Source organism: Sphingobium bisphenolivorans, from assembly GCF_000412635.1.
In the GTDB taxonomy this organism is placed as follows: domain Bacteria; phylum Pseudomonadota; class Alphaproteobacteria; order Sphingomonadales; family Sphingomonadaceae; genus Sphingobium; species Sphingobium bisphenolivorans.
Window position 1 is genome coordinate 57,305 of sequence record NZ_ASTG01000013.1, and the last position, 56,188, is coordinate 113,492.

At 63.6% G+C, this 56,188-nt stretch carries 53 protein-coding genes, 2 tRNA genes and 1 pseudogene (1 of these 56 only partly in view); 29 read left to right on the top strand and 27 right to left on the bottom strand.

What is annotated here, in order from left to right:
• Positions 1 to 49 precede the first annotated feature (49 nt).
• Positions 50 to 178 carry an entericidin A/B family lipoprotein gene (locus tag L858_RS0110980; RefSeq protein WP_022683200.1) on the top strand — a complete coding sequence of 43 codons (129 nt, stop codon included), beginning with the start codon at positions 50 to 52 and terminating at the stop codon, positions 176 to 178.
• A gap of 17 nt (positions 179 to 195) precedes the next feature.
• Here the strand turns inward: L858_RS0110980 and L858_RS0110985 are convergent, their stop codons facing one another.
• A complete protein-coding gene (locus L858_RS0110985; RefSeq protein WP_022683201.1) occupies positions 196 to 387 on the bottom strand; it encodes a hypothetical protein in 192 nt (63 codons plus the stop codon).
• A 172-nt stretch (positions 388 to 559) separates the two neighbouring features.
• Between L858_RS0110985 and hslV the strand changes: the two genes are divergently transcribed.
• The 3 genes from hslV (at position 560) to L858_RS21975 (ending at position 2,738) form a co-directional block, all read left to right on the top strand.
• Complete coding sequence (gene hslV, locus L858_RS0110990) at positions 560 to 1,126, top strand: ATP-dependent protease subunit HslV (protein WP_022683202.1); 567 nt, start codon at positions 560 to 562, stop codon at positions 1,124 to 1,126.
• Between the two features lie 84 nt (positions 1,127 to 1,210).
• Positions 1,211 to 2,512, top strand: a complete 1,302-nt coding sequence (hslU, locus tag L858_RS0110995) for an ATP-dependent protease ATPase subunit HslU (protein ID WP_022683203.1) — start codon at positions 1,211 to 1,213, stop codon at positions 2,510 to 2,512.
• Positions 2,513 to 2,573: 61 nt separating this feature from the next.
• The gene (locus L858_RS21975) at positions 2,574 to 2,738 is read left to right on the top strand and encodes a hypothetical protein (protein ID WP_193742864.1); all 165 of its coding nucleotides are present in this window, start codon (positions 2,574 to 2,576) and stop codon (positions 2,736 to 2,738) included.
• 87 nt (positions 2,739 to 2,825) lie between these two features.
• On the opposite strand, the gene proS is transcribed toward L858_RS21975, so the two are convergent.
• Together proS and phaR are read right to left on the bottom strand one after the other, a co-directional pair.
• Positions 2,826 to 4,352: a proline--tRNA ligase gene (gene proS / locus L858_RS0111005; RefSeq protein ID WP_022683205.1), complete on the bottom strand. Its 1,527-nt coding sequence runs from the start codon at positions 4,350 to 4,352 to the stop codon at positions 2,826 to 2,828.
• 82 nt (positions 4,353 to 4,434) lie between these two features.
• Positions 4,435 to 5,034 carry a polyhydroxyalkanoate synthesis repressor PhaR gene (gene phaR / locus L858_RS0111010; RefSeq protein ID WP_022683206.1) on the bottom strand — a complete coding sequence of 200 codons (600 nt, stop codon included), beginning with the start codon at positions 5,032 to 5,034 and terminating at the stop codon, positions 4,435 to 4,437.
• Here phaR and L858_RS0111015 point away from each other — a divergent pair.
• Both L858_RS0111015 and L858_RS0111020 read left to right on the top strand, forming a co-directional pair.
• Entirely contained in the window at positions 5,033 to 6,121 is a 1,089-nt protein-coding gene (locus tag L858_RS0111015) for an alpha/beta hydrolase (RefSeq protein WP_028056031.1), read from the top strand. The two genes, phaR and L858_RS0111015, sit on opposite strands and share 2 nt — an antisense overlap.
• A 47-nt stretch (positions 6,122 to 6,168) precedes the next feature.
• The gene (locus L858_RS0111020; protein ID WP_022683208.1) at positions 6,169 to 7,341 is read left to right on the top strand and encodes an acetyl-CoA C-acetyltransferase; all 1,173 of its coding nucleotides are present in this window, start codon (positions 6,169 to 6,171) and stop codon (positions 7,339 to 7,341) included.
• Between the two features lie 84 nt (positions 7,342 to 7,425).
• Here the strand turns inward: L858_RS0111020 and alr are convergent, their stop codons facing one another.
• Together alr and L858_RS0111030 are read right to left on the bottom strand one after the other, a co-directional pair.
• Entirely contained in the window at positions 7,426 to 8,472 is a 1,047-nt protein-coding gene (gene alr, locus L858_RS0111025; protein ID WP_022683209.1) for an alanine racemase, read from the bottom strand.
• 39 nt (positions 8,473 to 8,511) lie between these two features.
• Positions 8,512 to 10,104, bottom strand: coding sequence for an MFS transporter (locus L858_RS0111030; protein WP_022683210.1), 1,593 nt, complete (start codon positions 10,102 to 10,104; stop codon positions 8,512 to 8,514).
• A 136-nt stretch (positions 10,105 to 10,240) separates the two neighbouring features.
• Here L858_RS0111030 and L858_RS0111035 point away from each other — a divergent pair, with 136 nt between their 5' ends.
• Positions 10,241 to 10,453 (top strand): hypothetical protein, encoded by a 213-nt coding sequence (locus L858_RS0111035; RefSeq protein WP_022683211.1) that lies wholly within the window; start codon positions 10,241 to 10,243, stop codon positions 10,451 to 10,453.
• A 239-nt stretch (positions 10,454 to 10,692) separates the two neighbouring features.
• On the opposite strand, the gene L858_RS0111040 is transcribed toward L858_RS0111035, so the two are convergent.
• Positions 10,693 to 11,325 carry an alpha-ketoglutarate-dependent dioxygenase AlkB gene (locus L858_RS0111040; RefSeq protein WP_022683212.1) on the bottom strand — a complete coding sequence of 211 codons (633 nt, stop codon included), beginning with the start codon at positions 11,323 to 11,325 and terminating at the stop codon, positions 10,693 to 10,695.
• On the opposite strand from L858_RS0111040, the gene L858_RS0111045 reads away from it, so the two are divergent.
• The 3 genes from L858_RS0111045 (at position 11,324) to L858_RS21675 (ending at position 12,370) form a co-directional block, all read left to right on the top strand.
• A complete protein-coding gene (locus tag L858_RS0111045; protein ID WP_022683213.1) occupies positions 11,324 to 11,689 on the top strand; it encodes a DUF4186 domain-containing protein in 366 nt (121 codons plus the stop codon). The two genes, L858_RS0111040 and L858_RS0111045, sit on opposite strands and share 2 nt — an antisense overlap.
• Positions 11,690 to 11,794: 105 nt before the next feature.
• A complete protein-coding gene (locus L858_RS21980; RefSeq protein ID WP_022683214.1) occupies positions 11,795 to 11,959 on the top strand; it encodes a hypothetical protein in 165 nt (54 codons plus the stop codon).
• Positions 11,960 to 12,052: 93 nt separating this feature from the next.
• Entirely contained in the window at positions 12,053 to 12,370 is a 318-nt protein-coding gene (locus L858_RS21675) for a hypothetical protein (RefSeq protein ID WP_152639807.1), read from the top strand.
• On the opposite strand, the gene treY is transcribed toward L858_RS21675, so the two are convergent.
• The 8 genes from treY to L858_RS0111095 form a co-directional block, all read right to left on the bottom strand.
• On the bottom strand, positions 12,367 to 14,832 hold the full coding sequence (gene treY, locus L858_RS0111060) for a malto-oligosyltrehalose synthase (RefSeq protein WP_022683216.1): 2,466 nt from the start codon (positions 14,830 to 14,832) through the stop codon (positions 12,367 to 12,369). The two genes, L858_RS21675 and treY, sit on opposite strands and share 4 nt — an antisense overlap.
• On the bottom strand, positions 14,829 to 16,787 hold the full coding sequence (gene malQ / locus L858_RS0111065) for a 4-alpha-glucanotransferase (RefSeq protein WP_022683217.1): 1,959 nt from the start codon (positions 16,785 to 16,787) through the stop codon (positions 14,829 to 14,831). Before malQ ends, treY begins: the two co-directional genes overlap by 4 nt.
• On the bottom strand, positions 16,784 to 18,499 hold the full coding sequence (gene treZ / locus L858_RS0111070) for a malto-oligosyltrehalose trehalohydrolase (RefSeq protein ID WP_022683218.1): 1,716 nt from the start codon (positions 18,497 to 18,499) through the stop codon (positions 16,784 to 16,786). Before treZ ends, malQ begins: the two co-directional genes overlap by 4 nt.
• Complete coding sequence (gene glgX / locus L858_RS0111075) at positions 18,496 to 20,598, bottom strand: glycogen debranching protein GlgX (RefSeq protein ID WP_022683219.1); 2,103 nt, start codon at positions 20,596 to 20,598, stop codon at positions 18,496 to 18,498. The genes treZ and glgX overlap by 4 nt, the downstream gene beginning before the upstream one ends.
• Positions 20,599 to 20,631: 33 nt before the next feature.
• The gene (locus tag L858_RS0111080; RefSeq protein WP_022683220.1) at positions 20,632 to 20,871 is read right to left on the bottom strand and encodes a DUF2934 domain-containing protein; all 240 of its coding nucleotides are present in this window, start codon (positions 20,869 to 20,871) and stop codon (positions 20,632 to 20,634) included.
• A gap of 139 nt (positions 20,872 to 21,010) precedes the next feature.
• Positions 21,011 to 21,086: transfer RNA gene (locus L858_RS0111085), tRNA-Ile, on the bottom strand.
• Positions 21,087 to 21,111: 25 nt separating this feature from the next.
• Positions 21,112 to 22,149, bottom strand: a complete 1,038-nt coding sequence (locus tag L858_RS0111090) for a polysaccharide deacetylase family protein (protein ID WP_022683221.1) — start codon at positions 22,147 to 22,149, stop codon at positions 21,112 to 21,114.
• 41 nt (positions 22,150 to 22,190) lie between these two features.
• On the bottom strand, positions 22,191 to 23,921 hold the full coding sequence (locus L858_RS0111095) for a sensor histidine kinase (RefSeq protein WP_022683222.1): 1,731 nt from the start codon (positions 23,919 to 23,921) through the stop codon (positions 22,191 to 22,193).
• A gap of 198 nt (positions 23,922 to 24,119) precedes the next feature.
• Between L858_RS0111095 and L858_RS0111100 the strand changes: the two genes are divergently transcribed.
• A complete protein-coding gene (locus L858_RS0111100) occupies positions 24,120 to 24,593 on the top strand; it encodes an Lrp/AsnC family transcriptional regulator (RefSeq protein WP_022683223.1) in 474 nt (157 codons plus the stop codon).
• Positions 24,594 to 24,681: 88 nt separating this feature from the next.
• Here L858_RS0111100 and L858_RS0111105 read toward each other — a convergent pair whose 3' ends face one another.
• Both L858_RS0111105 and L858_RS0111110 read right to left on the bottom strand, forming a co-directional pair.
• Entirely contained in the window at positions 24,682 to 25,956 is a 1,275-nt protein-coding gene (locus L858_RS0111105; protein WP_022683224.1) for a hypothetical protein, read from the bottom strand.
• An 88-nt stretch (positions 25,957 to 26,044) separates the two neighbouring features.
• On the bottom strand, positions 26,045 to 27,325 hold the full coding sequence (locus L858_RS0111110; RefSeq protein WP_022683225.1) for a hypothetical protein: 1,281 nt from the start codon (positions 27,323 to 27,325) through the stop codon (positions 26,045 to 26,047).
• Between the two features lie 224 nt (positions 27,326 to 27,549).
• Here L858_RS0111110 and gyrA point away from each other — a divergent pair, with 224 nt between their 5' ends.
• On the top strand, positions 27,550 to 30,282 hold the full coding sequence (gene gyrA / locus L858_RS0111115) for a DNA gyrase subunit A (protein WP_022683226.1): 2,733 nt from the start codon (positions 27,550 to 27,552) through the stop codon (positions 30,280 to 30,282).
• On the top strand, positions 30,279 to 30,626 hold the full coding sequence (locus L858_RS0111120) for a DUF952 domain-containing protein (RefSeq protein ID WP_022683227.1): 348 nt from the start codon (positions 30,279 to 30,281) through the stop codon (positions 30,624 to 30,626). Before gyrA ends, L858_RS0111120 begins: the two co-directional genes overlap by 4 nt.
• A 462-nt stretch (positions 30,627 to 31,088) precedes the next feature.
• Here the strand turns inward: L858_RS0111120 and L858_RS0111125 are convergent, their stop codons facing one another.
• Positions 31,089 to 32,207, bottom strand: coding sequence for a glycosyltransferase (locus L858_RS0111125; protein ID WP_022683228.1), 1,119 nt, complete (start codon positions 32,205 to 32,207; stop codon positions 31,089 to 31,091).
• A gap of 53 nt (positions 32,208 to 32,260) precedes the next feature.
• Between L858_RS0111125 and L858_RS0111130 the strand changes: the two genes are divergently transcribed.
• From L858_RS0111130 to L858_RS0111160, 7 genes are all read left to right on the top strand, one after another.
• Positions 32,261 to 33,106, top strand: coding sequence for a lysophospholipid acyltransferase family protein (locus L858_RS0111130; RefSeq protein ID WP_028056035.1), 846 nt, complete (start codon positions 32,261 to 32,263; stop codon positions 33,104 to 33,106).
• Positions 33,107 to 33,169: 63 nt separating this feature from the next.
• Entirely contained in the window at positions 33,170 to 33,811 is a 642-nt protein-coding gene (locus L858_RS0111135) for a phosphoribosylanthranilate isomerase (RefSeq protein ID WP_022683230.1), read from the top strand.
• Positions 33,812 to 33,904: 93 nt separating this feature from the next.
• Complete coding sequence (gene trpB, locus L858_RS0111140; RefSeq protein ID WP_022683231.1) at positions 33,905 to 35,146, top strand: tryptophan synthase subunit beta; 1,242 nt, start codon at positions 33,905 to 33,907, stop codon at positions 35,144 to 35,146.
• A 60-nt stretch (positions 35,147 to 35,206) separates the two neighbouring features.
• Positions 35,207 to 36,034 (top strand): tryptophan synthase subunit alpha, encoded by an 828-nt coding sequence (gene trpA, locus L858_RS0111145; protein WP_022683232.1) that lies wholly within the window; start codon positions 35,207 to 35,209, stop codon positions 36,032 to 36,034.
• Complete coding sequence (accD, locus tag L858_RS0111150; RefSeq protein WP_022683233.1) at positions 36,031 to 36,882, top strand: acetyl-CoA carboxylase, carboxyltransferase subunit beta; 852 nt, start codon at positions 36,031 to 36,033, stop codon at positions 36,880 to 36,882. The genes trpA and accD overlap by 4 nt, the downstream gene beginning before the upstream one ends.
• A gap of 21 nt (positions 36,883 to 36,903) precedes the next feature.
• Positions 36,904 to 38,226 (top strand): bifunctional folylpolyglutamate synthase/dihydrofolate synthase, encoded by a 1,323-nt coding sequence (locus L858_RS0111155; protein WP_022683234.1) that lies wholly within the window; start codon positions 36,904 to 36,906, stop codon positions 38,224 to 38,226.
• Positions 38,227 to 38,293: 67 nt separating this feature from the next.
• Positions 38,294 to 38,734, top strand: a complete 441-nt coding sequence (locus L858_RS0111160) for a DUF6628 family protein (protein WP_022683235.1) — start codon at positions 38,294 to 38,296, stop codon at positions 38,732 to 38,734.
• Here L858_RS0111160 and L858_RS0111165 read toward each other — a convergent pair.
• Entirely contained in the window at positions 38,719 to 40,047 is a 1,329-nt protein-coding gene (locus L858_RS0111165) for an AmpG family muropeptide MFS transporter (RefSeq protein ID WP_022683236.1), read from the bottom strand. The genes L858_RS0111160 and L858_RS0111165 overlap by 16 nt on opposite strands.
• A gap of 172 nt (positions 40,048 to 40,219) precedes the next feature.
• Here L858_RS0111165 and L858_RS22250 point away from each other — a divergent pair, with 172 nt between their 5' ends.
• Positions 40,220 to 41,665 carry a DUF2142 domain-containing protein gene (locus L858_RS22250; protein ID WP_028056036.1) on the top strand — a complete coding sequence of 482 codons (1,446 nt, stop codon included), beginning with the start codon at positions 40,220 to 40,222 and terminating at the stop codon, positions 41,663 to 41,665.
• 54 nt (positions 41,666 to 41,719) lie between these two features.
• On the opposite strand, the pseudogene L858_RS22490 reads toward L858_RS22250, so the two are convergent.
• The 4 genes and pseudogenes from L858_RS22490 to L858_RS0111185 form a co-directional block, all read right to left on the bottom strand.
• A pseudogene (locus L858_RS22490) lies at positions 41,720 to 42,298 on the bottom strand (phosphatase PAP2 family protein); the annotation flags it as partial.
• Complete coding sequence (gene lpdA, locus L858_RS0111175; RefSeq protein ID WP_022683239.1) at positions 42,255 to 43,670, bottom strand: dihydrolipoyl dehydrogenase; 1,416 nt, start codon at positions 43,668 to 43,670, stop codon at positions 42,255 to 42,257. The gene lpdA and the pseudogene L858_RS22490, both read right to left, overlap by 44 nt.
• A 33-nt stretch (positions 43,671 to 43,703) precedes the next feature.
• Positions 43,704 to 44,111, bottom strand: a complete 408-nt coding sequence (locus L858_RS0111180; protein WP_022683240.1) for an acyl-CoA thioesterase — start codon at positions 44,109 to 44,111, stop codon at positions 43,704 to 43,706.
• Positions 44,111 to 45,421 (bottom strand): pyruvate dehydrogenase complex dihydrolipoamide acetyltransferase, encoded by a 1,311-nt coding sequence (locus L858_RS0111185; protein ID WP_022683241.1) that lies wholly within the window; start codon positions 45,419 to 45,421, stop codon positions 44,111 to 44,113. Before L858_RS0111185 ends, L858_RS0111180 begins: the two co-directional genes overlap by 1 nt.
• A gap of 198 nt (positions 45,422 to 45,619) precedes the next feature.
• Between L858_RS0111185 and L858_RS0111190 the strand changes: the two genes are divergently transcribed.
• Complete coding sequence (locus L858_RS0111190; protein ID WP_022683242.1) at positions 45,620 to 46,075, top strand: universal stress protein; 456 nt, start codon at positions 45,620 to 45,622, stop codon at positions 46,073 to 46,075.
• 100 nt (positions 46,076 to 46,175) lie between these two features.
• On the opposite strand, the gene rnr is transcribed toward L858_RS0111190, so the two are convergent.
• Genes rnr through L858_RS0111205 form a run of 3 tightly spaced genes read right to left on the bottom strand, consistent with a single transcriptional unit; the run spans position 46,176 to position 49,473 of the window.
• Complete coding sequence (gene rnr / locus L858_RS0111195; protein WP_022683243.1) at positions 46,176 to 48,491, bottom strand: ribonuclease R; 2,316 nt, start codon at positions 48,489 to 48,491, stop codon at positions 46,176 to 46,178.
• Between the two features lie 58 nt (positions 48,492 to 48,549).
• The gene (locus L858_RS0111200) at positions 48,550 to 49,200 is read right to left on the bottom strand and encodes an MOSC domain-containing protein (protein ID WP_022683244.1); all 651 of its coding nucleotides are present in this window, start codon (positions 49,198 to 49,200) and stop codon (positions 48,550 to 48,552) included.
• Positions 49,201 to 49,254: 54 nt separating this feature from the next.
• Positions 49,255 to 49,473, bottom strand: coding sequence for a hypervirulence associated TUDOR domain-containing protein (locus L858_RS0111205; protein ID WP_022683245.1), 219 nt, complete (start codon positions 49,471 to 49,473; stop codon positions 49,255 to 49,257).
• Between the two features lie 124 nt (positions 49,474 to 49,597).
• Here L858_RS0111205 and L858_RS0111210 point away from each other — a divergent pair, with 124 nt between their 5' ends.
• The 6 genes from L858_RS0111210 (at position 49,598) to L858_RS0111235 (ending at position 54,440) form a co-directional block, all read left to right on the top strand.
• The gene (locus L858_RS0111210; RefSeq protein WP_022683246.1) at positions 49,598 to 50,776 is read left to right on the top strand and encodes a glycosyltransferase family 4 protein; all 1,179 of its coding nucleotides are present in this window, start codon (positions 49,598 to 49,600) and stop codon (positions 50,774 to 50,776) included.
• Between the two features lie 28 nt (positions 50,777 to 50,804).
• Complete coding sequence (locus tag L858_RS0111215) at positions 50,805 to 52,112, top strand: replication-associated recombination protein A (protein WP_022683247.1); 1,308 nt, start codon at positions 50,805 to 50,807, stop codon at positions 52,110 to 52,112.
• Positions 52,113 to 52,137: 25 nt separating this feature from the next.
• Entirely contained in the window at positions 52,138 to 52,998 is an 861-nt protein-coding gene (locus L858_RS0111220) for a hypothetical protein (RefSeq protein WP_022683248.1), read from the top strand.
• A 29-nt stretch (positions 52,999 to 53,027) separates the two neighbouring features.
• A tRNA-Thr gene (locus L858_RS0111225) sits at positions 53,028 to 53,103 on the top strand.
• Between the two features lie 52 nt (positions 53,104 to 53,155).
• Entirely contained in the window at positions 53,156 to 53,464 is a 309-nt protein-coding gene (locus tag L858_RS19945; protein WP_238564956.1) for a YkvA family protein, read from the top strand.
• A gap of 673 nt (positions 53,465 to 54,137) precedes the next feature.
• Positions 54,138 to 54,440 carry a glycine zipper 2TM domain-containing protein gene (locus L858_RS0111235; protein ID WP_022683249.1) on the top strand — a complete coding sequence of 101 codons (303 nt, stop codon included), beginning with the start codon at positions 54,138 to 54,140 and terminating at the stop codon, positions 54,438 to 54,440.
• A gap of 63 nt (positions 54,441 to 54,503) precedes the next feature.
• Here the strand turns inward: L858_RS0111235 and L858_RS0111240 are convergent, their stop codons facing one another.
• The gene (locus L858_RS0111240) at positions 54,504 to 54,782 is read right to left on the bottom strand and encodes a hypothetical protein (protein ID WP_028056037.1); all 279 of its coding nucleotides are present in this window, start codon (positions 54,780 to 54,782) and stop codon (positions 54,504 to 54,506) included.
• A 151-nt stretch (positions 54,783 to 54,933) separates the two neighbouring features.
• Positions 54,934 to 55,341, bottom strand: a complete 408-nt coding sequence (locus L858_RS0111245) for an EVE domain-containing protein (RefSeq protein WP_028056038.1) — start codon at positions 55,339 to 55,341, stop codon at positions 54,934 to 54,936.
• A gap of 59 nt (positions 55,342 to 55,400) precedes the next feature.
• On the opposite strand from L858_RS0111245, the gene L858_RS0111250 reads away from it, so the two are divergent.
• Positions 55,401 to 56,188, top strand: partial view of an isopenicillin N synthase family dioxygenase gene (locus tag L858_RS0111250; protein WP_022683252.1) — the 5' portion only. It continues 190 nt past the right edge of the window; 788 of the gene's 978 nt are visible here — the first part of the coding sequence; its start codon is at positions 55,401 to 55,403; the stop codon falls past the right edge of the window.

Consider the following 56,188-nt stretch of genomic DNA (forward strand, 5'->3'; position numbering starts at 1 on the left):
GCGTCGCCGCTATAAAGCGGAGCCCTCATTAGAATGGAGTAAATATCCTATGCGTTCAACCGTCGCCCTCGTCCTGGCGGGGCTGCTGCTTTCCACGCTGGCTGCCTGCAATACCGTGAAGGGTGCAGGACGGGATATCGAGTCCGTCGGCCGCGCAGGCGAACGAGCGATCAACTGAGCGGGCGCAACCGCCCTCTATTGAAGGATGCGGCTGGCCGCCGCCGCTGCATCCTTTTCCAGCCTGACGCCATCGCATTCCGGTTCGCCGCAATCACAGGCGGCCAAGGTGTAGCGCACGCCGCACAACACCAGCACGTCGTGATCGAAGGAATAATTGGATATTCCCGCTCGCTCGACTTTCTCCTGCGCCCTCGCCTTGAGCGACATGAATTTTCCTCTCTGGAACATGGGCAAATGATCTATGCTGCGACGCACAATGTCAATTGATCTGCCTCGGTTCCTGAATGGATTGAAATAATTCTGTCCAGAATTTGACACGATTGGACGCGGCTGCCCAGTGCGCTTGCGCGTTAGCCCGTTCGCTCCCATATGCCCGCGCATGAATGATCAACGCTCCAGCGCCGTGCCGGTGTGGCACGGCACCACCATCATGTCAGTACGCAAGAACGGGAAGGTGATCGTGGCCGGCGACGGCCAGGTTTCCATGGGCCAGACGGTGATGAAGCCGAACGCGCGCAAGGTCCGTCGCCTCCATGACGGATCCGTGATCGGCGGCTTCGCCGGCGCCACCGCCGATGCCTTCACCCTGTTCGAACGGTTGGAGGCGAAGTTGGAGCGTCACAACGGACAGTTGATGCGCGCGGCGGTCGAGTTGGCGAAGGATTGGCGGACTGACAAATATCTGCGAAATCTGGAGGCGATGATGATCGTCGCGGACAAGGAAGTGACGCTGATCCTGACCGGCAATGGCGACGTGCTGGAGCCGGTGGGCGGCGTGGCGGCGATCGGTTCGGGCGGCAATTTCGCCTTGGCCGCGGCGCGCGCGCTGGTGGAATATGAGGCGGATGCGGAAACGCTTGCTCGCAAGGCGATGAAGGTGGCAGCCGATATCTGCGTCTACACCAATGACGAGTTGGTCGTCGAAGAACTGGAAAGCGCGACCTGAGCCGTCCCGACAAATTGCAGCCGATTGCTGATGCAATCGCACCCACCCCCGACCCCTCCCATGCAAGGGAGGGGGGAGTCTGAAATGAACGACAATCTGACCCCCAAAGCCATCGTTTCCGCGCTTGACGCGCATATCATCGGTCAGGCCGACGCCAAGCGTGCGGTGGCCGTGGCGCTGCGCAATCGCTGGCGGCGGCAGCGTCTTTCCGCCGACCTTCGTGACGAAGTGACGCCCAAGAACATCCTGATGATCGGCCCGACGGGCTGCGGCAAGACCGAGATCAGCCGACGCCTCGCAAAGCTCGCCGACGCACCTTTCGTGAAGGTGGAAGCGACCAAATTCACCGAAGTGGGATATGTCGGCCGCGACGTCGAGCAGATCGTCCGCGATCTGGTCGAGGAAGCGGTTCGCCTGGAACGCGACCGGCGCCGTGAATCGGTGCGCGAAGCCGCCTCCGAAGCCGCCATGGCGCGCCTGCTCGATGCGCTCACGGGCAAGGAAGCGAGCGAAGCCACCCGCCTGTCTTTCCGCCAGCGGATCGAGGGCAACCAGATGAATGAGGTCGAAGTCGAGGTGGAGGTCGCCGACAGCCCGTCTATGCCCATGGAAATCCCCGGAATGGGCGGCCAGATCGGCATGATCAACCTTAGCGACATGATGTCCAAGGCCTTTGGTCAAACCCAGAAGAAGCGTCGCAAGATGCGGGTCGCCGACGCGTGGGACAAGCTGGTCGAGGAAGAGCAGGACAAGCGGCTCGATCAGGATGACGTGGCCCGCGTCGCCATCGCCAGCGCCGAGCAGAACGGCATTGTCTTCCTGGATGAGATCGACAAGATCGCCGTCAGCGATGTGCGCGGCGGGTCGGTCAGCCGCGAGGGCGTTCAGCGCGACCTGCTGCCGCTGATCGAAGGGACCACCGTTTCCACCAAATATGGTCCGCTCAAGACCGACCATATCCTGTTCATCGCGTCAGGCGCGTTCCATGTTGCCAAGCCCAGTGACCTGTTGCCGGAATTGCAGGGCCGTCTGCCGATCCGGGTCGAACTGAAGGCGCTGACGGAGGATGACTTCGTCGCCATCCTGTCTGACACCAAGGCGAGCCTGGTTGCGCAATATCGTGCGCTGCTGGCGACCGAAGGTGTCACGATCGACCTGACCCCCGACGGCATCCGCGCGGTTGCCCGCATCGCGGCCGAGGTGAATGGCGAGGTAGAAAATATCGGCGCCCGGCGCCTGCAGACGGTGATGGAAAAACTGCTGGAGGATGTCAGCTTCGACGCTGAGGATCGCCAGGGCGAGACGCTGGTGATCGACCAGGCCTATGTCGAGAAGCAGCTTTCCGAGGTCGCGCGGAATACCGACCTCAGCAAATATGTCTTATGATGATCGTTTTCGCTGAGTGCGCGTTCATGCGGATGCAATGACTGCGTCCAAGGAGATGAACATGAGCAACGCAACCCCGGATCGAGAGCAGCTGAAGGACCTGGCGGAGGCTGAAAAGAAGGCTGGCATCGTCGATCAGCAGACAGCCGCGAGCGCGGAACTGCCGAAGGACGAGACTGGCAAGGCCAAAGGCTCGAATGACAAGAAGGAAAGTTCAGGCAACTGAGCATCTCGAGGCGTGCCATTCGGCGGCATCGCCTCGAGCCTCGATGGCGGCGCACCCCGGCGGACCTGCTGACGCGCCGCCTGATCGTCAGTAGCTCCGCCCGACCAGCACGCGCTCCGCCGCTTGTCTGCCGGTGAACACGCAGGTGCCGTCCGCCGCTTCCGCGTCCACCGGCACATTGCGCAGCGTCAGCTTTTGCCCCTTCAGCCACTCGACCACCTTGTCGAGTTCAGCGCCGGTCGGCTTCGCCCACTGCACCAGTGCCCAGCCCGGCTTCTTGCTCGCGCCGAAATAGGCCTTTAGCCCCTCAAGCGAGTCGATCGACTTGTCGATGCTCCCCAACAGCCGCGCCTGCGCATCGGCGAACAGCGCCTGTTGGATTTCCGCCAGCATGCCCGCCGCGGATGCCACGAAGTCGGCCTTTGCCACAATCTGGCTGTCGAGCTTGCCGTCCGGCCGATAGAGACGGTCGCGGCGGATGACGGACACATTGCCTCCAGCAACGTCGCGACCGCCCACCTCGATCACGATCGGCGCGCCCTTCTTGACCCAGCCCCAGCGCTTGTTCGCGGCCTTGGCCGGGCGCCGGTCCAGCAGCGCGCGAACCGGTTCGCGGAACTGGTCCAGCTTGTTCAATTCCGCCACCAGATCACTGCAGTAGGACAGGATGGCAGCATCCTCTTCCGTATCGCGCAGCATCGGCACGACGACGATCTGATAGGGTGCCACGCGGGGCGGCACGCGCAGCCCGTCGTCATCGCCATGCACCATGATGAGGCCGCCGATCATGCGTGTGGACACGCCCCAGCTGGTCGTCTGGGCAAGCTCCTGCTGCCCCTCCGCATTCTGGAACTTGATATTCTGCGCCTGGCTGAAGGTGGTGCCAAGGAAGTGCGACGTGCCCGCCTGAAGCGCCTTGCCGTCCTGCATCATCGCTTCGATCGAATAGGTCGCGACGGCGCCGGGGAAGCGCTCGTTCTCCGGCTTCTCGCCCGCGATCACCGGCAGCGCCACGCACTCCTCGGCGAAGCTGCGATATACTTCGAGCATCTTCATCGTCTCTTCCATCGCCTCATCGATGGTGGAATGCGCGGTGTGGCCCTCCTGCCAGAGGAATTCGGCCGTGCGCAGGAACATGCGCGTGCGCATTTCCCAGCGCACGACATTCGCCCATTGGTTGATCAGGACCGGCAAGTCGCGCCAGCTCTGCACCCAGCGGGAGAAAGCCGCGCCGATTACCGTCTCCGATGTCGGGCGGACCACCAGCGGCTCTTCCAGCTTCGCTTCAGGATCGGGCACCAGCCGCCCATCCTTCTGGATCAGGCGATGATGCGTGACGACCGCCATTTCCTTGGCAAAGCCATCGACATGCTCAGCCTCCTTCTCGAAATAGGAAAGCGGGATGAACAGCGGAAAATAGCAATTTTCGTGTCCGGTCGCCTTGATGCGATCGTCCAGCAGCTTCTGCATCCGTTCCCATATGCCGTACCCCCAGGGCCGGATCACCATACAGCCGCGCACGCCGCTTTCCTCGGCCATGTCGGCCTCTGAAATGACGGCCTGGTACCAGGCGGCGAAATCCTGTTCGCGGGTGACGGAGAGGGCGTGCTTCACTCGGGATCGGCCTTGCTGTTGGTGCTGACGGATGGCGCGCCATAAGCCAAGCGCGCCGCTCCGTCGACCCCGAACGCGCGGTTCAGCGAAGCTTGTCGATCTTCGCGTTCAATGCCGCGAGCTGGGCCTTGAGCTCGGCGATTTCGTCGTCCTTGCTTTCCTCCGCAGCGGCAGAGGAGGATGAAGGCTTCGCCATCCCAGGCATACCCGGGATCCCGGGTATGCCTGGCACACCCTTGCCGAACGCAGTCGTCGCCGCCTCGAACATTTCCATGTTGCGCTTGGCGATTTCCGCGAGAGGGCCACCCCCGAACGCGCCCTTCATCGCTTCCTGGAATTGCTGCTGGTTCTTGCGGAACGCGTCCATCGACGCTTCCAGATATTGCGGGACCATCGACTGCATGGAGTCGCCATACATGGCGATCAGCTGGCGCAGGAAGTTGACGGGCAGCATATTTTTGCCACGCTGCTCCTCCTCCATGATGATTTGTGTGAGGACGTTGTGCGTGATGTCCTCTCCGGTCTTTGCATCTACCACAACGAACTCGCGCCCCTCACGAGTCATCTGGGACAAAAGATCCAAAGTGATGTAACTGGATGTTTCTGTGTTATAGAGCCGCCTGTTAGCGTACTTCTTGATAATGACCGGTTCGGATTCGTTCGCGGTCTTAGATTTGGCCATGGATACCTCTCCCACACCTGCATTTGCCGCAATAGCACAGGGTGATGCCGCGCCGCAACATGGGCCCCGGCCTTTGCCCCTTTTTCTCAATATTTTATGGCGGGAAACGGAGGGTGATGCGGGACTTCGCCGCCGCGCTTTCCAGGGATTGCGGAGATATCAAGAAGCTAAACGACCTCCGCCGAGGCCCGCGCCAGCCATCTTCGCGCATGCGGGCAGTGCGAAGCTGCTTCGTTATGGGACGAAAAACGGACGCGCCCCCGTGGTTTTCGTGCCCTCCTTGATCAACCCTCCGCAGGTGCTGGACCTGTCGGAGAACCGATCCATGCTGCGCCACATGGCTGCAGCAGGACATGACGCCTATCTGGTCGACTGGGGTGCCCCGGCAGCGGACGACCAGGGGCTTGATCTGGAACGGCACGTAACGGAAAGACTTCTGCCGATGCTGGCAGCGCTACCCCAGCCGCCGATCCTGGTGGGATACTGCCTTGGCGGGAGTCTGGTGATCGGCGCTGCCGCTTCCCATCCCGCGCGAGCCGTCGCCGTCATCGCGGCCCCGTGGAATTTCGATGGCTTCCCTCCAGCCGACCGGGAACTGATCGAGGGACTTTGGCACGGTTCAAAGCCGGTATGCGAGCGACTGGGCTATGTGCCGATGGAGGTGTTGCAATCGGGCTTTTGGGCGATGGATCCCACCCGCACGATCCGAAAATACGCCGCCTTCGCTGATGTGACGCCTGGGTCAAGCGGGGAACATGCGTTCCTTTCGGTGGAAGATTGGGCGAATGGCGGACCGCCCCTCACCTATGCGGCGGGGCGGGATCTGTTCGAACGGTTTTATGCCGCGAACGCCAGCGGGCTTGGGAAATGGAAGATCGCCGGGAAGGTGGTAGACCCAGCGGCGCTGCATTGCGCAACATTTTCAATCAGTTCAGCAACCGACCGGATCGTCCCCGCCAGTGCCGCCCCCGTCATGGCGAAAGTGGAGACGCTAAAGCTTGGCCATGTCGGGATGATCGTGGGCAGCCAGGCACGGCAATTGCTATGGGAACCGCTGTCCGGATGGCTTTCCAGCCATGGCGGATGATGTTATGTGCGCCCGCGAAAACGACCACCAGCTCTGAGGATCAACCTTTGTCAGACATCGTCATCACAGCCGCCAAGCGCACGGCCGTCGGAAGCTTCATGGGCGCGTTCGGTTCCACGCCAGCGCATGAACTAGGACGGACTGCGATCGTCGCCGCTCTCGGCCAGGCAGGGCTGTCGCCCGAAGAGGTGGACGAAGTGATCCTGGGGCAAATCTTGACCGCCGGTCAGGGCCAGAATCCCGCGCGTCAGGCAGCCGTCAACGCCGGGATCCCGGTGGAACGCACCGCCATCGGCCTCAACCAGCTCTGCGGCTCCGGCCTTCGCGCGGTCGCCCTTGCGGCGCAAGCGATCAAGGCTGGCGACGCGCGCATCATGGTCGCGGGCGGTCAGGAGAGCATGTCGCTCGCGCCCCATGCACAATATCTGCGCGCCGGTGCAAAGATGGGGCCGATTTCCCTCGTCGATACGATGACGCATGACGGCCTGACGGACGCGTTCAACAATTATCACATGGGCGTTACCGCGGAAAATCTGGCGGAGAAATATCAGATCAGCCGCGAGGCGCAGGACGAATTCGCCGTCTCCAGCCAGAACAAGGCGGAAGCCGCTCGCGCCGCCGGCCGCTTCAAGGACGAGATCACACCGGTCACGATCAAGGGGCGCAAGGGCGACACGATCGTCGACACCGACGAATATATCCGCGCCGGAGCAACAATCGACGCGATGCAGGGCCTCCGTCCCGCCTTCAAGAAGGATGGCACTGTTACCGCAGGCAACGCCAGCGGCATCAACGACGGCGCGGCGGCTCTGGTCGTGATGAGCGCGGAAGAGGCCGCCAAGCGCAACGCCCCTGTCCTCGCCCGCATCGCTAGCTTCGCAACCTGCGGCGTCGACCCCGCGATCATGGGCATCGGCCCTGCCCCGGCAAGCCGCATCGCCCTGTCGAAGGCCGGCTGGTCGCTCGGCGATCTCGACCTGATCGAAGCCAATGAAGCGTTTGCCGCGCAGGCGCTGGCCGTCGGCCAGGAACTGGGCTGGGATCCCGCCAAGGTCAATGTGAATGGCGGTGCCATCGCTATCGGCCACCCGATCGGCGCTTCGGGCGCGCGCGTGCTCACCACCCTCATTTACGAAATGCAAAAGCGAGACGCCAAGAAAGGCCTCGCCACGCTTTGCGTCGGCGGCGGTATGGGCGTTGCCATGTGCATCGAGCGCTGATCTGGAGATAATTCTCGCGAAGGCCGCTGGTCCATCAGGACTGGCGGCCTTTTCTATGTCCTAAAGCGATTGGCGATCAGCCTCTCAGTGCCAGACCCGATCGAAACGCGAACCAAGTCCCGTCAACAGTTCATATTGCGATAGGCCTGAGATGGCCGAAGCTTCCTCCAGGGCATAATCGAGGGTCAGCCAATCACCCTCGGCGAGATCGGCCGCCGCAGTGACATCGACCGCCGTCAGGTCCATCGAGACGCGGCCGATCACCGGAAGGCTTCGCCCTGCTATGCTGACCGAGCCACAGCCGGAAAAGCCGCGCAGATAACCATCGGCATATCCGATGTTGAGAACCGCGATCTCCATATCGCTTGCCGCGACATGGGTAGCGTTATAGCCGATACTATCCCCTGCCCGCACGCGCCGCCGCTGCAGGATCTGCGCCTCCGGGAAGACGGTCTGCGCGATATTCTGCCTCGCCTCTCCCCTCGGAATGCCGCCATAGAGCGCCAAGCCCGGCCGCGTCAGATCAAAGGAGAATTCACGCCCAAGGCAGATGCCGGCGCTGTTCGCCAGACTGTAGCGATCCGCTTTCACCTTCTCGCGCAACGGGGCGAACCGCTCCAACTGCGTCCGGCTCAATTCGACATCCTCATCCGCCGAAGCGAGATGGCTGAGCAGCGTCGCGATTGCAAGCCCATCAAGCTGCGGCACCAGATCATCGCGCCAATCGAGCCCGAGGCGGTTCATGCCCGTGTCCACCATGACGTCACACACGCCGCCACCCGCCGCCTTCCAGCGCGCGATCTGCTCAGCGGTGCAAAGGACCGGACGCGCGCGAGAGGTTTTGCTCAGCGCCATATCCTCATCGCGGACGCCGTGAAGAACGGAAAGCGAAATGCCTTCGCCCAGCTGCGACTCCAGCGCCCTCGCTTCAGCCCAATTCGAGACGAAAAAGTCGCGGCATCCCGCCTTCAGCAGGCGGCGCATCACCTCTGCTGCCCCCAGGCCATAACCGTCCGCCTTGATCGCCGCTCCGCACGCCGCATCGCCGCTCTGTTGCTTCAACCAGCGCCAGTTGGACAGCAGCGCCTGCTCATCCAGACGCAGGCGCAGCGGTGCGATAAAGCCAGTCATGCTCATGCGGATAGCGATCCCATCGTCAGCCGTCGAGCTTCAGGCGTCAAGCTTCGCGCCGCGCGTTTCCGGCAGGGCTACCAGGCATGTGAGCAATGCGGCGGCGACAATGGCCATGGTGTACCACAGCCCCGCATAGGGATCGCCCGTGCGCGCGACGATATATTGGCTGACCAACGGCAAAAATCCGCCGAAATAGCCGGTGCCGATATGATAGGGTATCGACAGCGAACTATAGCGTATCTGCGCCGGAAAATATTCCGCCAGCAGTGCTGCGACCGGCCCGTAAGTTGCGCCTGACAGCGTCCAGAGCAGGAGCAGCGCCAGGAAGATGACCGCGGCGCGAGCCCAGTCCGGCGTCTCTGGCGAGGTCTGATAGCCTGCCTTGTCGAGAGCCGCGTTCAGGCCCGCGCTGCTGAGATCCGCAACCTCTTCTCCGCCGATCGTCACGGTGGCCGTTTCCGCCGCGCGCTTGTCATAGGCGATGCCGCGCTTGGAAAAATGGTCGAGCAGCTTTCCGCACGCGCTGGCTTGCACCTTGGCGAAAGGATCGAAGCTGCAGTCCTTGCCGCTCACCACAACCGGCGCCCGCTTCGCCGCTTCATACAAGGACGGATTTCCGACGCTGCCCATGAGATGGAACAAGGGCAGGAGCAGCAGCAGCACCAGGGCATAGCCGATCATGATGGGCTTCCTGCGTCCGATCCGGTCGGACAGCCACCCAAAGAAGATGAACGCCGCCATTCCCGCGAATGCACTGCCGCCGACGAGCAGCTGCGCCGATCCCTGCGACAGATGCAGCCCACTTTGCAGGAAGTAGAGCGCCTGGAACATGACGGTATAGGCGATTACCGTGAAACCCGCCGCGATCCCGATCATCGCGACCAGCATCCGCCGCTTGTTGCCAGGATAGGTGAACGCATCCTTCAGCGGATTGCGGGACTGGCGCCCCGCCGCCTTCATCGCTGCGAACACCGGACTTTCATGCAGCATCAGCCGCATCCAGAGCGAAATGCCGAGCAGCGCCAGCGAGAAGATGAAGGGAAGGCGCCAGCCCCAGTCATCCCACACCCTTTTCCCGACGATCCATTGCGTCCCGACGACGACGATCAGCGAGAGGATGAAGCCGCCGATAACGCCGGCCTGGATGAAGCTGGTGTAAAAACCACGTCGCCCACGGGGCGCATGCTCGGCGACATAGATGGCCGCTCCGCCATATTCGCCGCCAAGCGCGAGCCCCTGTGCAATGCGCAGCAGGATGAGGATGACGGGCGCGGCCACGCCGATGCTGGCGGCCGAAGGTGTCAGCCCCACGCCAGCCGTCGCTCCGCCCATGAGAACAATCGTCGCAAGGAATGTATATTTCCGCCCCAGCCGATCACCAAGATAGCCGAACAAGACGGCGCCCAAAGGCCTGAAGCCGAAGCCCACGGCGAAACCGGCAAGGGAGTAGAGCAGTTCTACCGTCGGATTGTCCGTGGGAAAGAATGTCCGCCCGATGATCGGCGCGAGAACCCCATAGATGTAGAAATCATACCATTCGAACACAGTGCCGAGAGCGGAGGCTGAGATGACCAACCGATCGCGCCTTGCATCCATTACATAATTGCTGCCGACTGCCGTCCCGCTCATCCTGCCCCCTGATTTCCCTCGCTCCGCCTCCTTTTAGCCAAGCCGGTTACCCCAGCAAGCACCCATGCGCTTTTGCAAGGAACCGCCGCCCGCCGCCTCCGTTCGATAGGCAGCATCTCAGGACAGGAGAAATTAGATGGAGGAGCCTCGTCCCGGACAGGCCCCTGCTACGGAGCAGCGGTCCACCGTGCATGGCGTCCATGAAAAGGCCGCCCCCGGCCCTCACAAGGCGCTGCCTACCGACAAGGAGCGGCAGCAGATCGACGAGGCGCAGCAAAGGGCGGACGCCGATCGGAAAGAACTTCGCGCCACCGGACATGGCGATCACAAGGGCACGGAGGGATTCTAGCAAGAACGAACCGGCCAGCTATCCCGGAAATGCGAAAGGCCGCACCGGCGATCCCGGTACGGCCTTTCCATTGTCGGCCGATCTTCGGCAGAGCTCAGACGAGCAAAGCCTCCGTGGCGGAGGCCGTTAGCCCAACTGCTGCCTTCTCAGGCATGCGACAATGAGACATCAGACCACCTCCTTTCCGCTGTTGACGTTGAAGGCGATATGGGAAGCGGTTTCCTCCTCCGCAAGTCCGCTCAGCCCGCAAGCGCAAGCCCCTTGCGTGAGAGGCTGCGGAAAGTGATCGACCAGCGCGTGACATCCATGGCGGCGAGGCCATGCTCCCATTCGTGCCTTACTTCTCCCTGCAAATGATAGATGGAGCGCGGCTGCAAGAGGAGCGACGCTCGATCAAAACTTTTGCCGCTCCTCCGCCGCAGACGCAGCGTTGCAGGGGCTCCAAGCGACAGTCCCACCACATGCTCGAAAACCGGCCGATCGCGGTGCCATCCGATACCCGCGCCCGGATCGTAGCGGATCAGCAGCGCCTGCGCGAGTTCGACCGGATCCAGCCCGGCGAACGCCGCCGCTCGGGTCCTGATCGGCACCAACCAATCGGGAATGGGATCAGCCCGTGCAAAGCCCCCATTTTCAAAGTCATAGCTCCAGCCGAAGGACAGTGTGAGCCGCTTGCCGAGCCAGCGCTGGAAGCGGAAAGGCGAGAGCGGCTGCGCATCGATCGCCGCGATCAGTTTGGCTTCTTCCTGCGGTGAGAAGAAGGCTTCGGCATAGTCAAGGCCGGGTAGAAGCGGCGCAGGGAACAGGTCGATCTGGGTCACCATTTCCCCGAAATAGGAACTGGCTGCCGCAGTCGCTATATCCGCGGGCATGCGCGACCTGGATTTCGTCTTCCCCCGATTGGCCCGCTCGGCGTTCCGCTCCCGCTTCCGCCTGGGCGCGAAGGAGCGCGACTATATGGCGCGGCGCAGCCCGGACACGATCGAGCAGCACGCCCGCGACTTCATCGCCAAGCGGCTTGCCCCGGCCCTACCCGCCAATGACGGGCGGCAAACGCCGATGCGCGGGCATCCCGTGTTCATCGCGCAGCATGCGACCGCCACCTGCTGTCGTTCATGCCTGCGGAAATGGCATACCATAGCGGAAGGCCGAGCCCTGACCGACATCGAACAGGATCATGTGGTCGCAGCTGTCATGCGGTGGCTGAGCAGCGGCTTGGGCGAGCCGAGCGTATAAGTATGTTATTCAACCTAAGTTTTTCTGTCCCCATCGGGAACGATCGTGAGCCGGGCGCTTTCACCCAGCGGTGTGCCATGTCGAGACGCGCCGCAGGAGAGGGACATGATCAAGGCTCGCCATCATTTTGCTGGACAGCAGCCCAGCCTCGTGAGCGACAAGGCTGAGCAGCAACGCGTCTATTTCGCCTCAGAGGAAGCCAACCGCCGCAAATGGATGGGATTGGACGAGCGTTCCGAAAAGCCGGAACGCCCCATCCGCAAACATTAATACAAGTCAGGCCGCCATAGCCGAAGGCGGGCGCCCGCCTTCCAGAACAGCTTGTGCCGATGACAGGCAAAGCTGCAGGCTGGTGGCGACATAATGGCTGAGCAACCCGTCATGGTTGCGCACCGTCAACTCCCATATCTCGTCGCCAGCCTCACAACGCTGGCGCCCATCGGCACCGGCGAAGATCAACTGATCGCCCAATCGTTCCCGATGAAGAAGATGCCTGGATACAGTCGTTTGCGTTTCATGATGAGCATTGTGGGCGACTGTGAAGCTTTCACTATTTTGCGACAGCCAATCATCGCCAAGATGGGTAAACATCCGCCTTCGTATCCTTTTCCCCCGGCATTAAGCCAAATTGCAAGGCCGACCCAAAGACGCTTATTTTTTCATCAAGTTCCCATCATCTAACATTTTCCGCGGCTGATGTGAACGGGCAAGTCGTCAAACAGATCAGCAACTAACCTGGGTTGATCGAGCAGGAGCACCGTTTCACCCCACCATTGCCGGGGGGGCAAAGCCGAGTCTTGTCGGATGAGGACGGGCGCCATGTGGAGCATCACGGCACAGAGCAGCCTCTCCCCTTTCCAATTGCGGGTGAACGCCAGAACATGATCCGCACGGTCGCCCTCAACAGACACAGGCACATAATCGCCATGGGCAAAGAGCTCGGGCTCAGCGCGCCTGTGGGCGAGCAGATCGGCGATCAGGCGCAGCTTTTCAGCCTCGACGCTCGTTGCCCCACCAGCAGCGAGGAACCGGCGCCGCAAGGAAAAGTCGACCGGACGCCGGTTATCCGGATCGACCAGGCTGAAGTCCGGCAGTTCCGCGCCCTGATACAAGTCCGGAATACCCGGCATCATATATTTGAGCGCCGTCTGCGCCAGTATGTTCACCCGCAAGGCAGGGGCAGTCACCGCCAGAAAGGCTTCGAAGTCGCGGCGAAATTCCCCCTCAGCGAGCAGCGCCCCAAGCATCGCGCGGCACCGCTCCTCATAGGCTTCGTCCGGCTGCTCCCAGGCAGAGCGCAGCTTTGCCTCGCGGAGCATCTTGACGATCCATTCGCCGAGCCTGGCGATGAGGCCGGCCTCATCGAGATCGCCGCTGTCGAGGGGCCAAGCGCCGAACAAGCCCTGCACGATCTGATAGCGATCTGCCGGGTGGACAGCGGCATCCTGCGCTTCGGCCAGCCGACCCCAGCGCTGCCACCGCTCGGCCCACAGATCGGGAATGTCGCTGAGCAGCGCAAGGCGGGCGCGGGCATCCTCGCCGCGTTTATGATCGTGGGTTGCCGACGCCAACATCGCATGCGGGAAAAGCTCCTGCCGCGCTGCTGTCCGCTCGTGGAAGGTTCGAAACGACACGGCGGGCTGATCCGGCGCGAAGCCCACATCATTGGCGGACAGCAGCGGCACATGCCGATAGAAGAGCGTGTCTTCCACAGCCTTCGCGGCGATCGGTGCCGAGAGTTGCTGGAAGCGGCGGACGACTTCAGCGACGAGGGAGCGTGGCCCGGGACCCCCGCCACCCAGCCAGTCCAGCACCAGCGCCGCGACATGGTCTTCGCCGGGCGGAAGATGGCGCTGCACATCAGCCCACACCCGATCGCGAACGGCGCCATCTTCATGCGGCGCGGCCGAACCGGTTCCGTAGGTGCGGTAGACCGGGAACACCCACAACAGCCGCTCCATCGCCCGGCGGAGCATGGCAGGCGTGATCGCCTCCAGCGCGGGATCGTCCTCCAGCGCTGCTGCCAAAGCCTTCGTGCCCGCATCCACACAAGCGGAAAGCTGGGCGTCGAATTGCCAGGCGAGCAATTCCTGACGCGCCTTGAGGATGGCGTCATCAAGCGCCGGCGCAGACCGATCGACCTCGTGCCACAGAGCATGGAGGGCGTTCATCCCGGCGGCGTCATGCAACAGGCCGGTCAGGTCGCGCATGGCATCATAACCGCTGGTGCCATCCACGCCCCACGCGGGGGACAGTTGCTCATCGGCCGCCAGGATCTTCTCGACGACAATATAGGCACGGTCCTCCCCGCCGCGTATTTCGTCGAGTGCATTCCGGAGCGTGCGGCAATATCCCGCAGGGTCGGTAAGTCCGTCGACATGATCGATCCGAACGCCGTCGATCAGCCCTTGCCGGAACAGGTCGAGATAAAGCCCATGCGTCGCAGCGAAGACTGGAGGGTCCTCGACCCGCACTGCCGCCAGTTCATCGATCGAGAAGAAGCGGCGCCAGTTCAGCCGGTCATTGGCCGTTCGCCAGTGGACAAGGCGGTAGTGCTGCGCATCGACAAAGGCGCGCAAGGCTTCAGCCTCGGGCGAGGCGGGGAAGGTGCTGCCCGACCAGCCGAAGGGGTCGCCAGAGCCGGGCCGAGCGGGCAAATGCTGCTCGCCATAAAGGCTGAGAAAGAGATCGTGCCCATCGCTCTCCAGCCGCAGATCGCCCGCCGCGATCACCTCACCCAGCGTGGCGCCAAGGACCGGCAGGATGATCGGCCCGGTCCAGTCTATGTCGAAAACGGCGGCATGGGGGCTCTCCTGCCCAAGCCGCAGCACATCGTTCCACCAGAGATTGTCCCCGCCAGCGACGCCCATATGGTTGGGCACGATGTCAATAATGATCCCCATGTCGCGCTGCCGCAGCGCTGCCACCAACGCGCGAAAGCCTGCCTCCCCGCCCAGTTCGGGGTTGATGATCGTCGGATCGACCACGTCATAGCCATGGGTCGATCCTCGCCGCGCCTTGGTGATGGGCGATGCATAGATGTGGCTGATGCCCAATGCATCGAGATAGGGCAGGATGGCGATGGCATCGCCAAAGGTGAAGCGGGCATGAAATTGCAACCGATATGTTGCGCGGGGTATCATCGACAACGTGCCTTCCTTATGGCGCGGACCCTGGCGTTGACGGCAGGCTGCTGCATCATCATGTCGAGGGTCACGGGCATACGGCGGCGCCAATTGGGGTGCTCATCAACGGTGCCCGGCAGGTTGGGCTGCTCGTCCAGTCCCGCCAGGTCCTCCAGCGGAAAGATGGCGAGCGCCGCAGGCGTGGACGCCACATGGCGGAGCGCTGCGTCAACGGCTGGCTCCGTCTGCTGCGGGTCAGGCTGCGCCGCTCGGTCGCCGATCGCATCCCATAGGGCCGTGCGCTCCACATCGCGCGCGCGCTCGTCCGCATTGCCGCGGCTGAGAATGCGGTTCCACTCAAGATCGCGCCCCTTCCACCAGCCGGCAATCGTAGCGGTGTCGTGGGTTCCCGTCATTGTGACGCTGTTCACGTCATAGCTGGCGGCCGGACAGAAGCGGCCTCCCTCCTCGCGCTCGAACCAGAGCACCCGCATGCCATAGATGCCCCTGGCGCTGATCGCCTCGCGAAAGCCCTCTGGCACCGTGCCCAGATCCTCAGCTATGATCGCCGCCTCTGCGCGGTGGGACTCCAGCGCCACCAGCCGCAACATGTCGTCGAAGGGGTAAGCGAGATAGGCGCCCTCGCTCGCGCTTGCGCCCTCCGGGACTACCCATAGCCGTTTCAGCCCGAAACTGTGATCGATGCGCAATGCTCCGGCATGCCGCAGATTGGCGCGCAAGGTGCTGATGAAGGCCGCGAAAGCGGTCTGCTTCAGTCCTTGCGGCGAGAAGCCGGTAAGCCCCCAATTCTGCCCTTCGGGGCCGAGCGGGTCGGGCGGCGCCCCGACTGACAGGCCGGACAGCAGCGCGTTCTGCATCGCCCATGCATCGCTGCCGCCCGGATCGATCCCGACGGCCAGGTCGGCGATCAGGCCGATCGACATGCCCGCGTCCAGCGCCTCTTTCTGCGCGGCCTCCATGCTCCTGTCGCCCAGCCACTGGACGAAGCGGTGGAAGGCGATTTCCCGCACATGACTGGCGGCGAAGTCGCTCACAGCCGGGCTGTGCGGCGTGCGGAACGCCTCCGGCCAGTGCCGCCAGTCGTGCAACCCTTGCCTGCGATGATGGAGGTACAGCGCGTCGAACAACGCGTGGCAATGCAACGCATCGCCCTGGCTGTTGACCCACGCTTCCAACGCTCGGCTCGCGTCCGGGGGAAGCGCGTCGAACAACGCCCGTAAATAAACCAGGCGGTCGGGTATCGCCACCACCCAGTCGATCAGCGCGGGATCGGCAGCCTCCGGCAAGGGCGACAGGCCCAGCAGGGCGGGATTGCCAAGAAAGCCATTGACGAAGCGGCGGCTGGACGGGCTGTAGGGGCTGAACCGCCCTCCGTCGCCAGGATAAAGGGCGTGCACGGGACTGATCGCGATCGCGTCGGCACCCGCGTGGGCCAGCAGGCGGGCCGCGTCCGCGACGTCGCCCAGATCGCCGAAGCCCTTTGCGGCCTTGCCGCGTAGAGCGGGGATCTGAACCGCCGCACCCCACGCTCTTTTTCCTTCAGGAAGCGGTACGCAAGCCGGCGGAGCCACCGCGAGCAGGCATTCCGAATGACCAAGCTTCAGCCGGTAATAGCCTGCCTGCGGGAAGGGCGGCAGCATGCCATCCCGCACCTTCATGGCAAAGGCGCGCCCGTCCTCGGCGACAGCTTCGATATCGGTCAACTCTGCCGCGACGGCCGGCAATCTGATCGGGTGCCCCGCGTCTGCGCTGATGAGCGCGGGGAACCGCCGCGTCTGCTCCTGGACGAGGCGCCGGCTTTCGGCGATGGCAGGCTCTGTTGCGGCATCATAGCCGAGTGCCTTCAGGATCGCTGCAAGCGCCTCATCCGCGACAGTTTGGGCGCGCCCGTCGGCATCCGTCCAGCATCGCGCCAGCCCGGCCTCGTCCGCCAATTCATGCAGCGCGCTCATGGCGCACTCCACCAGGCGGCGAAGCTGGCGGGGTCGCCGGCCCTCCCCTCCTCATGGATCAACCTGCCCGGTGGGGAAGGCAGGGCGACGACACTATCACCAATATTGATGATAATGGTGAGCAACACCCCCTCGGCAAGCCGCCACGCCGCCTGAACGGCGCCTTCGCCAAGCATAGTGGCGCCGACAGCCCGCGCCTTTTCCAGCCGAGGCATGATCAGCTCGGCCCGGAGCCGCAGCAATGTGCGATAGAAATCCTCCCATTCTTCCGCATCAGCCGGCCGCTCCGGGCGCGAAGCGGCGAATGTCGCTTCTGAATTGGGATCAGGGATACGCGCACGCGCCGCTTCGTCGCTGAACGCCTCGAACTTGGCGAATTCCCGGCGCCGCCCTTCACGCACCGCATCAGCAAGCTTATCGTGAAAATCGGTGAAGAAGAGAAAGGGCGTGCGCGCGCCGATCTCGTCCCCCATAAACAGTAGCGGGACCTGCGGGCAGAGCAGCAGCAGCGCCGTCGCGGCCCGCAACCGCGCGGGATCGACAAGCTGCGTCAACCTCTCGCCCAGGGCGCGGTTGCCGATCTGGTCATGATTCTGGAGGAAAGACACGAAACGGAAAGGCGGCAGATGCCCACTCGGGGTGCCGCGGGGCCGTCCATCATGATTGGGTGAAGGCTCCCCCTGATAGATGAAGCCCTGTTCCAGACAGCGCGCCAGCCGCTCCGTCGGCCCATCGGCAAAGTCGCCATAATAGGCGCTGCTCTCGCGCGTCAGCAGGACATGCAGGACGTTATGAAAGTCGTCGTTCCACTGGGCGTCGAACCCGTCGGGCCCGAGGCGAGCGGCATCATTCTCCTCATTTTCAAGGATCAGGTGGACATGCCGCTCCGGATCGACATTATCGCGGATCGAATGGGCCAACCAGTCGAGAAACGAAGGGTTGCCGATCGCGTGCACGGCATCGAAACGCAGTCCGTCAAACCGGTAGTCGTTCAACCACATCAGCGCATTTTCCAGGAAGAAAGCCGCCACCTGCGGCTTATCCACCGCCACTGCTCCGCCCCAGGGGGTATCGACATCGGCATGGAAGAAGTCAGGCGCATAAAGCGACAGATAATTTCCGTCCGGGCCAAAGTGATTATAGACGACATCGAGCAGCACCATCAGCCCATGACCATGGGCCGCGTCGATGAGCGCCTTCAACTCATCGGGCGAACCATAGCTTTCCGCTGGGGCGAATGGCAGTACGCCGTCATAGCCCCAGTTTCGCATGCCGCCGAACGCACCGATGGGCATCAGCTCAATGGCAGTGATCCCAAGCGCCGCAAGGCGCGGCAGTTGCCCGATCAGTGCCGTAAATCCACCGGCCACGCCGACATGCACCTCCTGGATCACAGCTTGCGTCCAGGGCCGCCCGCGCCAGCCATCGTGAACCCAGGGATAAGCCTCGGCCGGGGTGACAAGGCTCCAGCCATGCACGCCGCCTGACTGCGATCGTGAGGCGGGATCGGGCACCGCCTGCTCATCGATCCGGAATCGGTAGCGCGTCCCTGCCGGAGCCTCGACCAGGGCGCTGAACCATCCGTCCTCTGCGGACTCCATTTCCAGGGCAAGGCCATCTACGTCGAGCGTGACCGTCTCCCGCCCCGGAGCCCACAGCCGGAAGAGCGTTTCTCCCGAGGGTTGCAGCGTTGAGCCCCAGAGCCGGCTCACTCCGGAAACTCCGCGACGGAGAGGATCAGCGCGGCGCTATGGGCCGCCAGCTCATAGACATCGCTGATTTTTTCGTCCGCCGTATCGGGACGGGCGCTGTCGGCGAGCAGGGATCTCTCGCGAAACGGTCCCGGCAACTGGAAGGAGATCGGCTCATCCCCGCTGTTCAGCAGCAGGTTGATCGCCTCGACGGATCCATCTTCTCGTCGGATCGCTCGCCGCATCGAAAGCGCCCGCGCTTCGGGATTCTGCCAATCCTCGTCCGACAGTTGCTGGGCTTGCTCATCCCACCATCCTATGTCGTTGATCCCCTGTCCGGGGGAATCCTGCCCATAGAGGAACGTGGAGGCGCGCAGCACCGCATGATCCTTGCGCAATCGGATCACGCGCGCAACGAAGTCGTTGAGTGCGCGTCCAGCGTCCGTTTCAAGCAGCGACCAGTCGATCCAACTGATCGCATTATCCTGGCAATAAGCATTGTTGTTGCCGCCCTGCGTACGTCCGAACTCATCACCCGCGACCAGCATCGGCGTGCCAAGTGACGCCAGCAGTGTCAGCAGCATCGCCCGCTGCACCCGCCCGCGCGTTTCGATGATGGCTTCATCGTCGGTCGGCCCTTCCGCGCCCCAGTTGCGGGAAAGGTTATTATCATGGCCGTCGCGATTCTCCTCGCCATTGGCCTCATTATGCCGCTCCTCGTACGCCACGAGATCGGCGAGCGTATAGCCGTCATGGCTCGTGAGGAAATTGACGCTGGCCCAAGGCCGCCTCGCGCGCCGGTCGAAAATGTCGCCCGACCCCGCCAGCCGAGCCGCCAGATCGCCGCGCTGCCCCGGATCGCCGCGCCAGTAGCGCCGCACCGTGTCGCGATATTTGTCGTTCCACTCGGCAAAACCGGGCGGGAAATTGCCGAGTTGATACCCGCCCATGCCTACGTCCCAGGGCTCTGCGATCAGCTTCACTCGGCCAAGGATCGGGTCCTGCCGCAGCACGTCGAAAAACCCGGCGCTCGGGTCAAAGCCATGGTCCGTCCGCCCCAATGTGAGGCCGAGGTCGAAGCGAAAACCGTCAATGCCGAAGGACGTCGTCCAATAGCGCAGCGAGTCCGCCACCATCTGGATCACCCGCGCATGGCCAAGGTCGAAGCTGTTGCCCGTGCCTGTATCGTTCAGGCAGTGGCGCGGATTGTCGGGCAGCAGCCTGTAGTAAGTCGCGTTGTCGAGCCCGCGCCAGCATAGCGTTGGCCCCAACTCGCTTCCCTCGCAGCTATGGTTGTAGACGACGTCCAGGATCACCTCGATCCCCGCCGCATGCAGCCGCCGCACCGCTACCCGCAATTCGTCCTGCGTATCCCCGGCGAAATAGCTCGGCTCCGGCGTGAAGAAGTTGAGGCTGTTATAGCCCCAATAGTTGCGCAGCCCCTTTTCCTGCAGGAAGCGGTCCTGCACGAACATATGGATCGGCATCAGTTCCAGCGCAGTGACGCCCAGCCGCTTGAGATGATCGATCACGCGCGGATGAGCGAGGCCCGCGAAAGTGCCGCGCTCCTGCGGCGGCACCTCCTCCATCAGTTTCGTCAGGCCCTTAGCATGAGCCTCATAGATCACCGTTTCCGACCATGGCGTGTTCGGCCTCACGTCACGCGACCAGTCGAAAATATCGTGCGTGACGACCGCTTTCGGCATGGCCGGACCGCTGTCGCGACGATCGAAGCCCAGATCCGCGCGCCGCCCCCGCACCGGATAACCATGCAGCGCGTCCGTCCACTTGATCGGCCCCGACAGCTTGCGCGCATAGGGGTCGAGCAACAGCTTGTTGGAATTGAAGCGATGCCCCTGTTCCGGCTGGTATGGTCCGTGCGCGCGATACCCGTACAGCAACCCCGGTCGGGCGTTGGGCAGATAGCCGTGCCACACCTCGTCCGTACATTCGGGCAGCGGGAGCCGGGCGATTTCGCGCCGGCCGCTTGGATCATAGATGCAGAGGTCGATCTGCTCGGCATGGGCGGAAAAGACCGCGAAGTTGACGCCGAGCCCGTCGAACGTGGCGCCCAACGGATAGGGTGTTCCGCCCTCAAGGCGGTCGGCAAGACGGCTCAAAGGTGGCCTTTCAATGGAGGGGGATGGAGGCTGCTACTTTTCCAGGCCCTTGCGCTTGCGCGGAGCGCGAGGCTTTGGGGCAGGCGGCGTGAAATCCTGGTCGACGATCGCATCCGCAGGTGCAAACGGCGCTTCTTCCTCCATGACCGGAGGAAGGGCGTTTTCGTCCTGCGCCTGTTGCCAATGCTCGCGCTCGCGACCTTCGGGACGGCCCTCCTGCTCCCAAATTTCGTAGGCGCGCTTGCGGATATGATCGTCATGCCCGTTGGTCATGGATGTTCTCCCCGTCCTTCGCTCTCAAGCGATCTGCGCTCAAAAATGCGCGACAAGGAGAATGGATGCAGCGCAGCAAAAAGCGAGCATCTTTTTTCCCAAACCTGTGTGAGTCAGGCGCCGCAATGGTTTGGGAAAATGGTGGGCCCGGCAGGACTCGAACCCGCAACCTAGCCGTTATGAGCGGCCAGCTCTAACCATTGAGCTACAGGCCCCACCCTGGCGCCGGGATAGGCAGCATCAGGCTGCTTTGCAAGCCCATCCGCGTGGGTGAACGGCGCCCAGCAGCTGATCGAGCGAAGCCGCCTGTATTTGCCGCCGGGCGAGGTGATCCAACACAATGTCCCACCAGCGATAGAAGGCGGCCCTGTCGGCTTCGTCGCGGACGTAGGGCGTATGCCCCGGCTCCAATGTCGGGGAGTGAAAGCTGAAGTTCAGCACCCGCACTCCTTCCTCAATCAGCGCGTCGATTGCGGCGATGACATCGCGGGCGGGCACGCCTTCGGGGGTCAGCGGAACGCGGCTCAACATGCCGGCGCGCGCCAGGGCGCCCGCCACCGGACCCATGCCCTGGGTGCGCCGATAGAGCCGCTCCCCACCGCGCCGAAGCAGCCCAATGAAGGCGGTCGACAATGGCAACTCAATCAGCGTCCGGTCCGGCCCTGCCCAATAGGGATGCTGCGGCACACCGGTGAAATCCGGCCCATGCTGGCGGCTGTAGTCGAAGCGGCCGCGCACTGAACTGTCGAGCCGGAAGCCCGCCTGTTCCAGCAGCCGCGCACTGTTCGGCCCGACGCCGTAGCGGCCCGCCCGATAAGCAATAGGCCGGCGGCCGAAGCGTGCTGCGATCCTCTGGGATAATGCCTCCAGCTTTTCCCGCTCGACCGCTTCAGGCAGGAAGCCGACATAGCTATTCTCGGCGCTGACCTGCTCCACATGCGGCGGGTTGACCCAAGGATGAAGATGCGCGCCGATGTCCGCCGCGCCATCCGCCAGCCATCGCCCCATCAGGTCGGCGGCGGCATCGCTCTCGATGACCGGATAGTCGGTTACATAGACGGGCTTCACCCCCGCCGCCGCAAAATAGCTCTGTCCCCGGGCCATCCCGTTAAGCGCCGTGACGCCATGCGCGGTCCGGCTGAAAGGCGCGCCCCAGTCAAATTCTTCCTCGGTATCCACAAACAGCATGAAGCGCGTGCCGAAGTCCGGGTCTAGCGCGATCATGTCCTCGCTAGCGGGGGGGCGCAGCAAGCCGCCGTCATGGGTAAGCGTCGTCATGCCGCCCGCCTACACCCATATGGTTGCGATAGGGTTTCCCGTCAGGCGCTGCCGACGGCTCCTTCCTGCTGTGCCAGAGCAGGCACCGCCAGCAGGAAGCGGCCCGGTTCGATCTCCAGCGCCCCGCCGCAGCCCGAAGCCAGGCTGCGGATAAGGCGCAGCGAAAAGCCAAGCCCCAGCAGCGGCCCGTCTGCCCAATTACCGTCAGGCATATAGCCCGGATCGAGCAGCCGCTCTTCCTCCATGCCCGCCAGGCTGGAGGGGCGGTCCAGCGCCAGCACAACGCGGCCATCGCCTCCGTCGGGCTGATACCAGCAGGCCCCCGTCAGCGCCTCGCCAGCGGGTGCGACAGAGATCAGCGTGCGCAGCAGATGCTGGATCATCCGCTCGCCCTGCACCGGATCGATCCGCACCATTGGCAGAGCGCGCGCCATGCTGATGTCGATCCGCGCGCCCTGGCCGTCGCCCTGCCCCCGAAAGCGCGCCGCCACCTGCGTGACCAGCAGCGCGGGATCGACCACTTCGGGCGCCTCCGCCTCGTCGCCCCGGGACACGCGGGCAGCCAGGTCCAGATCCTCGAACGCGGTCAGCAGATGGCGCGCATCGACGGCGATTTTGCCGGCCATGTCGCGATATTCGGGGCCTGCAGGGCCGAACAGTTCCTGCTCTATGATCTCCGCAAAGCCCAGGATAGCGTTCAGCGGCGTGCGCAGTTCATGCACCAGTTGCCGGATCGAATCGGCCGATAGTCCCGCGATCGACACGGCTTCCGTCTTGGGGCCTGCCGCCACCTCATGCAGATAGGGCCGACGCGCCTGCCCGCGATAGCCCTGGAACCGCCCCGAACGCGGATCGAAGAAGGGATTGGCCGACATCCGCCACTCGCCCGCCATCGATCCGCCGACGATGGTGTAGCGCCCATTCTGGAAGCCGCTCCGGCGCGAGAAGGCGCCCACCACATGGCCGTCCGGCCCACTGCCGCCTTCAAGCGCAGTCTCGTTGAGCACCAGCCCGATCAATGCGGCTCGCGGCCCCTGGTCCACCCAGATGATGGTGCCCATGGCATCCGTTTCAAAGGCGAAGCCGCGCGGTGTTGCCGCATCCTCTTCCTGCGGCGCGTCCACCGACTCACCGGTTCGCCTGGCGCTGGTGAAGCGCGCGATACGATCGACCAAATTGCGGATCTGGCTTTGATCTTCCGGCTCGGCGGGTTCGAGATCAACCTGGTCGACCGCATCCGTTGCATCCGCAGGGGCGATCATCGCCTCCGTCAGGAGCATGTCGTCCCCCTGGGGAGCCGCGAAGGCGTCCTCCCGATCGGTCGTCAGCACCAGATCGACCGAGCCGAACGCCTCGAGCGCTTGCAAGGTGGCCGCGCCCATGTCGCGCCGGGCGCGAAGGACCCCACGCGCCGTGGGATTGAGGCGAGGCAGCATCTCTACCCAAAGGTCATCGGGCAGCCGCGCGCGGGACATGGCCGCCGCGGCGATGGCCGGCCGATCATTGGCGAAGAATTCGACCAGCGTCGGCGACCGCAGCCGTCCGCCGAGTTCCACCACCGTCGCGATCCGCTGCGTTTCCGACAGTTCAGGGACCAGGCCGACCATCCGTTCCAGCAAAGCGGCGCGTTCGCCCTCAGACATGATGCCGCGATCATGCCGGTCGTTTTGCGCCAACAAATCCACGCATTGCCGCCAGAGCGTAACGGCGCCCAGGCCGCTTCTGCTCTCTGCGGCCAGCACCGTCTGCATGAGATCGTTGAAGCGCACCAAAATCCCTCATTGTGATCGCCGGAACGCGCCAAATGGCGCCAGCGAGCGATGTCATAGCACAGGGATAATCGCTCAAACGTAAAAGGAAAAGGGGAGCAAAAGGGTACTTTTGCGAACGTCGCATAGTGGGACAATTGCATTGGCATGAAATTTTATTATGATAACCGCCTGTTAACAGGACAGGAAATAAGCAGGACAATGGCTGGTCCCAGTATCGATGATATCGACCTTCAAATCCTCGGCGAATTGCAAGACGACGGGCGGATGACCAACGTCGAACTGGCGCGAAAGGTCGGCCTGACGGCGCCACCCTGTCTGCGCCGCGTCCGTGCTCTGGAGGAAAGCGGCGCGATCAGTTCCTATCATGCGGTCGTGAACCCCGCCATGCTCGGCTACACCATAACGGTATTCGCCATGGTGAGCCTCAAGAGCCAGGCGGAGGCGGACCTCAAGGCCTTCGAGGATCATATCGCCACGCTGCCGGAAGTCCGGGAATGCTATATGCTGAACGGCGAGATCGACTTCATTCTGAAGGTCGTGGCGCGCGACTTGCAGAGCTTTCAGCAGTTCCTGACGTCCAAGCTGACGCCGGCGCCCAATGTGGTGAGCGTCAAGACATCGCTGACCATTCGCTCATCGAAGAATCTGCCGGGCGTCCCGCTGCCGGTTTGAGTTGCCAAATGCCGGTAGGCGGCTCTTGGCGCAAATCAGCCTTCATTCCTCCCCATGACGAGCATGGGGAGGATTTACGACCCCGATTTCAACCGGCTGAAGGCACGCTCGGCGCCGCCGCCGTCTTGCGGCTCTGCTGATCGACCCAGACCGACCAGAAGCCAGCGACATTCGCCCAATTGCCGGACGTCACTTGCGCCAAAGCTGCCTTCGCGCCAGCCAGGTCGCCCGAGCGCGCGAGCGCCACACCCAAGCGAGCGTTTGCCCTGCCCTGGTCCACGCCGCCCTTGCTGAGCGCGAGCCGATATTGCTCCGCCGCCTGCGGATATTGACCGAGCGAGAAATAAACATCGCCCGCGGAGAGCGCGGCAGAACCGTCCTTGGCCGCAGCGGCCTTTTTCACCGCAGCAGGCAGGCCCGCGATTTCCTTCGCCGCCTTCGGGGTCGCGCTCTTCATCACCTGCACCGTGGCGGCCTGCGTCGGAGTCAGCTTGCCCGCCGTACGGCCAGCTTCGACGATCGCCTTGGCCTCCGCACTATAGCCGGTCTTCTCCGCCAGTTGGGCATAGGCCTGATAGTCCCGCTCGCTCGCCATGGCCCCGTTGGCCGCCTGCAGACGATAGAGATCGAGTTGAACCTGCGCGTCGATTCCCGGAGCGGTCAGATAATTGGCGAGCGCCGACCGCCATTCACCGGCTGAATTATAATGGGTCAGCCGTTCGCGATAGAGCGCGCCAAGTTCGGTCCAGTCACCAGCCTGATAAGCCATGGAAATCGCCCGATCATACCAAGACGCCGGGATCGACTGGCCCGCGGCCCGCTGCCGTTCGAGCGCCTGCTGCACGAAGACGCGCGCTTCCTTGGGCTTGTTCCGGCGCAGTTGGATATCCGCGCGCAGCATCGTCGCTTCGATCGGGTCGTAGCCAAGCGTCTTGGCATAATCCAGCTGGGCGACGGCATCATCATTATTGCCGACGACATAGGACAGATAGCCCGCCGTGTAGCGCAGCCGCGGCATGTCCCCCTTCGGCACCGAGGCGCTCTTGAACATGTCGTTGAGCGCCGCGCGCTGGGCCTGACGGTCGCCCTTCAGCACGGCCAGTTCGAACCGCAGTCCTGCGGCAACATAGACCTCGAAGTCGCTCGCCGGCATCAAGCCGGAAATCTGCCCCTGCGCGGTCGAGGCATCACCGGCCTTAATCGCGGTGTCGGCTGCCTGAGCCGCGGCGCGGAAGCTGTCCGACATCTGGATCGGCGGCCCGGCAGGCACAGGCTTCTTAGCTTCGGCAGCCGTGGTGGCGAGTGCCATGCCCGCTGCAAGCAGCGCACCGTAGATGTAACGTGAATTCCGCAGCCTGGCCATTGCAGCCACCCCCTGTCGCTTGTCCGTCTGGAAAATAGAAAAAAAGACGCGCCGCTCCCATCAGCGGCGCGCCCCTCAGGCCTTTGCGTCAGGCCTTGGTAGCGAGATAGGCCAGCCAGAGGTCAGCGATCTTCTTGCGCGAACCGGCCTGGACCGACTGGAACGCCGTCTTGGCAGCGGCGGTATCGCCGGCCAGGGCCTTGGCTATGCCCATGCGCGTCGATACCTCATCCGCATCCACGCCGCCCTTCTGCCTGGCGAGCTCGAACATCGCGGCCGCCTTGGCATAGTCGCCATAGCCGAGATAGGCGTCGGCCGTTGCTGCCGCGATCTTGCCATTTGCCGCCTTGCGGGCATCCGCCTCAGCCGAAGCGAGGCTGCTCTTGTCGCCCGAAATCTTCGGAACGGCCGTCTGATAGATTTCGCCGCCCTGGCTGGCGCTCAGCACGCCCTTGCTCCGCCCGGAATCGATCGCGGTCTTCACTTCGCCATAGATGCCGGTCTTGGACGCCATTTCCGCATATTCCAGATAGTCGCCAGCGACCACCAGACCGCCCGACACCGCCATCAGGCGCAGCACATCGAGATTTTCGCGGTTGGAGATATTCGGATTGGCCTGCTGGAACAGGCGGATCAGCGTCCGCAGATTTTCGCCGCTCGGCGCTGCCTGATAGGCGTCCTTGGCCCATTCGGTGACTTCCGGCAGCTTCGCCTGCGCCGCGCGGCCGACGCCGATCTGATACCATTGCGCCGGCACCTGACCACCGGCCGCCTTGTTCGCATCGATCGCAGCCTTCAGCGCCGCCAGGCCCTGCTGGTTGAGGCTCCGTTGCGGTTCGACCGAGGCGTTGGCAGTGCCAGCCTTGCCGAAATAGGCCTGTGCCAGGGTCACATTGACCGCGTCGGCCTTATAGCCTGCAGCAGCCGCAGCCTTGGCGCGGGAAATCGCCAGGTCGTAATTTTTCGCCTGCAACGCCTGATCGGCGGCAATGGCGTTGAACTGGCCAGCCTGTTCGGGCGGCGTCAGCCCGCTATCGAGCATCTGGGTCAGCGCTTCGCTCTGCAAAGCCGCGTCCTTGGACGAGATGGAGGTGTTCAGCTTGATCGCGCCGATCTGATATTTGTCGTCGTTCGACTTCGCCTTGCTGTCCGCGTCGGCCAGCGCGGCCTTAGCACTCGCAAAGTCATTCTTGCCCGCTGCCGTCTGCGCGGTCTGGAGCGCCTTGAGCACGTCCGGCGACACGTTGAGCTTGGGCGCGCCGCCCTTCTTCTCTTCCTTCTTGGCCGCGAACGCCGGGGCCGACAAGGCGCCGCCGGTCAGCGCAAGAGTCAGCGCGAGCGCTACTGGGGTAACAAAACGCATGTTCATCTTCTCCTCTGCGCCCGGGGGACAGGCGGCCTTTGTTTGACGCCGATTAGGGGTCGACGCGTGAATAAGGTTTGAACAGCGTATATGCACCAGTTCCCCGCCTGTCAGCCCTTTCTTGCAGCTTGGCTATCGCGAGCGCGCGTGCGCGCGCGAGGGGTGACAGATTTGTTTCGCTCCGCTAGTGGTGCGGCGACACAATACATCCATCCAAAAAGAGAATCGCATTGACCGACGAGACTGCCCTCGCCGACCCTTCGGACATCAGCCCCATCTCCATCGTCGAGGAGATGAAGGCGAGCTATCTCGACTATGCCATGTCGGTTATCGTCGCCCGCGCCCTGCCCGACGTGCGCGACGGGTTGAAGCCGGTGCACCGCCGCATTCTCTTTTCCGCCCATGAATCGGGCTTCACCTACAACAAGCCCTATCGCAAGTCGGCGCGCATCGTCGGTGACGTGATCGGTAAATATCACCCGCATGGCGACAGCGCGATCTATGACGCCTTGGCGCGCATGACACAGGACTGGTCGATGCGCGTGCCGCTGATCGACGGTCAGGGGAACTTCGGTTCGATGGACCCCGATCCGCCGGCGGCCATGCGTTACACCGAAGCGCGGCTTGCCAAGGTGACCAACGCGCTGCTGGACGATCTCGACAAGGATACCGTCGATTTCCAGCCCAACTATGACGGTTCCGAAAGCGAGCCGCAGGTCCTGCCCGCCCGCTTCCCCAACCTGCTGGTCAACGGCGCGGGCGGCATCGCGGTCGGCATGGCGACCAACATTCCGCCGCACAATCTCGGCGAAGTGATCCGCGCCTGCCTCGCCTATATCGACAACACCGGCATCACCGTGGACGAACTGATCCAGATCGTTCCCGGCCCCGACTTCCCGACCGCGCCGCTGATCCTGGGCCAGTCGGGCGCGCGCAGCGCCTATCATACCGGCCGCGGCTCGATCATCATGCGCGCCCGGCATGAGATAGAGGAGAGCCGTGGCGACCGCCGTTCCATCGTTCTGACCGCCATTCCCTATCAGGTCGGCAAGAACGGCCTGGTCGAAAAGATCGCCGAAGCCGCCAAGGACAAGCGGATCGAAGGCATCAGCGACATCCGCGACGAATCGAGCCGGGAGGGCGTGCGCATCGTCATGGACCTGAAGCGCGACGCCACGCCCGAGGTCGTGCTCAACCAGCTGTGGCGCAACACGCCCGCGCAATCGAGCTTCCCGGCGAACATGCTCGCCATTCGCGGCGGGCGCCCCGAACTGCTCAACATCCGCGACATCATCGAAGCGTTCGTCCGCTTCCGTGAAGAGGTCATTACCCGTCGCACCAAGTATGAGCTCAACAAGGCCCGCGACCGGGCGCACATCTTGCTGGGCCTCGTCATCGCGGTCACGAACCTCGATGAAGTCGTCCGTATCATCCGCGGTTCGGCCAGCCCCGCCGAAGCGCGAGAGACGCTGCTCGCCCGCGACTGGCCGGTGGCGGAGATCGCGCCTTACCTGAAGCTCGTCGAAGCCATTGAGACGGAAGCCGGCGGAGAGACCTATCGCCTGTCCGACACGCAGGTGCGCGCAATCCTCGACCTGCGCCTGCACCGCCTAACCGCGCTCGGCCGCGACGAAATCGGCAATGAACTGGCTGAACTCGCCGCCGCCATCGCCGAATATCTCGCCATCCTCGGCGACCGGTTGAAGCTCTACGCCGTGATGCGCGAGGAGTTCGAAGCGATCGAGCGCGACTTCGCCACCCCGCGCCTCTCCGAAATCACCGCCGCCGCCGACGGCATCGATGACGAAGACCTGATCGAACGCGAGGAGATGGTCGTCACCGTCACCGTGCAGGGCTATATCAAGCGCACCCCGCTTGAAAGCTTCCGCGCCCAGGCGCGCGGCGGCAAGGGCCGATCCGGCATGGCGACCAAGGATGAGGACGCCATCACAGAACTGTTCGTGACGTCGACCCATACGCCGGTCCTGTTCTTCTCGACGGCGGGCAAGGTCTATCGCCTCAAGGTCTGGCGCCTGCCCGAAGGCGGTCCGGCGACGCGCGGTCGTCCGATGGTCAACCTGCTGCCGCTCAGCCCGGGCGAGACGATCCAGACCGTCCTGCCGCTGCCCGAGGATGAGGATAGCTGGAAGGACCTGCATGTCATGTTCGCGACCGCGAACGGCACGGTCCGCCGCAACAGCATGGACGCCTTCGCCAATGTCCCCAGCAACGGCAAGCTCGCCATGCGCTTCGACGAGGGGAGTGAGGACCGGCTGATCGGCGTCGCGCTGCTCTCCGAAGAGGATGACGTTCTCCTCGCCACCCGACAGGGCAAGGCCATCCGCTTCCAGGCGAAAGACGTGCGCGAATTCCAGAGCCGCACCGCGACCGGCGTGCGCGGCATGACGCTGAAGAAGGATGACGAGGTGATCTCGCTGTCCATCCTCACCCGCTCCGGCGCCAATCAGGAGGAGCGTGACGACTATCTGCGCTTTGCTCCCTGGAAACCGGAAAAGGAAGGATCGCCGCAGATGAGCGAGGAGCGCTTCGCTGAACTGGCGGCGAAGGAACAGTTCATCCTGACCGTCTGCACCAACGGCTATGGGAAACTGTCCTCCGCCTATGACTATCGCCGCACCGGACGCGGTGGCCAGGGCATCACCAACATCGACAATATCGGCCGCAACGGCCCGGTCGTCGCCAGCTTCCCTGCGCGCCATGGCGATCATCTGATGCTCGTGACCGATCAGGCCAAGCTGATCCGCATGGGCCTCGACTCCCTGCGCGTCATCGGCCGCAGTTCGGCGGGCGTGCGCCTGTTCAACGTGTCCGATGACGAACATGTCGTCAGCGCCGCGAAGATTGAGGAAACCGACGAGGAAACCGAAGTCAGCACCCCCGCTGGCATGGAAGTCCTGCCCGACGTCAGCCCGGAAGCCGACCCGGACCTGACCGAAGAGTGACGGACCTCTTCGCCTACAAGATCCTGACCAGGGATCAGTATGACCAGCTGAAGCGCCACGGCACGTTCAAGGGCGCGCCCGTCGATCTTGCCGACGGCTATATCCACCTGTCCACCCGCGAGCAGGCCGCCGAAACCGCCGCCAAGCATTTCGCGGGTCAGGACAATCTGGTGATGGTCATGGTCGACCTCGCCCCCTTCGGCGAGACGGTGAAGTGGGAAGAGTCACGCGGCGGCGCGCTGTTCCCGCACTTATATGGCGACCTTCCCCTAAGCGCGGTGGCGGGCAAGGTCGTCCTGCGGGTCGATCAGCAGGGCAAGCATCTGTTCCCGGCGGGGTTCTAACCTCCGTTCGTTTGGACTGAAGCACTCACCTCAGCCGCCCGCTCGTCATTCCGCGAAAGTGGGCATGGCGATGGTGGGTGGTGAGCCGACACTTCCTACTCCGTCACCCCGGACCTGCTCCGGGGTCCCGCTTCTTGGGGGCGGCAGATTATGAAGATAAGCGGGACGCTGGGTCGAGCCCGGGCCGATGGCCGGGCAATGGCAGCTAATGGCCGCTTAGGCATGCTAGCAAGAAAACAACGGCCACCACTGTTCGCATCGCTGAAGGCCACTTGTCGCCTTCTCGCCACGCGCGGCACAAAAAGCGTCCTACAACTGCATTTCGCCCTGTCCTACATCCCGCTGCCCCGTCTATCCCGGCGCGGTCTTTGAAATGTTGAACCGCTTCCCACGACGCCTACGCGCGCCCGCGCTCGCGCGCGCATATGGTGTGAACTTCGGCGGAAAATGGCTGAAAATCGATCATCTGACCTTCACCATCCGCACGACCTTCCCACCCTTCACCCAATAATCATATCCACCCCAGCTAATCCGCCGCGACGCAGCCGCCGCCAACTGCATCCCCCAATGTGCCCAGCACACCGCAAAGGGCGCCAGCACATCCCACCAGAGCGACCTTCTCGCCGCGCGAACCTGCCCCGGGTCCACCACGCCCGTGATGATCCGCCGCCGCACCAGCGCCCGCCCCACGGCCGCCGCATAGCCCAAAGCCACGGCCCTCCAGCCACCCCAGCCAAGCGCCCAGGTCCAGCCCAAGGCCTGCGCCCCCACAACGACACACGCGATCAGCCACATCCCCACGCTGTTCGTCATGATGTGCCGATATTGCCGCACCCCAAAGCCGAAGGCCCCGCGACCCTCCAGAGGCGTCGCGACCAGCAAATCCCGCACCGGCCGCAAGCGCAGCTTTGCCCGCCAGCCGGAAAGGCCAATCGCCATATCATCCGACAAGCGCCCCGCCAGAGCCGCATCCAGATCAAGCCGCTCGGCCACCTCCCGCGTCAACGCCATCGCGCCCCCCCAGGGCATGGTCGCACTCGCCGCCCTCGGCAAAGTCGCCAGTTGCATCTCCACCGCCCCCACCAGCGCCGCTTGCCAGTTCGCCTCCGGCAGCAACAGACGATAGCCCGTCACGATATCCGCCTTCCCCCGCACCAGAGGAAAGAGCATCCGCCCCACCAGCCGTGCCGGCGGCTTGATATCCGCGTCCACGAACACAAGGTAGCGATCCTCCGCCCGCAGCGCACGCAGAGCCGCCCGCAGCTTGTGAACCTTTTGCCCCTCATCGTCCGCCACGCCTGCGCGAACGAGTTGCACCCACTTCCCCTCTCGGGTTGCCAGAGCCTCCGCCGCATCACACGCGCCCGAAGTGGCGATCATCAGTCGAAACCGCGCCGTCTGCGCCCTCAACCGCACGATCAGTTCCGCACCGCCGTCCCAATCATCCCGCACCGAGAGCAGCACGACCACGCCTTCGGGCGCTTCCTCCTGCCGATCCACCGGCAGGTGCCGCCAGTAATTCAGCACGCCAGCCAGGCTCAGCCCCTGCAACAGCAGCCACAGCGCAAAAGCGAAACTCATCGCAAATCCAAGCCCTTTACCACCCCGACCGCTGCTGTATGACGGCAGCCGCGATGCTCTCCAACCCCTTTCTCTTCACGCTCCTGCGCCTCCTTCCCGCGAGCCTTGCCTCCTGGTTGGGCGGCTGGCTATCCGCGAATATCGCGCGGCGGAACATGAGATTGCGCGACCAGCGCGCCCGCGCCAATCTCGCCATCCTTCGCCCCGATCTGGATAAGGCCGCGAGCGAAGCCCTGCTCACGCGCCGCTGGTTCAATCTCGGCCGCACCATGGCCGAACTCACCAACATCGATCGCCTGATCGAAAACAACCACATCATGGTGGAGGACGCGGCCGGCTATCAACAGGTCCTGGACGGCCCCGGTCCGATGATCGCGCTCGCCGTTCATGTCGGCAATTGGGACCTGCTCGCCGCACATATCAAGGCGTCCACGGATCGCCCCGGCCTCGGCGTCTACGACCCGCCGGAAAATCCCGCCCAGGCTGCCATGCTCAAGCGCGCCCGGTCGAGCTATATGGGCGAGGCGATCACCGGGGACGGCGCAGCGCGCGGCATCCTGAAGCATCTGACGACCAAAGATCGCGCCACGCTCTACATTTTGCTGGACGAGCGCCGCGACCGGCAGGTCTGCTTTCCCCGCTTCGGCCGGGATTTGCCGCCTTCAGGCAACCTCTCCGTAGCACTTCGCCTCGGGCGCAAGGTCGGCGCGAAATTCCTGCCCTTCTACATGGTCCGCAGCGAAGGACCGCACTTCCGTGTTCACTGGCACCCGCCGCTCGACCCTACGCAACTCACCGACGACGAGATCATGGATCAGGTCGATGCATTTCTCGGTAAGGCCTGCATCGATCATGCCGACCAATGGTTGGCGCTGCACGACATGGACCTGACCGTGTAACCCTCCTTCCGTCGGTTCAAAACGACGGTTCTATGTGAGCCCGACACCCGCTAAAGGGCGACCATGTCCCGACTCGCCATCAAAATCTGCGGCCTCTCGACGCCGGACACTGTGGGCGCCGCCGTGCGAGCCGGCGCGTCGCATCTGGGCTTCGTCCACTTCGCCAAAAGCCCGCGCCACATAGAAGCAGAGCAGCTGGGCTCCCTGTGCGCCGCAGTCCCTTCCCATGTCGAACGGGTCGCGGTGCTGGTGGACCCGACCGACGAGACGCTGAGTGACCTGACCGCGGCCGGCTCTCTTACCGCGCTCCAACTCCACGGCAAGGAGTCTCCCGAACGCGCCGCCGCCATTCGCCAGCGCTTCGATCTGCCCGTCTGGAAAGCTATTTCTGTCAAAACCCGGGCCGATATCGAGGCGGCCAGAGCCTATGGCGGCGCGGCCGATCTCCTCCTCTTCGACGCCAAGACACCGGAGGGCGCCGCCCTGCCCGGGGGCATGGGCCTGCGCTTCGACTGGACGCTGTTGCGCGGGCTTCCCATCTCTATGCCCTGGGGCCTGTCCGGAGGCCTCGGCATCGACAATGTGGCGGAGGCGATCCGCGTTACTGGAGCGCCCATGGTCGATGTTTCTTCCGGTGTCGAAAGCGCGCCCGGCATCAAGAGTGTGGACAAGATCATGGCCTTCTGCAATGCGGCGTCGTCATGAGGCGGACATTCCCCACTGAACGTATCGCGGGCCGATGGCGTTGATCACTTCTCCATCCGCGAAGTGACCAGACAGCCTGACGAGATACCAGCCATGCCCGACACCATCACCCTGCCCAACAGCCTGCGTTCGCAGCCCGACGCCTCTGGCCATTTCGGCGCATTCGGCGGCCGCTATGTCGCCGAAACCCTGATGCCGCTCATCCTGGAGCTGGAGAAGGTCTATAAGGAAGCGAAGCAGGATCCGGCCTTCGATGCCGAGTTTGCCGAACTGCTGCGCTCCTATGTCGGCCGCCCCAATCCGCTCTATTATGCCGAGCGGCTGACCGAAGCCCTTCGTGCCGATGCTCCCGAAGGCAAGGGTGCCAAGATTTACCTGAAGCGCGAGGAACTCAACCACACCGGCGCGCACAAGATCAACAATTGCATTGGTCAGGCGCTGCTCGCCCGTCGCATGGGCAAGAAGAAGGTCATCGCCGAAACCGGCGCTGGCCAGCACGGCGTCGCCACCGCAACGGTCGCCGCCCTGTTCGGCATGGAATGCAAGATTTTCATGGGCGCGAAGGACGTGGAGCGGCAGAAGCCCAACGTCTTCCGCATGAAGCTGCTCGGCGCGGAGGTGATCCCGGTCGTATCGGGTTCGCAAACGCTCAAGGACGCGATGAACGATGCCCTGCGCCATTGGGTGTCGAACGTGCACGACACTTTCTACATCATCGGCACCGCGGCAGGCCCGCACCCCTATCCAGAACTGGTCCGCGACTTCCAGTCGATCATCGGCAAGGAAGCGCGCGAGCAGATCCTGGAGCTGGAAGGCCGCCTGCCCGACATGCTGATCGCGCCGGTCGGCGGCGGCTCCAATGCGATCGGCCTGTTCCACCCCTTCCTGGACGACACCGACGTCAAGATGATCGGCGTGGAAGCGGCGGGCGAAGGGCTGGAGGGCAAGCATGCCGCGAGCCTGGCGGGTGGCAAGTCCGGCATCCTCCACGGCAACCGCACCTATCTGCTTCAGGACGAGGACGGCCAGATTACCGAGGCACACAGCATTTCGGCTGGGCTCGACTATCCCGGCATCGGTCCGGAACATAGCTGGCTGCATGAAATCGGCCGCGTCCAATATATGCCAATCACCGACGATGAGGCGCTGGCCAGCTTCCAGAAGCTATCGGCGCTGGAGGGTATCATCCCCGCGCTTGAATCGGCCCATGCCATCGCCAGCGCGGAGAAGGTCGCACCGACGCTGGACGCTGACCAGATCCTGATCGTCAATCTTTCCGGTCGTGGCGACAAGGACATCTTCACCGTCGCGAGCGCGCTGGGAGTGGAGATGTGATCTCGCTCACCACACCCCGTGCTCCTGCCTATGCAGGAGCAGCCCGCTCTGGAATTGCCAATGACTGACCGCCTCTCCGCCCGCTTTGCCACTTGCAAGTCACAGGGCCGCGCTGCTCTGATCACCTTCGTGACCGCAGGCGATCCCACCGTGGCCGACACGCCCGCAATCCTCGACGCGCTGGTCGAAGGCGGTGCGGATATCATCGAACTCGGCATGCCCTTCACCGATCCGATGGCGGACGGCCCGGCGATCGAGCTTGCGAACCTGCGCAGCCTTGGTTCGGGCACGAAGACGAAAGACATCTTCGCCCTCTCGGCCGCTTTTCGCCAGCGTCACCCAGACACGCCGCTGGTCCTGATGGGCTATGCCAATCCGATGCTGGTGCGCGGCTCCGACTGGTTCGCCGATCAGTGCAAGGCCGCAGGCGTCGATGGTGTCATCTGCGTCGATGTCCCACCGGAGGAGGACGCGGAAATCGGTCCAGCGCTGCGCGGGGCCGGTATCCACCTCATTCGCCTTGCCACACCGACAACCGACGCCGCCCGCCTGCCGGCCGTCCTCAGCGGCGCCAGCGGCTTCCTCTATCAGGTCGCCGTCGCCGGCATTACCGGCAAGCAGCAGGCCAGCCAGGCCGCGATCGAACAGGCGGTCGGCGCCCTCAAAAAAGCAACAGAACTGCCCATCGCCGTTGGCTTCGGCGTTCGCTCCGCGGAACAGGCAGGCGCCATCGGGCGCGTCGCTGACGGCGTAGTCGTCGGATCGGCAATCGTGGACATCATCGGGTCGCACGGTGACGCAGCCGCGCCCTTCGTCAAGGAATTCGTCGCCGCCCTGCGCAGCGCCCTCAACGCCAACAGCCCTCATTTCCGGGAAACTGCTGCATGAGTTGGATCAACCGCGTCCGCAACGCCATCCCCTTCATCGCCAAGAGGGAAAGCACCGCCGAGACGCTGTGGCATAAATGCCCATCCTGCACCGAGATGATCTTCATCAAGGAATGGGAAGATAATCTCTCCGTCTGCCCGCGCTGCGATCATCACGGCCGCATCGGTCCGTCGGAGCGATTCGAGCAGATACTCGACGCCGGCTTCATCCTGCTGCCGACACCGCATGTGCAGGAAGATCCGCTCAAATTCCGCGATTCCAAACGCTATCCCGACCGCATTAAGGCGGCGCGCGCCGCGACCGGAGACCAGGACGCGCTGATCAACGCGCGCGGCGCGATCGATGACGTGCCGCTCGTCCTGGGTGTGCAGAACTTCGCCTATATGGGTGGGTCCATGGGCATGGGTGTGGGCGCCGCCTTCATCCAGGGCGTGAACGAGGCGATTGCCCATAAATGCCCCTATGTGATCTTTACCGCTGCCGGCGGCGCACGCATGCAGGAGGGTATCCTCTCCCTCATGCAAATGCCGCGCTCGACCGTGGCGATCAGCAAACTGCATGCGGCGGGGCTGCCCTATATCGTGGTGCTCACCGATCCGACGACCGGCGGCGTCACGGCCAGCTATGCCATGCTGGGCGACATCCAGATCGCCGAACCCAACGCTCTCATTGGTTTCGCCGGCCAGCGGGTGATCGAAAGCACGATCCGCGAGAAGCTGCCCGACGGCTTCCAGCGCGCCGAATATCTGCTGGAGCATGGCATGCTGGACATGGTGGTCCATCGCAGCGAACTGCGCGACACGCTTGCCCGCGTCATCGGCTATCTGACGCCGCGCGCCGCCGCCTGATCTTCTCGCGGGAAGCCTTCGATGCCCGATCATGCCGTCTCCGACGATCCCGCCGTGCAGGCCCAGTTGGATCGCCTGGCGACACTCTCGCCCGGCGCAGACATATTGGGCCTCGATCGCATCACCCGTCTGCTCGATCGGCTTGGTAACCCGCATCGCGCGCTCCCGCCGGTGTTTCACGTCGCCGGCACCAACGGAAAGGGGTCGACCTGCGCCTTCCTGCGCGCCGCGCTCGAAGCGGATGGCAAGAGCGTCCATGTCTTCACGTCGCCGCATCTCGTCCGTTTCAACGAGCGGATCCGCCTGAACGGGACGCTGATCTCTGACGAAGCGCTGGCCGACTACCTCTCCCGCGTGCTGGACGTGGCGGAGGGTATCGGCGCCAGCTTCTTCGAAGTGACAACGGCCGCCGCCTTCCTCGCCTTCTCCGAACATCCCGCCGATGCCGCGATCATCGAGGTAGGGCTGGGTGGCCGGCTCGATGCAACCAACGTAATCCAGGCGCCCGCGGTGTGTGGCATCGCGCAGCTCAGCCTCGATCATCAAAGCTTCCTTGGCAGTACCCTCAAGGCCATCGCCGCTGAGAAAGCCGGCATCGCCAAGCCGGGCGCGCCGCTCGTCACCCAGCGCTATTCCGAATCGCTGTTCCCGGTGATGATCGACGCCGCCGGCCGTGCCCGCACGCTGTGGCTGGCGATGGGCGAAAGCTGGGATGCCGCCGCCTATCGCGACCGGCTCCATTATCGCGATGAGCAGGGCCGACTGGAAGCTCCGCTGCCCCGGCTGCCCGGCGCACATCAGGTCCATAATGCCGCGCTCGCCTTCGCCATGTTGCGGCATCAGAATGTCATTCCGGTGAGCGAAGCCGCGCTTAAGGCGGCCCCTTTGTGGGCTCACTGGCCGGCCCGTTTGCAACGGCTTGACCATGGCCCGCTGCTCGCGCCCTTGCCGCCGGAGAGCGAAGCCTGGCTGGACGGCGGGCATAATGCGGGCGCAGGCGAAGCCATCGCGGCCTTCTTCACGCAAGAGCGGATGGAGGGTCAGAAGCTTCAGCTCATCATCGGCATGTTGTCGAACAAGGATCTCGACGCCTATCTCGTCCCCTTTGCAGGGCGGATCGCGAATATTCATGCGCTGCCCGTTCCCGGTCACGATCATCACCCGCCCGAACGGTTCCAGGCCATCGCCGACCTGTGGGGCATCCCCTGCACCGCTCATGAGGATGCGCCGGCGGCGATCGCTGCCATAGCGGCGGAGCCCCACCCCGCGCCCAAGCTGCTGATTGCAGGATCGCTCTACCTGTGCGGAGAGATTCTGCGACTGAACGAGCAACTGCCCGATTGAATTTACTTGCGATTGACTCTCAATAGCGTAACTTGCCTGCAACGAAGCAAGGCAAAGGTACGAACGCATGGCCCATGGAGAGCTCTCTTCCCTCGACCCGGCCCGCCTCATTCCGGGCGGCTATGGCAACCGGCTGTTCCTTTATGTCATGCGCCGCATGGCAAGCGCGGGCGTCAACGATGCGCATGCGGCGAACGCCATGCTGGGCGCGTTCGGCCGCAGCTATCGCCGTCCGCTGGTGTTGATGCGGGCGATGATGCTGGAACTGGCCCGCACTTCCAGCCGGAAGATCCTCATCGCGCCATGCTGCTGCTCGCGCATGACGAGCGACGAGGCGCTGATGATGCAGGCGGTCGGCGGAGCATTGCGCAACCCCCGCACGGCCTTCGAGAATGTTTCGGCGCTGCTCGGCAATGAGGACGCTCTAGGTGCGCTCACTTGCTTGCAGGCGGTGGCGCAGGCGCACAGCGACCTCGGTCGTCCACTGGACCTCTATTCGGCTGGCTGAGCCGCACCCTCGTCCCTCGCTGCGCTGCCGACGCTGGTGTCGACCAGCCCGGCACGCATCATCAGCCAGAAAAGGATGATGCCTGGCAGCGCCAGCACCGTCGTCACCAGGTAAAAATCGACGTAGCCGAACCGCTCGATCAGCGCCCCGGCGGTCGTGCCGGTCAGGAAGCGTCCCAATATGCTCGCCGCAGCCGAGATCATCGCATATTGCGCGGCGGTGAAGCGCAGGTCGCACAAGGCGGAGAAATAGGCGACCACCGCCACGCCGCCGATCCCGCTCGCGAAATTCTCGAACGCGATCGCCCCGGCCATGCCGATATTGCTTTTCCCCATCGCTGCCAGCATCGCGAAGCTGAAGTTGGAAACCGCCATCAGGATGAGGCTGATGAGCACCGAACGTTTCAGGCCGAGCCGCGCATAGAGAACGCCGCCCACGAAAATACCCGCCAGCAGCGCCCAGAACCCGACGCCCACGTCATACAGCGCGATCTCGTCATTGCTGTAGCCCAGGTCATTGAACAACAGGCGGAAGGTCAGGTTCGCCAGCGTGTCACCGATCTTGTGGACGATGATGAAAAGCAGCACCAGCAGCGCACCCTTGCGCTTGAAGAAGTCAACAAAGGGCCCGATGATCGCCTGCCACAGATCGCCACCACTCCTACGGGTCGCAATCTCCCGGTGGCGTTCCGGCTCGCCCACGATCAGGGCGGCCAGCATCGCCGGCAGGGCGAAGAGCGCGCAGACCAGATAGCCGACGGTCCAGTTCCAGTGCTGCGCCGCCACCAGCCCCACAGCGCCCGCCGCCGCCGCGCCGATCCGCCAGCCATATTGCGACATGCCAGCGCCGATACCCAGTTGCTCGGGGCGTAAAATCTCGATGCGATAGCCATCGATGATGATGTCGAAGGTCGCGCCCGCGATCCCCAGCAGTATCGCTGCGCGCACGGTCGCCATGATGTCGGCCGCCGGGTCGACAAGCGCCAGGTTGACGACCGCCGCCACCACCAGCGCGCCAGCCAGCAGCATCCAGGACACGCGCTGACCCATGCGGTGCAGCAGGGGCAGCTTAACCCCCTCGATCACCCAGGCCCACAGCCATTTGAAATTATAGGCGAGCAGGACCAGGCTGAAGGCCGTGACACTCTTCTTGTCGATCCCGTCCTGCGCCAGCCGGGAGGACAGGTTCGCGCCGATCATCGCAAAGGGAAAGCCCGATGAGATGCCAAGGAAAAGCGCGGCGAGCGGCGCCCTTTCCACATACGGTTTGACCGCATCCAGCCAGTTTGCCGGACCCTTGCCGATGTCGGTCATAAATGCTTGCGCCCCCGTTGGTGATTATCGCGCCACCATATGGGCAAATGCCTGCGAAACAAGGGAAGAGGCGATCATTGCACCAGCCGCGGGCTGCTCATGATGCCGAAATAGCGGCGAAATATTAAGGGCTAACCGATAACGCGACCGCAACAAGGGAAGCGGACCATCGATGCGGCATGACAAAAGAGCAAGGCTGAGGCTGGAACGGTTGCTGTTCGCTGCCATCTGCGCGGCGACGCTGTTCTTCGCCTGCGTCACTCCGCCCTTCCAGGCGCCCGACGAAAATCAGCATTTCATGAAGGCGCTTTTACTGTCGGAAGGGCGCGTGCTGACGGAGGCGCGCGGCGATATGATCGGGGCAGAATTGCCCAAAGCCGCGCTGGACCTGCATGCCATCGACTTCCCGACCGGCATGTCATTGGCACCGCGTACATCCGAACCGGCAATGCTTTCCCGGGCGTGGCATGCCGACCCCCAGCGGCTAGCCAGGGAGTTCGCGGACTTTCCCAATGTCGCCAACTATTCGCCGACGCTCTACGCTCCCGGAGCGCTCGGCCTGAAACTGGGCGACATGCTCGGGCTGCCGCGACTTGGCGCATTTTATGCGGGCCGGCTGGTGAATGCGCTGGCCGCGCTCGCCATGCTATTCGCGGCGTTGCGACTGATCCCGTTCGGACGCAACGCCCTACTGGCGGCGGCGCTGTTGCCGACATTCGCCTATCAGAGCGGATCGCTCTCGCCCGACGCGGTCATCAACGGCATCGGCTTTCTCGGCCTCGCCCTTGCGCTGCGGGTCGGCTTCACGCCGCGGAAAGGCTTGGACCGGGCAGCCCTGTATCTGGCAGCCCCCCTGCTCGCTTTGGCTAAGGGCGTCTATCTGCCGCTGATGGCCGCAGGGCTTCGCTGGCCGGCGGCAAAGCGCGACATGCGCCCATGGCATATCCTTGCCGCCATGGCGCTGGGAGCGGTCATCTTCCTGCTATGGATGAAATTGTCGGGCGGCAACCAGGCGCTCTACCACATCGTCTCGCGCAAGACCGGGCAGATGGAGATGACCGCTCCGCTCGCGGCGCAACTCGCCGTCATCATGCAAGATCCCGCCGCCTATCTGCGCATCGTCGCCTCCAGCATAGCCGAACGCGCGCCGGTCTATGCACTTCAGATTGTGGGGAGGTTCGGATGGAACGCGATCCTGCTTCCGCTGCTCGCCTATCCTCTCGCCCTGCTGATGCTGGGCGCTGCCATTCTGAGCGGGGCGGGGTCAACCTTCTCCATGGCACAGCGGCTCTGGTGGCTGGCGATCGTCGGCGGCACGGCTTTGCTGATCGAGACCGCCATGTATCTGACCGGAACACCGCTGGGCGCCGACTATATCCAAGGGACGCAGGGGCGTTACTTCCTGCCGCTTCTTCCGCTGGCGCTGATCGGGTTCATGCCGACCCGACCTGTGCGGCATACGCAGCTGATCTTCGCCAGCGCAGCCCTAATCCTGCTCCTGACCAGTGGGGCGAGCGCGTTCGACAGCTTCTGGGTGCACGGCTTCGTCACCGCTGACGGCATGCCGCCGCACCACAGCCTGCTGCGCGCGCTCCTCTTGCCCTCGCCCCGCTGGTAGCCAGACGCGGCAGAGCGCCAGCCAGCCCAGCCCTTCGATCCACCCCGCCAGCACATCGCTCGGCCAGTGAACGCCGAGCCAGATCCGGCTGAAACCGATAAGGGCGATAATGACCGCCGCCCCTGCATAAGCGCTCCGGCGCAGGGCGAGCATTGCCACTGCGCCGAAAAAAATCATGTTCCCAGCCGCGTGCCCGCTCGGGAAGCTGTAGGTATGGACGATATCCAGATGCGGCAGCAGGTCGGGCCGGGGCGCAGCGAAGACTTGTTTCAGTGCAACATTCAGTAGCATGCCGGCGATCACGGTGGCCGCCAGCCAAAGCGCCCGATCACGACCTCGTCTCCACCAGAGCGCACCCGCTGCAAGCGCCAGAAGCAGCAATCGACCGGCAGTGCTCCCGATTAGCGAGGCGGCCTGCATCACCAGCGTCACCACCGTGCCAAAGCCGCTATCCCGCGCCCGCCCGGCAGCTCGCATTGCGCCGAGATTGAGCGCGTCAAGCCAGCCATAACGCTGGAAGAGCGCTATCACGAGAATGAGCAGCAGCGCGAGGACGAATGCCCCCGCACCGCCTTTCCAGCTCGGCCGATCAGATGTGGAGCGCGCGGCCATAGGCTGCCAGCACGCTCTCATGCATCGATTCGGAAATGGTCGGGTGCGGGAAGACCGTGTGCATCAATTCCGCCTCCGTCGTCTCCAGCGTCTTGCCCACTGTGAAGCCCTGGATCATTTCCGTCACTTCCGCGCCGATCATATGCGCGCCCAGCAATTCGCCGGTCTTGGCGTCGAACACCGTCTTGGTGAACCCTTCCGCTTCGCCCAGCGCGATCGCCTTGCCATTGCCGATAAAGGGGAAAGTCCCGACCTTCACCTCATAACCGGCTTCCTTGGCCTTGGCCTCGGTCAGGCCGACGCTGGCGATCTGCGGGTGGCAATAGGTGCAGCCCGGAATGTTCCGCACGTCCATCGGGTGCGGATGAACATCCTTGTTGCCCAGCGCCTGTGCGATGCTCTCTGCAGCGATAACACCCTCATGGCTCGCCTTATGCGCAAGCCAGGGCGGGCCCGTGACGTCACCGATCGCCCAGATTCCTTCCACGTTGGTGCGGCAATAGCCGTCGACCTTGATGTGGGAGCGCTGGTCGGGTTCGACACCCACATCCTCCAGCCCGATATTCTCGACATTGGGAACGATCCCGATGGCGACGATCACATGGCTATATTCGCTGTCGATCGCCTTCCCATCCTTGTCCCTGATGGTGGCGGTCACGCTCTTGTCAGTGGCGGCGATCTTTTCGATCTTGGCGCCGCTCAGGATGTTCATGCCCTGCTTCTTCAGCGCCTTTTCAAGGAAAGCGGACACATCCGCGTCCTCGACCGGCACGATGCGGTCCAGCATCTCCACGACGGTCACGTCGGCGCCCATGTCGTTGTAGAAGCTGGCGAACTCGATACCGATGGCGCCGGAACCGATGACCAGCAGCTTGGTCGGCATTTCCGAAGGCGTCATCGCATGGCGATAGGTCCACACGCGCTTGCCGTCGGCCTTGAGCTGCGGCAGGTCGCGGGCGCGGGCGCCGGTCGCGATGATGATATGCTTGGCGGTCAGTTCTTCCGTCTTGCCGTCCTGGGTAACGCTCAGCTTGCCCTTCCCGGTCAGCTTCCCGTCGCCCATGTGCACGGCGATCTTGTTCTTCTTCATAAGGCCGGTAACGCCCTTGTTGAGCTGCGAAGCGACGCCGCGCGACCGCTTCACCACGGCGTCGATGTCGGCGCTGATCTTTTCAGCCGCCAGGCCATAATCCTTGGCATGCTGCATATAATGGTAGATTTCCGCCGAACGCAGCAGCGCCTTGGTCGGGATGCAGCCCCAGTTGAGGCAGATGCCACCCAGATTCTCGCGCTCGACAATGGCGGTCTTGAGGCCCAGTTGAGCAGCGCGGATCGCGGCCACATAGCCGCCGGGGCCGGAGCCCAGAACGATGACGTCGTAATTCTCAGCCATGGTCAAACTTTCTTCTGTGCAGGAAGACAGGTGTCATGCCGCCGGTGGAGTGAAGGGCGGCACGGAACGGGGCTGGCGATCCTCGCCGATCGCCACGAAGGTAAAGGTCGCCTGCGTCACGCGATAGGACCGATCGTCATGACGCGTCCGCCGCCATGCTTCGACATCGATCTTCATCGACGTGCGGCCTACGGACTTCAGCGTAGCGAAGACCGACACCTCGTCCCCCACCACCACCGGGCGAAGAAAGGCCATGCCCTCCACCGCGATGGTGACGGCTCTGCCCTTGCTGTGGCGTGCCGCGACCGAACCGGCCGCGGAGTCCATCAGGCTCATCAGCCAACCACCGAAAATATCGCCATAAGGGTTGGTGTCGGCGGGCATCGCGATGACGCGGACCGCCGGGCTTTCATCCGGCGGAAGCTCCTCCGTCCCAGCCATCAGGCGAGCATGCCGAGCGGATTTTCGACCAGTTCCCTGAACGCCTGCATCAGGCGCGCGCCGTCTGCACCGTCGATCGCACGATGATCGAAGCTGCCCGTAGCCGACATGACCGTCGCGATCTGCAGCGCGTCATCGATGACGAAGGGACGCTTTTCGCCCGCGCCTATCGCCATGATCATGGCCTGCGGCGGATTGATGACTGCTTCGAACTGCTTGATGCCGAACATGCCCATGTTCGAAAGCGACGCCGTGCCGCCCTGATATTCTTCAGGCTTCAGCTTGCCTTCCTTGGCGCGGGTCGCAAGGTCCTTCATCTCGGTGGAGATGGCCGCGACGCCCTTGCCGTCCGCTCCCGTCACGATGGGCGTGATAAGCCCGCCGGGGATCGACACTGCCACGGAGATATCGGCGCGCCTGAACTGCAGCATCTGATCGCCGGCAAACTGCACGTTGCATTCGGGCACCTGAACCAGCGCGACGCCAAGCGCCTTGATGAGCAGATCGTTGACGGACAGCTTGACGTTCCGGCCAGCAAGTCCCGCGTTCAGTTCGCCCCGCAGCTTCAGCAGCTTGTCGAGGCGCACGTCCACCGTCAGATAGATATGCGGCACCTGCTGCTTCGATTCCGTCAGGCGGCGAGCGATCGTCTTGCGCATGCTCGACAGCTTCACGACTTCGTGCGGAATGCCGAAATCCTGCGCGGCGCCAGGGGCTGCGGCGGGCGCTGCAGCAGCAGTCGAGGCGGCAGGGGCAGTCGCAGGTGTAGCGGTCGCAGCCTTCGCTTTCGCAGTAGGTGCAGCGCCTTCAAGGTCCGCCTTCACAATACGCCCGCCCGGGCCAGAGCCTGACACGGCTGCAAGGTCGACACCCTTGGCCTCCGCCAGCCGGCGTGCCAGCGGGCTTGCCTTCACGCGCTCCGAAGTGGTCGGAGCGGGCGCTGCCTCCACCTGGAGCGCAGGAGCAGGCGCGGCTTCCGCCTTCGCAGGGACGGGATCGGCCTTTGGCGCCGGAGCATCCGCCTTGGGTGCGGAAGCCCCCCCCTTTGCCACCTCTGATACATCCTCGCCTTCTTCCGCGATGATGGCGATGACCGTGCCGACCTTCACGCCTTCCGACCCTTCGGCAATCAGGATCTTGGCAACGACCCCCTCGTCGACGGCTTCGAATTCCATCGTGGCCTTGTCCGTCTCGATCTCCGCCAGAAGATCGCCGGACGAGACGCTGTCCCCTTCCTTAACCAGCCATTTTGCCAGAGTCCCCTCTTCCATGGTAGGAGACAGGGCCGGCATCTGGATCGTCTTGCTCATGGCTGGAGGGCCTCTCATTGATTATGAAGCGTCGGGGCGATCCGTGCGGTTTCACCGCTTTACCGGCACCGGTCAAGGCCGAGCCTTGCACGCCGTCGATAATTCGACCACATTTCACCGGAGGGGTTAGACAAGAACCAAATAGGTTCTTGTCTTGCACCGGTAGCGGTGACTTCGAGATTGGAGAGACATCGGACGATGCGCACTTATCTGGTTGTGGTGGACGAATCGGCGGAGGCGGAGACAGCGCTCCGCTTCGCGGCCCGGCGTGCCGCCAAAACGGGTGGCGCCATCCGCATCCTCGCCCTCATCGCACCGGCCGAGTTCGTTCAATGGGGCGGCGTACAGGCGACCATGGAGGATGAGGCCCTGCAGCGTGCGGAAGCGCTGGTGACCAGTGCCGCCGGGACGCTGACCGATGAATCCGGCATCCGGCCCAGCATCACGGTTCGTCAGGGTGATCCCGTGACGGTGGTTCGACGCACGCTGGAGGAGATGACCGACGTCGCCGCGCTCGTCCTTGGCGCCGCCGCGAGCGGTCCTCCGGGCGCGCTTGTTTCCCACTTCGCCGGGGCCGACGCCGGAAAGCTGCCCTGCCCGATCATGATCATTCCCGGCGGCCTGGACGCGGACACGATCGATCGGCTGAGTTGATCGGGCTGATCGTTGCTGAACTAGCTGCTCCTGCGGAGGCAGGAGCCTGGTTGAAGCGGTAGGATCGGGCTCCTGCCTCCGCAGGAGCCCATGGCGTCATTTATCTACCTCGATGCTTCCCGCGCTTCGATCCGATATGCCGGATGTTGGTCGGCCGCCCGCGTTTGATGCCCGGTCGCACCCGGTCCTTCTTGAAGCTTGGCCGCTGCGGCAGGGCGTCGGGCAGCTCGAACCTCAGCACGCCATTGATCGGGTCAGCCTCGGCCAGCCGCAACTGCAATCGCTGGCCAACGGTGAAGCGGTCACCGCTCTCGACACCCTCCAGCGCGCGGCCCGCCTCATCGAAATAGAAGCGTTCGTCGCCCAGCGTCGATACCGGCACCAGCCCATCGCCGCCAAGCCCTTCGACCGTCGCGAAGAAGCCGAAGCTCTGCACCCCGGTGATCCGCGCCTCGACAAGCTCGCCGACATGCGATGCCAGGAAGGCTGCGACATAGCGGTCGATCGTCTCGCGCTCCGCCTCCATCGCGCGTCGCTCATGCTGGCTGATCATCTCGCCGATACGCGCCATATTTTCATAATCCTCGGCGCTGAGGGACGAGCGATCCGGAATGACGCCGCCCTTGGGCGCAGGCAGCTCCAGTCCATAGGCGCCCACCAGCGCCCGATGCACCAGCAGGTCCGCATAGCGCCGGATCGGTGACGTGAAATGGGCATAGGAGCCGAGCGACAGGCCGAAATGCCCCATATTGGCGGGCGCATAATAGGCCTGCGTCTGCGTGCGCAGCACCTGTTCCATGATCTGCTGCTTTTCCGCCGCCTGGCCGACCCGCTCGATCAGCCGATTGAAGGTGGAGGGCTTCACCACCTGTCCCAGCGCAAACTCGATGTCGAAGGTAGCCAGATATTCCTTCAGCGCCACCAACTTCTCGCGGCTGGGCGGCTCATGGTCGCGGTACATGACCGGCGCCTTTTTCGCTTCCAGCGCCTTGGCTGCCGCGACATTGGCCGCGATCATGTAATCTTCGATCAGCATATGTGCGTCCAGCCGTTCGCGCACGGCAACGCTGACGATCTTGCCCCATTCGTCCAGCACAACTCGCCGCTCTGGCAGTTCCAGCGCCAGCGGCTCCCGCTTCTCCCGCGCCTTGCGAAGGAGCGCCCAACAGGCCCAGAGCGGCCTCAGCGCCGTCTCCAGCAACGCTCCCCCCGTGTCGGGAAGCGGCGCGGTCCCATCGATCGCCGCCTGCGCATCCTCATAGGCAAGCACAGCCGCGATCCGGATCACCGCGCGCGAAAAGTGCCAATTCTTGACCTTCCCATTCTTGTCCACAACCAGATGGCAGGCCATCGCCGCCCGGTCTTCCCCGGCGCGCAGTGAACAGATGTCCGACGACAGCTGGTGCGGCAGCATCGGCACGACCAGATCGGGAAAATAGACGCTGTTGCCGCGCTTCCTCGCCTCCCTGTCGAGCGCACTGCCCGGCCGCACATAGTAGCTGACGTCAGCGATGGCGACGATCGCTTTGTATCCGCCCGCATTGTCCGGATCATCGTCCGCCGCTGCCCATACAGCGTCGTCATGGTCACGCGCGTCCACCGGGTCGATCGCGACGATGGGCAGGTGCCGCAAGTCCTCTCGCTTGTCTTCATGCAGCGCGATTTGAGAAGCGATGACCGCCTCCTCCTCCACTTGCTCTGAAAAGACGTGCGGAATGCCGTGCTTGTGGATCGCAATCAGACTGAAGCTGCGCGGAGCGAAGGGATCGCCCAATATGTCCGTCACCCGCGCTGAAATGCGCGGCGGCCGTCCCACCGGTTCGGCCAGCACCAGGTCGCCCTTCTTCGCCGAACCGGCGTCGGAGATAGGCGTGTCGCGCCGGATGCGCTTGTCGACCGGGCGCAGCCAGAGCTTGCCGCCCTCGCCCTCCTCTACAACGCCCAGCAATTCCTCGCTCGCCTTGGCGAGCTTCTTCATCGGGTGCGCGACCCAGCCGCGCCCCGCTTCCTCGGTCCGCGCAAGGATGCGGTCGCCGATGGTCAGCGCGCCCCGCTTGCCGCGTTCCATCACCCGCAGGCGCGGCGCGGGCTGGCCTTCGGCCTCCCATCGCTCGGGGGTGGCGATCAGCGTCGTATCATCGACATCGACGATCCGCAGCACCGTCACCTTGGGCACGCCGCCCATTTTGTGGAAGGCGCGGGCGGGGCCGATGTCGAGCAGCCCCTCATCCGCCATGTCCTTCAGCAGCGCCTTGAGCGCGATCTTCTCCTGCCCCTTGAGCCCGAAAGCCTTTGCGATTTCGCGCTTGCCCGCGGGCTGGTCGGACGAGGTGATGAAGTCCACCACCTGTTCGCGCGAAGGGAAGCCGGCGGGCCGTACCTTCACGGATTTCTTCTTCTTTTCGGTCGATGCCATGGACCAGCTATAGGAAGCGCCCTGCCGCAGCGCCAGTGGCGCGAGAAGAAAGCTTATCCTAGGCTAATTTTCTCGCGCGGTCCCGCCAGGCTTCGGCCAGCACCGGCATGGCCGCCAGTGCCCGTACCGCCTCCGGCTCCGTCTTGTGCCTGCCGCCGATCAGCAGGCGGAAAACCCGCGCGATCGGCCATTGGGGAAGCGGCCGCGCCGTCAAGGTCATGGGCGTCCCGGCTTCAGCCTCTCCCTCCCGGATCACCCGGAAATAGATGCCGCAGCGCGCCGACTTGACGATCGCAGCCATCACGTCCCGCGCGCCGAAGCGATGATCCAGTTTCCAACACGGCTGCCGGCCATGGCTTACCTCCACGATCGCGCTCCCCAGCGTGAAGCGATCCCCAAGGCAGATATCCTCCTCCGTCATGCCGCGGGAGGCGATGTTTTCGCCGAAGGCTCCCGGCGCATCGAGCAGGACGTGGCCGGGTTTGCGATCCCGCCACCAGCCATAATGATCCTGTGGATAGAGGTGTATCGCCTTGTCCCAGCCGCCATGATGCACCTTGTCGGCGACGGCATCGCCCTCCAGCCCCGACCAGCCGACACGTACGGGGCCGCTGACCGGTTTCTTTGCGATGGCGCTATAATCGCCCTCGCGAAAGGGCACGGGCGTGCCCGTCAGTATCGCCTCGATCGTCATGCAGCCGCTGGTCATACGGCTCCCATGGCACGACCGCAGCTCAAGCGCCATGGCCGCTGAGCGGCGGGTTTATGCGCGGCTGAGTTCCGATGCCAGTTTCAGCACTTCGCCACCGCTGTCCGTCTGAACCAGATAGGCGGGGTTGCGGCTCGACCCGTTGCGCCGGATCAACGCGCCCTCGATGTCGCGTTCGACCTGGCGATCGAACCGCTCGGCAACTCTTCCCCGGCCGACGCCTTGCCCCCAGTTCCATTTGACCCTCGCTCCTTTGCGAAAGCTCTCGGTCATTGGGCGTCCTCTCCTTCGGGCGCAACCGCGTCGGCCGTCTTCTTCATTGCTGCCATATGCCAAAATTCCCAATCGGCCGCGCGGTTCCCTTGGGTTTTGTCGTAGCCTGGGTTAAGGGCGGCGCATGGATGTTCAGGGGCTTCGCGTCGCGCTCTTCAGCGGCAATTATAATTATGTGCGCGACGGCGCGAACCAGGCGCTCAACCGCTTCGTGGGCTATCTGCTTCGCCAAGGCGCGGCGGTGCGCATCTATTCGCCGACGGTCGATACACCGGCCTTCGAGCCCACCGGCGATCTGGTGAGCGCGCCATCCTTTTCCGTGCCGGGCCGCCGCGAATACCGCATCCCCTACCGCATGTCGCAGGCGGTGCGGCGTGACCTCAAGGCATTTCGCCCCAACCTCGTCCACGTCTCCAGCCCCGACCCGCTCGGCCACCGCGCCGTCGCCTGGGCCAGGAACAACGGCCTTCCAGCGGTAGCCTCTGTCCACACCCGCTTCGAAACCTATCCGCGCTATTACGGCCTCGCCTTTCTGGAGCCCGCGGTCGAATCGCTGCTGCGCCGCTTCTATCGCCGCTGCGATGCGATTGTCGCGCCGTCCGAGTCCATGGCACAACTGCTCCGTGAACAGCGCATGAGCTATGATGTCGGCATCTGGACCCGAGGGATCGATAGGGACATCTTCAATCCCGGCCGCCGCTCGCCCGAATGGCGCCAGTCGCTCGGCATCGCCGCCGATGAGCCGGTCATCGGCTTTATCGGACGGCTGGTGATGGAAAAGGGGCTGGACGTCTTTTCCGACACCATCGACCACCTGGCCGCCCAGAACATCCGCCACAAGGTGCTGATCGTCGGCGAAGGCCCCGCACGCGACTGGTTTCAGAACCGACTGCCCAGCGCCATCTTCACCGGCTTTCAAAAAGGTGCGGAGCTTGGCCGCGCGGTCGCCAGCATGGACATGCTGTTCAATCCCTCCGTTACCGAAACCTTCGGCAACGTGACGTTGGAAGCCATGGCCTGCGGACTGCCGACGGTGGCCGCCCGCGCCACGGGAAGCGAGAGCCTGGTCACCGATGGCCTCACCGGTCGCCTGATCCGTCCAGGCGCGATCAGCGCCTTTGCCGACGCGCTTGCGGGATATTGCACCGATGGCGCGGCCCGCACGGCCGCAGGCACGGCGGCGATGCGGCAGGCGGAGCGCTATGGCTGGGATCAGGTCAATCAGGCGCTGGTCGATACCTATCTGCGCATCATCCGGCAGAGATCGACTGGCGCGCTGGTCCGATCCAGCCCCGTTCCCTGATCGCACAAGCCTTCCTATATCGGCCGGGATGGCAGACCTTTTCGCTCCTGACGACAATTTCGAAGCTACGGCCGCATCGCCGCTGGCGGATCAGCTTCGCCCGCGCACCCTCTCCGAGGTGGTGGGGCAGGATCACCTGACCGGCCCTGAAGGCGCGATCGGGCGCATGGTGACGGCAGGGCGCCTCTCTTCCATCATCCTCTGGGGTCCGCCGGGCACTGGCAAGACGACGATCTCGCGCCTGCTGGCAGACGCCGTCGGCATGCGGTTTGAGCCGATCTCCGCCGTCTTCTCAGGCGTTGCCGATCTCAAGAAGGTCTTCGCCGCCGCCCGGGAACATGCCCGCAGGGGCGAGAAGACGCTGCTCTTTGTGGATGAGATCCACCGCTTCAACCGGGCGCAGCAGGATAGCTTTCTCCCCTTCGTCGAGGATGGCACGGTGACGCTGGTCGGCGCGACCACGGAAAATCCGAGCTTCGAGCTGAACGCCGCGCTCCTGTCCCGCGCGCAGGTCCTCATCCTCCGCCGGCTTGACGCGAGCGCGCTTGAACAATTGCTCGATCGCGCCGAAGCCCTGATGCAGCGCCCGCTGCCGCTTCTGCCGGCAGCGCGCGAAGCCCTGCTCGCCAGTGCGGATGGCGATGGCCGTTTCCTGCTCAATCAGGTGGAAACGCTCTATTCGATCGATATCCCGGAGCCGCTCGATCCAGCCGCCCTCTCGGCCCTGCTCCATCGGCGAGTCGCTGTCTACGACAAGGATCGGGAGGGCCATTATAATCTGATTTCCGCGTTGCATAAGTCCCTGCGCGGCTCCGATCCGCAGGCCTCGCTATATTATCTTGCCCGCATGCTCACGGCCGGAGAGCAGCCCCTGTACGTCCTGCGCCGACTGGTCCGGTTCGCGACGGAAGATATCGGCCTCGCCGACCCGCAGGCCGTGGTCCAGTGCCTGGCGGCAAAGGATGCCTATGAATTTCTCGGCTCGCCGGAGGGGGAGCTGGCGATCGTGCAGGCCTGCCTCTATTGCGCCACCGCCCCCAAATCCAATGCCGCCTATGCCGCCATGAAATCCGCCTGGAAATCGGCGCGGGACACGGGATCGCTGATGCCCCCGCAGAATATCCTGAACGCGCCGACCCGGCTGATGAAGAATATCGGCTATGGCAAGGGCTACCAATATGACCATGACGCCGCCGAGGGTTTTTCCGGCGACAATTATTGGCCGGAGGAAATGACGCCACAGACCTTCTACGCGCCGACGGATCGCGGCTTTGAAAGCCGTGTGGCCGAGCGCATGGCTTATTGGGAGCGCCTGCGCGCGGAGCGGCGGTCATGAGGCACGGAAACACCGACGCGCAGAGATGACTCCCCGCTTCACCCGCTATGCCGCTATCGACTGGTCGGGCGCCAAGGGCTCGCGGCACAAGGGCATCGCCGTTGCGCTGTGCGAGGCAGGCGATGCCGTGCCTGTGTTGCAACATCCGCACGGCGGCGGCTTCTGGTCACGAATGGCTGTTGCGGAATGGCTGGTCGAAGCAGCCGGGCAAGCGCCTACTCTCTTCGGCTTCGACTTCAGCTTCGCTCCCCCCTTTGTAGCGCGCAGCGGCTATCTGCCCGGCGACGATGTCCCGAACACAGGACCCGAATTCTGGGCCTATGTCGATGCGATCTGCGACGATGAGGATCTGGGCGCCGCCAGCCTGCTCGAACGGACGCACCGGCGGCATTTCTATTTTGGCAAGGCCGACGGCATCAAGGCCGACTATATGCACAACCGCCTGTGCGAGGCGCACTACAATGCGCAGGGCGGTGGCAAACCCTCCACGGTTTATGACGCGATCGGGGCAGCGCAGGTGGCGAAGGCAAGCTTTGCCGGCATGCGGCTGCTGCACCAAGTCCGCTCATCCGTGCCTGTCTGGCCCTTCGATCCGCCGCAGCGAGGCGGCTCGCTGGTCGTGGAAATCTATACCAGCATCGCCGCGCGCGCGGCCGGCCGGCCAAAGGGGCAGACGAAGATGCGCGACCTGGCCGCGCTCAACGACGCCCTCTTCGCCGTCGAATCACAGCCGCATGAAGGGCTGCCGCCGGACGACCATGGCGCGGACGCGATCCTGACCGCCGCATGGCTCCGCCGCGTGGCTCCTCGACCCAGCCTTTGGAAGCCCGCCCCGCTCAATCGCAAAATCGCCTCGACGGAGGGCTGGACGTTCGGCATCATCTGATAGTAAGGCGCGTTCGTCCGAACGGACAGGCCGGCTTAGCTCAGTTGGTAGAGCACCTGATTTGTAATCAGGGGGCCACGGGTTCGAATCCTGTAGCCGGCACCATCGCTCGTATAGCGGCACGACTTCCTTTATACCCGTCCAAATGAAAGCGGCTTTGCATCGCCTGCGATCCTGGGCCGCCACGCTCAAGGTCGAGATCATCGCACTATGGATCGCCGCGCGAGACGGACGGACGCCGTTGGTCGCCCGGCTCGTGGCATCGGCGACAGCGGCGTTCGCGCTCAGCCCGATCGACCTCATTCCGGACTTCATTCCCGTTCTGGGCTATCTGGACGACCTCATCATCGTTCCCTTGGGGATAGCGCTTGCAATCCGGCTCATCCCGGCTCCGCTGATGGACGAATTTCGCGCCGCCGCGCGCGCACGGGACGATCGCGCAAGAGCGCCGTGGGTGCGGCAATGATCGTCTTGGCCTGGCTGGCTGCGCTGGGCGCGTCAGCCTTCTGGCTCTTGCGGAAAGAGCAGTGACAACCGCCAGCCCCACAGCAAAATGGGGGCCGGCACTTCTGCCGGTCCCCACTTCCGTCGTGTCTCTCGATCTGCTTCTCTTTCGAGAGGCGATGCTTGGACTCGGCGCTCGATATGTCCACCTTAACGGCTTTCATATCGTGTCGGCTCCGCTTATACGACCGTTCGACCGTCCTCACACAGCCATCCTCTTTCCGATGCCCGACGTTCACTTACGCGCGTGCACAGCATCCGTCATAGAGGATCATCAGGCATTTCCGCATTTTCCTCTCGGTCCATGCTTCTTGTCTGACGTTCGGAAAGCTCTTCAAGCCGTTGATTTCTCATCGGCTTTACCATCCAGATTTCTCTGTCTCGCGCTCTTTCCGACAAGCTGATGCTCTCACCAAAACCGAGTCGTTCAAAGCGGAATCTGATGGGTTGAAGCTTGGGTCTGGCTAAACCTGTGGATAGGCGAGGATATTTTTTCGGTTCCACGGGCCACATTCTTCCCTGTGCGAAATTCCTTAAATCATTACAAGCGGATGGCCCGTTGTCGCAGGTTCATGCAACCTCTCCCAATATGCGTGGGTTAAGAGAGCAAATCACGCTTTTTGGAGGAGATTCATATGCGTAAAGCCATTCTCGCCCTTACCGCCCTGTCGCTGGCTGTGCCCGTTTCGATGGCTGTCCCGACCGAAGGCGCGCAAGCCCGGCGCGATTATCGCTACAAGGAGTGGCGCGGCCGCGACGGACGTACTTATTGCCGCAAGTCGGATGGCACCACGGGCCTGATCGTCGGCGGCGTGGGCGGCGCTCTTGTCGGTCGGGCCATCGATACGCGCGGCGATCGCGCAACCGGCACGATCCTGGGTGCTGCTGGCGGTGCGCTGCTGGGCAAGGAAATCGACAGCAAGCGGCGCTGCCGCTGAGCGGAAACAAGAAAGGCCGGCGTCCCTGGGGGAGGCCGGCCTCTTTCGTTATTCTAAAAAGTCTTATTCGGCAGCCGCGCCACGCGCGTCATCGACCTTGAAGGCCACCGGCTGCCCGCCGGAAACGCCCGAAACCTTACCGTTCTTGACGGCAAGATTGAACGCGACCGCATCGGGATAGCGGCGACCGGAGATGACCTGGCCCGTCTTCGTGTCCTTCACCTGATACACATAGGTATAACCTTCGTGCGTGAAGCGCTGCTTGGCGGCATCTTCGGCATGGACGGGAGCGTTCGCCGCACCAAGGGCGAACAGGGCAGAAACAACCAACTTCGACAGCATTCGCATGGGAAAACTCCTAGTGAATGCCGATCAAACACCTCTGTGATTTCTTGTTTTGTTGGCGACCTGCTTATTCGGCTCCAGTGAGGTGTCACAATCGCAAAAAGCGTCAGACCTATTGCGCTGGACGCAATCGTGGCCTGACTTGCAGTCAAGTCTTTGACAAAGCGAGAATATGGTTGAACTCCGCCTCTGTGAGCGGCGCTACGGAAAGCCGTGACTGCCGCAAAATGACCATATCGGCCAGCGCCGGATCGGCCTTCATCGTTTTCAAGGACACCGGCTTCGCAAGCTTTTGCCTGGGTGCGACATGGACGGCGATCCACTTGCCGCTCTGGTCCGTACTGTCGGGCGCTGCCTCCTCCACAATCTCCATGATTCCAACAGCTTCAAGGCCAATATTGCTGTGGTAGAAGAGCGCCAGATCGCCCTTCCGCATCGTCTTCATGTGAAGCTGCGCCGCATGATTGCGTACCCCGTCCCACTCCGCTTTTCGCTTGGCGACCAGATCGTCATAGGAAAAAACGTCGGGTTCCGATTTCATCAGCCAATAGTTCATAGCCGTTTCTTGCATCAGCGCGGCGGCGCGATCAAGGATGGCGCCTGTCACGGCGCCCCATGCCGGGGTGCCTGCTCGAAACTGGAGACAAGAAGGTGCCGCAATCGATGTCGGGCAGCGTCCCGCTTCTGTCCATGGCCGACCTATCCAAGGCCGCCTTCGCCGCGGAACTGGGGAGTTCGTTCAAACGGTTCGGCTTCGCCATGGTGAAGGACCATGGCATGGACCCGTCCCTGATCGCGAAAGGCTGGGCAATGGCGCGCGACTTCTTCGACTTGCCCGAAGCAGCCAAGCGCCGCTACGACGCGAGCCTTAACGGCGGGCAGCGCGGCTATACCGCTTTCGGCAAGGAAATCGCCAAGGGCGCGAGCGAGAACGACCTCAAGGAATTCTGGCATGTCGGCCGCGACCTGCCACAGGGTCATCCGCTCTGCGCGACCATGCCGGCCAATGTCTGGCCGGCAGAGATGGCGGAGTTCAAGCCCATCTTCGCCCAACTCTATGCCGAATTCGACGGGGTCGGACGTGAGCTTCTCTCCGCCATCGCGCTCTATCTCGGGCTTGAGGAGCGCTGGTTCGACAGTGCCATCGAGAACGGAAATTCCATCCTGCGCCTGCTGCACTATCCGCCGGTGTCACCGCAAGCGCCCGGCATCCGCGCGGGGGCGCATGAAGACATCAACCTCATCACGCTGCTCCTTGGGGCGGAAGAAGGCGGGCTCGAACTGAAGGACCGGGAGGGCAACTGGGTACCGGTCGTTCCGCCGCCGGGTGCGCTGGCAATCAATGTCGGCGACATGCTGCAGCGCCTGACCAACCATTATCTGCCATCCACCAGCCATCGTGT

Excerpts from the sequence above, each read along its gene's own strand:
- L858_RS21975 (WP_193742864.1), top strand. The coding sequence starts at position 2,574 with ATGAGCAACGCAACCCCGGATCGAGAGCAGCTGAAGGACCTGGCGGAG.
- L858_RS0111100 (WP_022683223.1), top strand. The coding sequence starts at position 24,120 with ATGGCTGGTCCCAGTATCGATGATATCGACCTTCAAATCCTCGGCGAA.
- L858_RS0111190 (WP_022683242.1), top strand. The coding sequence starts at position 45,620 with ATGCGCACTTATCTGGTTGTGGTGGACGAATCGGCGGAGGCGGAGACA.
- L858_RS0111165 (WP_022683236.1), bottom strand. The coding sequence starts at position 40,047 with ATGACCGACATCGGCAAGGGTCCGGCAAACTGGCTGGATGCGGTCAAA.
- L858_RS0111135 (WP_022683230.1), top strand. The coding sequence starts at position 33,170 with ATGTCCCGACTCGCCATCAAAATCTGCGGCCTCTCGACGCCGGACACT.
- L858_RS0111220 (WP_022683248.1), top strand. The coding sequence starts at position 52,138 with ATGACTCCCCGCTTCACCCGCTATGCCGCTATCGACTGGTCGGGCGCC.
- L858_RS21980 (WP_022683214.1), top strand. The coding sequence starts at position 11,795 with ATGATCAAGGCTCGCCATCATTTTGCTGGACAGCAGCCCAGCCTCGTG.
- L858_RS21675 (WP_152639807.1), top strand. The coding sequence starts at position 12,053 with ATGGCTGAGCAACCCGTCATGGTTGCGCACCGTCAACTCCCATATCTC.
- L858_RS0111105 (WP_022683224.1), bottom strand. The coding sequence starts at position 25,956 with ATGGCCAGGCTGCGGAATTCACGTTACATCTACGGTGCGCTGCTTGCA.
- hslU (WP_022683203.1), top strand. The coding sequence starts at position 1,211 with ATGAACGACAATCTGACCCCCAAAGCCATCGTTTCCGCGCTTGACGCG.
- hslV (WP_022683202.1), top strand. The coding sequence starts at position 560 with ATGAATGATCAACGCTCCAGCGCCGTGCCGGTGTGGCACGGCACCACC.
- L858_RS22250 (WP_028056036.1), top strand. The coding sequence starts at position 40,220 with ATGCGGCATGACAAAAGAGCAAGGCTGAGGCTGGAACGGTTGCTGTTC.
- L858_RS0111125 (WP_022683228.1), bottom strand. The coding sequence starts at position 32,207 with ATGAGTTTCGCTTTTGCGCTGTGGCTGCTGTTGCAGGGGCTGAGCCTG.
- L858_RS0111080 (WP_022683220.1), bottom strand. The coding sequence starts at position 20,871 with ATGACCAACGGGCATGACGATCATATCCGCAAGCGCGCCTACGAAATT.
- L858_RS0111240 (WP_028056037.1), bottom strand. The coding sequence starts at position 54,782 with ATGCTGTCGAAGTTGGTTGTTTCTGCCCTGTTCGCCCTTGGTGCGGCG.
- rnr (WP_022683243.1), bottom strand. The coding sequence starts at position 48,491 with ATGGCATCGACCGAAAAGAAGAAGAAATCCGTGAAGGTACGGCCCGCC.
- accD (WP_022683233.1), top strand. The coding sequence starts at position 36,031 with ATGAGTTGGATCAACCGCGTCCGCAACGCCATCCCCTTCATCGCCAAG.
- L858_RS0111040 (WP_022683212.1), bottom strand. The coding sequence starts at position 11,325 with ATGCCCGCGGATATAGCGACTGCGGCAGCCAGTTCCTATTTCGGGGAA.
- L858_RS0111185 (WP_022683241.1), bottom strand. The coding sequence starts at position 45,421 with ATGAGCAAGACGATCCAGATGCCGGCCCTGTCTCCTACCATGGAAGAG.
- trpB (WP_022683231.1), top strand. The coding sequence starts at position 33,905 with ATGCCCGACACCATCACCCTGCCCAACAGCCTGCGTTCGCAGCCCGAC.
- L858_RS0111045 (WP_022683213.1), top strand. The coding sequence starts at position 11,324 with ATGCGCGACCTGGATTTCGTCTTCCCCCGATTGGCCCGCTCGGCGTTC.
- L858_RS0111200 (WP_022683244.1), bottom strand. The coding sequence starts at position 49,200 with ATGACCAGCGGCTGCATGACGATCGAGGCGATACTGACGGGCACGCCC.
- L858_RS0111130 (WP_028056035.1), top strand. The coding sequence starts at position 32,261 with ATGCTCTCCAACCCCTTTCTCTTCACGCTCCTGCGCCTCCTTCCCGCG.
- L858_RS0111090 (WP_022683221.1), bottom strand. The coding sequence starts at position 22,149 with ATGACGACGCTTACCCATGACGGCGGCTTGCTGCGCCCCCCCGCTAGC.
- treY (WP_022683216.1), bottom strand. The coding sequence starts at position 14,832 with ATGATACCCCGCGCAACATATCGGTTGCAATTTCATGCCCGCTTCACC.
- L858_RS0111235 (WP_022683249.1), top strand. The coding sequence starts at position 54,138 with ATGCGTAAAGCCATTCTCGCCCTTACCGCCCTGTCGCTGGCTGTGCCC.
- L858_RS0111035 (WP_022683211.1), top strand. The coding sequence starts at position 10,241 with ATGGAGGAGCCTCGTCCCGGACAGGCCCCTGCTACGGAGCAGCGGTCC.
- L858_RS0111155 (WP_022683234.1), top strand. The coding sequence starts at position 36,904 with ATGCCCGATCATGCCGTCTCCGACGATCCCGCCGTGCAGGCCCAGTTG.
- L858_RS0111215 (WP_022683247.1), top strand. The coding sequence starts at position 50,805 with ATGGCAGACCTTTTCGCTCCTGACGACAATTTCGAAGCTACGGCCGCA.
- L858_RS0111110 (WP_022683225.1), bottom strand. The coding sequence starts at position 27,325 with ATGAACATGCGTTTTGTTACCCCAGTAGCGCTCGCGCTGACTCTTGCG.
- L858_RS0111180 (WP_022683240.1), bottom strand. The coding sequence starts at position 44,111 with ATGGCTGGGACGGAGGAGCTTCCGCCGGATGAAAGCCCGGCGGTCCGC.
- lpdA (WP_022683239.1), bottom strand. The coding sequence starts at position 43,670 with ATGGCTGAGAATTACGACGTCATCGTTCTGGGCTCCGGCCCCGGCGGC.
- L858_RS0111245 (WP_028056038.1), bottom strand. The coding sequence starts at position 55,341 with ATGAACTATTGGCTGATGAAATCGGAACCCGACGTTTTTTCCTATGAC.
- trpA (WP_022683232.1), top strand. The coding sequence starts at position 35,207 with ATGACTGACCGCCTCTCCGCCCGCTTTGCCACTTGCAAGTCACAGGGC.
- L858_RS0111210 (WP_022683246.1), top strand. The coding sequence starts at position 49,598 with ATGGATGTTCAGGGGCTTCGCGTCGCGCTCTTCAGCGGCAATTATAAT.
- phaR (WP_022683206.1), bottom strand. The coding sequence starts at position 5,034 with ATGGCCAAATCTAAGACCGCGAACGAATCCGAACCGGTCATTATCAAG.
- L858_RS0110980 (WP_022683200.1), top strand. The coding sequence starts at position 50 with ATGCGTTCAACCGTCGCCCTCGTCCTGGCGGGGCTGCTGCTTTCCACG.
- alr (WP_022683209.1), bottom strand. The coding sequence starts at position 8,472 with ATGACTGGCTTTATCGCACCGCTGCGCCTGCGTCTGGATGAGCAGGCG.
- L858_RS0110985 (WP_022683201.1), bottom strand. The coding sequence starts at position 387 with ATGTCGCTCAAGGCGAGGGCGCAGGAGAAAGTCGAGCGAGCGGGAATA.
- L858_RS0111160 (WP_022683235.1), top strand. The coding sequence starts at position 38,294 with ATGGCCCATGGAGAGCTCTCTTCCCTCGACCCGGCCCGCCTCATTCCG.
- L858_RS0111205 (WP_022683245.1), bottom strand. The coding sequence starts at position 49,473 with ATGACCGAGAGCTTTCGCAAAGGAGCGAGGGTCAAATGGAACTGGGGG.
- malQ (WP_022683217.1), bottom strand. The coding sequence starts at position 16,787 with ATGAGCGCGCTGCATGAATTGGCGGACGAGGCCGGGCTGGCGCGATGC.
- L858_RS0111015 (WP_028056031.1), top strand. The coding sequence starts at position 5,033 with ATGGATACCTCTCCCACACCTGCATTTGCCGCAATAGCACAGGGTGAT.
- L858_RS0111030 (WP_022683210.1), bottom strand. The coding sequence starts at position 10,104 with ATGAGCGGGACGGCAGTCGGCAGCAATTATGTAATGGATGCAAGGCGC.